The organism is Paenibacillus polymyxa (assembly GCF_018614975.1).
Classification (GTDB): Bacteria; Bacillota; Bacilli; order Paenibacillales; family Paenibacillaceae; genus Paenibacillus; species Paenibacillus polymyxa_E.
On sequence record NZ_JAGGNR010000002.1, the window covers coordinates 1 to 57671 of the forward strand.

Sequence of the window (57671 nt, forward strand, 5' to 3'; positions counted from 1 at the left end):
TATTCGGTATTAGCTACCGTTTCCGGTAGTTGTCCCAAACTTGAGGGCAGGTTGCCTACGTGTTACTCACCCGTCCGCCGCTAACCATCAGAGAAGCAAGCTTCTCTTCAAGTCCGCTCGACTTGCATGTATTAGGCATGCCGCCAGCGTTCGTCCTGAGCCAGGATCAAACTCTCCAATAAAGTATTGAAAAGAGCGATAAGCTCATTTTGAATCTGACGATTCATTGTGAATCAAAAGTTACTATCCATTTGTTCAGTTTTCAAGGAATTTGTATGTCCGTTTATGACAATGCTTGTCAACCGGACAGGAATCTTATCGTATCATGTTAACTAACTTACTGTCAATACTTGTTTTCGTCATCTTTCAAATGATTATGACAATCTATCGTTTGAAGCGACAAGAAATAATATATCATGTAGCTATTTATTTAGCAAGCATTTTTAATCTACCTTCTAATATCATGATATTTTTCATCTACGTTGTCATGTCTCCAACCTCTATTCGACAGATTAGCACATTTCTTGAATCCAAGATGGAACCCTACTCTCTTACAGGTACTCTATATCAAAGAAACAGATCCTTTCTATAATAGTGCCTTCTATAACCACAAGTAATAATGATCTAGATGAGTTTTAGTTAGAGTACCGATCGGGATAACGATCCTTGCCCTTCTATTGGTTTGAAGAAAGTGATCCAAAAACTCTATAATAAGGTATATAGATATAGAGATAAGGTTAAGCAGTCAAGTGTACTACTTTCATAAGTGCCTATGAACAATCGTATATCCATCTCGAATTGCACTTTTACACAGATCACGTACTCCATTCACAGCTCACTATTACATATCAAAGTTCTGAATAAACTCATTACCAACCAATATGGGGTGATCGTACTTGAAGCAATGGTTAAAGAACAGACGCAAAGGTTACGGCAAAAAGTTGGTTTCCATTCATGCTTGGAATGCCTGGATTGTTGTGATCCTTGCTATAACAGGTCTTATGCTGGTAGGCGGCTTTTGGCGGGAGATACTCGGAATTGGACGTGTCTGGTTAAAATGGCTACATATCATCGTTGGGCTAGCTATGCTGGCACCCGTAGTATATTACTTGATTTTGGCCGGAAAGCACTGGAAACAGCTTCGTAACAGACCATGGCAGAGGGTGAACACCATCTTTGTTCTTGCTCTGCTGGTAGGCTGGCTACTCTCGGGTATTGTATTATGGCAGTTCAAGCTGGCTGGACCTCGATGTTCGAATGCTGCACTTTTGATCCATGACCTGCTGACTTGGGTGGGCTTACCTTATATTATCTATCACTCCATCACTCGAACCAAATGGTTAAAGGACCCTGCACGTCGTGCGGTTAAAACCACTATGACTTCAACACGAACTCAAAATACAGCTGATCCATCTGATTCAATATCGGATGAAAAAGAAACACCGGCTGCTATATCTTCTTCCCAGTTTGATCGCAGTTTCGAGAGAGATCCCCTCAAATCAGAGGAGCGACCTCAACCGTTGTATACACGACGAGCTTTCATCCGTTCTGCTGTGGGGGTTGGTCTCGCCGTGACTCTTGGACCTACTTTTATATCCTGGGTAGGACGAAATCTCAAGATCGATAACAGTATTGATAGCATGCTGGAGAACGATCCTAACCGTATGGTTCCTTTGCCACAACCACTGTCTGCCTCTTCACCTCCCATTGGAGGCGGAGCTGAAGGTCATTTCCGCGTATATACGGTTACGCCTATACCGTCCTTCTCCAATGCTAACTGGTCTTTTCGAATTGATGGATTGGTTGAACGGGCACAGGTATGGAACTGGGAACAATTCGTGAAGCTCGCTCGTACCGTACAGGTTAGTGATTTCCACTGTGTTACGGGATGGTCTGTGTATAAGAATACGTGGGAGGGCATTCCTCTTGCACAGCTTTTGAAACAAGCCGGGGTTAAACCCGAAGCTCACAGTGTGAAATTTTATTCCGGTGATGGTGTGTATACAGATGCGATTACGATGGATCAAGCGCAAATGGAAGATATTATGGTCGCTGTCATGCATGATGGCAAACCTATCCCTGCTGATCTTGGCGGTCCGGTACGGCTCGTCATTCCTCAGATGTATGCCTATAAATCAGTAAAATGGTTGAATCGCATTGAACTCATCGATAGCGAACATATTGGTTACTGGGAAGAACGAGGATATGATAAGGATGCTTGGCTTACAGGCGCATCTCAGCGCATTCCTAACAATTTAAGTGGGTCATGATCAGTTAAGATAAGATTGGTGAGCGTTCATTCGTTGTAAAAATAATTTAAGAGAAATAACAAAAGCCCCCGATCACATATTCGTGTCTTTGGGGGCTTTCTTATATGAACTCTTTTGTTAATTCATCCTTTAACCCTGTGGGTTCAAAAGACGTACAAGTTCATCCTCATCCTCAATTGTTGGAATACCGAGATCATGGGCTTTGGTTAGTTTACTACCTGCCTTCTCTCCGGCAATAACCAAATCTGTCTTTTTCGACACACTGCCAGTCACCTTCGCTCCGAGCGCTTCCAGTCTTTGCGTCGCCTCTTCCCGCGTCAATTGATGCAGCGTTCCGGTCAAGACGACCGTTTTACCACCGAAGAAGGAATCTTCAGCAATAGCAACGGCTGGTGACTCAGGTGCCTGAGCTCTCACACCTAAATTAAGCATCTTCTCAATCGCAGCCTGTGTAAACGGATCTGCAAAAAAGTTTACGATGCTCTCTGCCACAATACCACCCACGTCGGGTAACTCAACCAGTTCTTCCACGGTTGCATTCATAATGGCGTGCAGATCTCGATAATGATCAGCGAGCATGCGCGTTGTCGATTTACCTGTGTTCGGAATACCCAGTGAGTATAAGAAGGAAGCCAAGTCTCTATCTTTACTAAGCTCAAGCGCAGCGATAAGGTTGTTCGCTTTCTTTTCCCCAAACCGCTCCAGCTTCACCAGATCATCAAACTGTAACGTATACAGGTCAGCAGGCTCGCGTACGTTCAATTCATCATACAACTGAATCGCCGTTTTCTCACTGAACGTCTCGATGTCCATGGCATCACGGGAAGCAAAATGGGAAATCCGTGCTACCGTCTGTGGTTTACACGCAAGTCTATTGTTGCAGAACAGATGCGCTCCGCGTTGCTCCAGTGGGAATCCACATGCAGGACACTGCTCAGGGAAGACGATCTCCTCTCCATCACTCTCCTCTGTCACTTTACCCAGAATCTCAGGAATGACGTCGTTGGAGCGACGGATAAAGACCCGTGTGCCCAGAGCAAACTTCAGATTTTTGCGCTCAATATCTCCGACATTGTTCAGAGTACAGTTCTGTACCGTTACCCCGGCAAGTTCAACCGGTTCTACGCGTGCCAGCGGAGTTACTTTGCCAGTACGGCCCACATTCCATACCACAGCGTTAAGAACCGTCGTGGTCTCTTCAGCCTCGAATTTATATGCCACCGCCCAGCGAGGGAATTTATCGGTATAACCCAACACCTCACGCGTGCGCATGTCCGTAATTTTGATAACAGCCCCATCGATCAGATAGTCCAGCTGCCCCCGGTTCTCCTGAATCGCGGCCAGTTGTTCCATCACATCATCAAACTCATGGAAATAAGTAATCGATGGATTCACTTTGAAGCGGTTCTCACGCAGGAAGTCCATCATCTGCTGATGATTGGCAAACTGAATGTCATCCGAATAACCTACATTATAAAAATAAGCATTCAACCGACGCTCAGCCGTCGCCTTTGGATTCAGGTTACGCAGTGCTCCCGCTGCTGCATTACGCGCATTCTTGAGTGGTTCTGCTGCTGTCTCATTGTATCGCTCCAGGACAGACAGGTTCATGATACCTTCACCCTGTACTTCAATCGTACCGCTTGTGTAAGGAATTTTGAGCGGGACAGATCGGATTGTTCTCACCTGTGCCAAAATCCCTTCGCCCACCGTACCGTTACCACGCGTAGAGGCTTGTACCAACTCACCGTTGGTGTATGTCAGGTTCAGCGTCAATCCGTCAAACTTCAACTCAATGACGTAACCTGGTTCCGGTAAAGGTGTATCCGGATTTTTACTGTTATAGTCGTTGATCAGTTTCAGTACACGGGTATTCCAGCTGCGCAGCTGCTCAATATTTTGCGCTTTGTCCAGACTCCATAATGAGGATAAATGGCGATGTGGGGTAAACCCTTTGAGCAGTTCGCCGCCCACACGCTGTGTTGGAGAATCCGGCAGAACCATGCCGCTTTCCTGTTCCAACGTAACCAGTTCATCGTACAGAAGGTCATACTCCTTATCGCTGATCTGTGGCTGATCCATCGTGTAGTACTGATAATTATGCTGGTTCAGCTCGGTAACGAGTTGCTCCATCCGGTGCATCGGGTCCATACAGGGCCATCCCTCCGTAATTTGATCTATATATGTAGAACGAACACTCCTATTGCACGTGAACGCCGATAACAGAATAACTTTCCGATCGCTGTTATCCCCAGATTTCTTTAATTCATTATAAAAGGTAGAAATCCGAGGATAAAGGCGAACGCTTTGCTTCTTCAATTTATTTCTGTTCTCTCCGTTATCGTGCATAAGGAGGTTTCGTTCTTATTCCACTTTCGTAATAGGGGCAAAACCAGCAAGCAAACGTTTCACACCCACCGGAGCCGGGAATGCAATCTGCAGTTCGGTATCATTACCTGTCCCTTTGACCGCAACAATCGTGCCTGTCCCCCATTTGCCATGCTGCACTTTGTCTCCTGCCTTGAACCCTGCTTCACCACTAGAAGCTGCCGGCTTGGAAGCAGATGATGGCGTAGAGTATGTCGGGCGGGAAGTACTCGTAGTCACACGCGAAGTTGGCTTGGATGAGGTAGCAGATGAACCACTCTTGCTTTGGTGATCAAAGAGCTTGGTGCCACCACCGAAGTTGCTTCCTCCACTAGAACCTAGTCCACGTCCACCATATGAGCCACCTCCGCTACTGCCGCGGCGGTAACGATCACGAGCCATGGAAGTGTCTTCCTTCAGCTCATCCGGAATTTCGTCCAGGAAGCGGGAAGGTGGATTTGCTGTGGTACGTCCAAACAAGGTACGCATCTGGGCACATGACAGGAAGAGTTGCTCTTCTGCACGAGTAATCCCCACATAAGCAAGTCGGCGTTCTTCTTCCAACTCTTCATTGTCCATAAAAGCACGGCTATGCGGGAATACGCCTTCTTCCATACCCACAATAAAGACCACCGGGAACTCCAGACCTTTGGCGCTGTGCATGGTCATCAGGGTAACAGCGTCGCTCTGATCCTCTTCATCATCGTTCATGCTGTCGATGTCAGCAATCAATGCAAGATCGGTGAGGAACGACACGAGCGTTTTGTCTTCATTATTTTTCTCAAACTCCATCGTTACCGACAGGAACTCTTCAATGTTCTCCAGCCGTGCGCGGGATTCGAGTGTGTTTTCGTTTTGCATCTCAAGACGGTACTCACTCATCTCAAGAATCTTCTCGGTCAATTCAGTTACAGACAGATATTCTACCATCTGATGCAACGCAGCGATCATGTCATAGAACTCCACCAGCGCATTCCGCGTACGACCAGCAAAACCAAGATCATCTACGACCTGAAGTACACGGAAAATAGAAATTCCACGCTCTCCTGCCGCAGCCGCAAGCTTCGCTACCGTTGTATCACCAATGCTACGTTTTGGTACATTAATGATCCGGGTAAGACTGATATCATCGTCCGGGTTAGATAACAGGCGCAGATACGCCAGAATGTCCTTGATCTCTTTACGATCATAGAACTTGATGCCGCCGACAATCTGATACGGAATATCAGACTTGATCAGAATTTCCTCTATAACCCGGGACTGGGCGTTGGTACGGTACAAAATCGCATGGTTCTGATAGGATTTGCCGTTCTTCACATTTTTACTAATCTCGGAGGTAACAAAATACCCCTCATCATGCTCGGAATCCGCACGGTATACCTTGATCTTCGAACCACCCTCTTTGTCCGTCCACAGTTTCTTCGGTTTACGCCCTGTATTCAGGCCGATCACTTCATTCGCTGCATTCAGGATATTGGAAGTAGAACGGTAGTTCTGCTCCAGCAAAATCGTGCTCGCTTCAGGGTAGTCTTTCTCAAAGTTCAGGATATTGCTGATATCAGCCCCGCGCCAGCGATAAATCGACTGGTCACTATCCCCTACAACGCAGATGCGGTGATGGCTGTCAGCGAGCATGCGGCACAGCATGTACTGTGCACGGTTCGTATCCTGATACTCGTCCACGTGAATGTACTGGAATTTCTTTTGGTAAAAGTCGAGGACTTCCGGTACTTCCTTGAACAGTTGAATGGTCTGCATAATGAGATCATCAAAATCAAGTGAGTTGTTGGCTCTTAACCGTTTCTGATACATCTTATATATCTTCGCTACAATACCCTCGAAATAGTCTCCTGCTTGCTTCTCATATTGCTCCGGACTGATCAGTTCATTCTTGGCCGTGCTCATCATCGATTGAACTGCTTTGGGCTCGAATTTCTTCGTATCGATATTCTGATCTTTCATACAGCTGCGAATTACAGATAATTGGTCCGATGAGTCCAAAATACTGAAGTTGGAGGTAAAGCCAATACGTTCAATGTCACGGCGCAGAATACGCACGCACATGGAGTGGAACGTGGATACCCATATGTCGCGGCCCTGAGATCCACCTACGAGTTGGGATACACGGTCTTGCATCTCACGAGCGGCTTTGTTCGTAAAGGTAATCGCTAAAATGCCCCACGGAGGGGCTTTCCGTGTTGCAATAAGGTAGGCAATCCGGTGTGTCAGCACCCGGGTCTTGCCTGAGCCTGCTCCGGCCATAATCAGCAGTGGGCCATCCGTCGCCTCGACGGCTTGCCGCTGAGGAGTGTTAAGCCGTGCAACGGCATCATGTATATTTACAGGTTGCATGCATGCATGCTCCTTTCGTTGGTTGGTCTATAAAGCAAAATTAATAGGTTACACTCGCCACTCCGATGACAGAATAATCTTCCGATCGCCGTTATTCCCAGATTTTTTAATTTACTTTTTCAAAGGTGAAAATCCGGTAATAAATGCGAGCACTTCGTTTCTCCAGCTTATTTCTGTCCTCTACGTTATCGTGTAAAAATTAGTTTAGCTTAAATTTAAGGGCAGTAAAAATACAAGAGAGAACACTTTTTCAGATTGCTTCTACACTCTCCGTTTCTGTGTAAACATAGTTCCTGTATACGAATTTCTTAGTAAAAGAACAATATCGGGTAGTAAGAGTGCGCTTAGGATTTAGCTTTCTTACAGAAAGCTTTTAACGAACACTTCGTTTCTCCAGCTCACCTCTGTCGACTTCGTTCTCGTGTAAATGACATTGCGCTCATATAAGTTCTTTATATAGTAAGGGCAAAGTTCTATTTTAACAGATCATAAGGGGAAAATGGGGGAATGGTAAACTAAACCGATTAAAGGGTTCCTTTTACGGCCAACACCGTCTCAAGTGCCTTATTCAAATCGCTGTACACAATGTTACCTACCACGACAGTATCTGCCACCTGAGCAGCTTGCGTGGCTTTCTCCGGATCATCAATTCCGCCGCCGTAGATGAGGTGTGCCCGCTCCAGTTGTCTGTGCGTCTCACCAACAAGCTCCATATCTCCGAACGTTCCACTGTACTCCATATATACAATGGGAAGATTGAGCAGACGCTCCGCGGCCTGGGCATATGCCACCGCAGCTCCTGTTGTCAGATCCGTATCTGCCCCAGTCAACCGCGCTACCGTGGAGTTTGCATTAAGCACAATATAACCCTCGGCAATAAGCATATCCCACGGGATGAGATAACCATAACGCTCTATGGCTTGCTGGTGGTGCCCAATCATCCATTTGCTGTCTGTTGCATTCAGGACCATCGGGATCAGATATCCGTCAAATCCGGGAACAACGGCCTCCAGATCGGATACTTCAAGCACACAGGGCAACTCATAACGACGCACACGGGACATCAGGTCTACCGTGTTATCATAAGTAATTCCGGAAGATCCACCTACGATAATTGCATCGGTCCCCGACATGCAGATCTGATCGAGTTCTTCATCCGTAATTTCACGGTCCGGGTCAAGCTTAAATACATGTCTCCACTGCTTAATCATGTCTATCAACGAACATTCCTCCAGAGGTTCTTCTGCATCCTAGAAAGCTTGTAAACTAAGTCTAAGTCAGCAGGCAGTGAGTGTCAATGTTCGTATAAAAAGGGGAACAGAAAATCACAGACATTTCCCTTTCCTGGTATGGAAAAGCCTGTGATTTGGATTTTGTAATGATTATAATTACGACATTTTATGGTTTCCAGGCAAAACGTGTATTTATCTCATCCAGCTCCTGCTCCGTCAGCACGTCCGAGTACACCCCGTACACGCCCCATTTCTCATAGTTAGCCACCTGTTCAGTGTCATTGATGGTATGCACGTAAGTAACGGACCCTGCGCTATTCAGCTTGGCGACGAAATTCTGGTTTACTTTATATTCCGGCATGGTTACGGCATCAATATCATTCTTTTGCACAAAATCAACAACCTGATCTTCTGTATCCTGTGTGGCATATAACGTATAGATAATGGAAGGGAAGGCGTAGACTTCTTTTACCGTATCAAGCATCGGTTCGTTATAGATCTGTACAACCACCCGATCCAGCACGGAGGGATCATGTTCTTTGGCTGCATCCACGAGGGATTGTAACACCTGCTGAATGTCCTCGTCCTTCTGTTCCTTGGTGTCGGTAACGATATACATATCCGGGTACTCAGCCAGTACATCTATAATGCCATCTGCATCCATAGGCTGGTACATACCCAAGATTGGCGTATCCATGAATTCATCATGTGTCAGCGCCCCGGCTTGTTTATCATCGGGAAGCTCTTGGTCCTGTCCTAGCATTTTGCTCATATTCGCGGTCCACTCATGTCTGGCTACGGCTTTGCGATCTGATGTCAGCATAAAGTCGATCTCAAATACACGTGTGCCTTTCTCGTAATTGGCAATCAGCGCTTCATAGGCGTTGGTATATGGCTGATCCCGAATGCTGCCCATCGCATGGGCTATTAATCTATAAGTGGTAAACCCGTCCCGTTGTTCCTCACTCTGGCTTTCATAGGCGAAAAAGAGTGTGCCCACGGTAACGATCAGTAGTATTAACACAGCGGCAATGCGTTTCATATAGCATTCACATCCTCAGTACCTTTTTGTTAGCTAACTACCCGAATTGATGAGGTACAAAACAAAACAGCCGCCCGAGGCGGCTGTTAAATGGTGGATAGACTGTAGGTATAAAGCAAGGACCATCAACATGCTCAGTCCTTTTGCTGTACACTCAACTCTTTCAAAAACGCAATCAGCGCCTCACGCCAAGGTCTCAGAGGTTCCAGGCCGTTCGTTCGAATCGCCAGTTGATCCATGACCGAGTATGCAGGACGAGGGGCTGGACGCGGAAACTGATCGGTTGTGCATGGCGTAACTTCGGCCGTTGGCTTGAATCCACCCTGCTTCTTCGCTTCTTCACTAATGGCCTGTGCAAACTCATACCATGTGCAAGTTCCGGAATTGGAAGCATGATAGATACCATATTTTCCGCTTGTAGAAAGGGTATGAATAAATCGGGCGAGATCGACCGTATAGGTAGGCGAACCTTGTTGGTCATGAACAACTTGCAGTTGTGGACGTTTCTCCATAAGTTCCAGCATGGTTTTGACAAAATTACTGCCATGCACGCCAAACACCCATGATGTTCGTATGATGCACCATCGCGTACACAAACTTTGAACCAGCCGTTCCCCGGCAAGCTTCGACTTGCCATATACACTCTGCGGATTCGTTACATCGTACTCTCGGTAAGGTGTACTCCCACTCCCATCAAATACATAATCGGTACTGATATATACCAGTTTTGCTTTCACACTCTCGGAGGCAACCGCAATATTTCTTGTACCTGAAGCATTGATTGCATATGCTGTATCTTCATCTACCTCAGCTTGATCCACCGCCGTGTACGCAGCGCAGTGAATAATGATGTGAGGTTGGAACGTTGTAATCATATCTGTGCACTGCTGTTGATCGGTAATATCCATCTGGTTCTTGTCACAGGCCAATACCTGATGACCCTCTGCTTCGAAGCTCTTCACTACATCATAACCCAGTTGTCCTGCCGCGCCAGTCACCATAACTCTATAGTTCATTTGGACGAATCACCCATCCGCTACCGTACTGAAGCTGAACATAGTCCTGATATGTGCCTGATTGAATTCTCGTCCACCAATCTTGATGTTTCAGATACCATTGGATCGTCTCCTTGATCCCTGTCTCAAAATTGTGTGCAGGTTGCCAGCCGAGCTCTGTACGTATCTTGGTAGGATCTATACCGTAACGTCGGTCATGGCCCAATCGATCCTGTACATATTGAATCAAGCTCGCTGGCTTACCCAGTTGCTCCAATACGCTCTCCACAATGTATATATTAGTACGTTCATTATTACCACCAATGTTGTATACCTCTCCAGATTGTCCATTATGAATCACCAGATCAATCGCGCTGCAGTGATCCTCAACATAAAGCCAGTCACGAATATTGAGTCCGTCACCATATACTGGGATGGCTTCATCATTTAATGCACGGGATATAATCAGCGGAATCAGTTTCTCCGGGAATTGAAAAGGTCCATAGTTATTAGAGCAACGTGTAACATTGACAGGAAGTCCAAAGGTTTCATGATAGGCTCTTACGAGCAGATCCCCGCCTGCTTTACTTGCAGAGTAAGGACTATTTGGCATCAGAGGTGTATCTTCAGTAAATAAACCTGTTGCACCCAATGATCCATATACCTCATCTGTCGATACCTGAACAAATTTGGTGACTTGATACTTCTTTGCCGCATCCAACAGAACCTGAGTACCCATCACATTGGTACGCACAAAGATATCCGGGGACAGAATACTTCGATCCACATGAGACTCGGCAGCGAAATTCACAACCACATCGATGCCCTGGGAAAAAACAGCTTCCATCTGCTTTACATCTGCAATATCTGCCTTGATGAAGGTATATCGGGGATTGGACTCTACCGTATGCAAGTTCTCCAAGTTTCCCGCATATGTTAATGCATCCACATTGATAATCTCATAACTCGGATGTTCACGAAGCATATATAACACAAAGTTGCTGCCGATAAATCCGGCCCCACCCGTGACCAGTAGTTTCATGCTGTCTCTCTCCCTCTGCCTTCAGATACAGAAGTATCTGGAAAGTCTGATTAATTAGTCAAAGTTCAGTTCAGCATCTTTCAGTAAAGGATGCTTCTGATCCTTCTCCGATAATATAGGTTTCGTCACAGGCCAATCAATGGCGAGCGCCGGATCGTTCCACAGAATCCCACGATCGTGTTCAGGCGAATAATAGGCGTCTACCTTATAAGTTACCTGGGAATGAGGCACCAAGGTACAGAATCCATGAGCAAATCCTTGAGGAACAAGCAGTTGCCGCTGGTTGTACTGACTTAGAATGACACTTTTCCATTGACCAAAAGTAGGGGATGAGGTGCGGACATCCACAATCACATCATATATAGCCCCAGATATAACCCTCACCAATTTAGTTTGTGCTTTGGGCTGAAGCTGGTAATGAAGCCCACGCAGAACACCTGCTTCAGCCGACAAGGATTGATTGTCCTGAATAAAGACGTGCTGTATCCCCTGTCCATGCAGAACCTGCTCATTATAACTCTCCATAAAATATCCTCGGTGATCACCATAAACCTTGGGTTCCAATATGGCAGCGCCATCCATAAACAGCGGAAGTACCTTCATGACATCCCTCCGTTTTGCTGTTGACATCATTTCTTCATATTGACTATGTATATGTAAAGTGTCGGGTATGTGTTTGTTCATTGGCCTGTATAACCCTCATATTTGCTCTTTCATAAAATAAATTAAAGCCCAGCCGCGCTATCATTCTTCGGCTGGACTTCAAGGCCATACGGTAAACCATTTATTGATCCTTTACAACCTGTTCCAAATACTTTAAGAGATCTTTCCGAAGATCCGGGCGTTGCAATGCGTAGTGAATCGATGTCTCAATAAAACCTAACTTCTCACCGACATCATGACGCAGTCCATCAAAATGATAGGCAAGAATCTGCCGTTGTTCATTCAAGCGGGACAAGGCATCCGTGAGCTGAATTTCGCCCCCAACGCCAGCAGATTGTTGACCTAGTATCTCAAAGATATCCGGTGTAAGAATGTAACGTCCCATAATAGCCAGGTTCGAAGGAGAATCTTCGGTCTTTGGTTTCTCAATTAGGCGGCGCGCACGAAAGACGCGATCATCGGTAGGCGTCAGCAACTCTCCATCCACTATCCCATAGCGGGATACCTCGGACCAATCAACAGGCTGTACACCAACAATCGGAGATTGCAGTTCATCATAGACATCGATCATCTGCTTCAGGCAGGGATGGTCGGCTTCCACAATGTCGTCCCCTAACAGGACGGCGAAAGGTTCATTGCCGATAAACTTGCGGGCGCACCAGATGGCGTGACCAAGTCCCTTCGGTTCCTTTTGACGGATATAATGGATATCTGCCATCTCGGAGGGTTTGCGTACTTCGTTAAGCAAGTCCCACTTCTCTCTACCCGCCAGATTCTGCTCCAACTCGAACGAATAGTCGAAGTGATCCTCGATAGCTCGCTTCCCTTTACCCGTCACAATAATGATATCTTCAATGCCTGAAGCTACGGCTTCTTCAATAATGTACTGAATCGTTGGCTTGTCCACGATCGGCAGCATTTCCTTAGGCATCGCCTTGGTAGCAGGCAGAAACCGGGTACCCAGCCCTGCGGCTGGAATAATCGCTTTGCGAATACGCATACGAACCCACTCCTTTTGCTAAACAAGTTGAACTAAAGCATATTTACACTTACTACTTCGATGACAGAACAACCTTCCGATCGCTGTTCTCCCCAGATTTTTTAATTCACTTTTACAAAGGTGAAAATCTGGTGATAGCGTATGCTTCCGATGCAGCTTTCTTTCAGAAAGCTTTTAGGCGAACGCTTCGCTTTTTCAGGTTATTTCTGTCCTCTCCGTTATCATGTAAATGATTAGTTCAACTTGTATAGATTCATATATTGAATGATTCTTATTGCTACGATACTTGGACTTCATTATACCATCAACAGTTCGCGGATATCCTGTTCGGACAAGGTCGTCGATCCCCCGTCTCCTGGTTCAATTACTTCGGCAATTAAGTCCTTCTTCCGTTGCTGCAGCTCCAAAATCTTCTCTTCGATCGTACCTTCGGTAACCAGACGGATAACTTGCACCACTTGTTTCTGTCCCATGCGATGGGCACGGCCAATGGCCTGTTCTTCCACGGCGGGATTCCACCACAGATCATATAAAATAACAGTATCTGCCCCCGTTAAGTTTAATCCGGTACCGCCAGCTTTCAGGGAGATTAAGAACAGTTCAGCTTCACCCTCGTTAAATCTGTGGCACATCTCAACGCGGCTCTGTGCAGGGGTCTGACCATCGAGGTAGAAAAGATTCCTTCCCTGTGCCGAGAGGGTCTGACGAATCAGGTTCAACATGCTCGCAAATTGGGAGAAGATGAGAATTCGTTTCCCTGCAGCCAAACAATCCTCGACCGTTTCAAGCAACTGTTCCATTTTCCCGGAATCGCCTTGGTACCCTTCGACAAAGAGGGCCGGATGACAACACAACTGACGCAAACGGGTGATGCCTGCCAGAATTTTGATACGGTTCTTCTGGAATCCGTTATCCTCCATGTCCTTTGATGCTTCATCCTGAAGATCGGAGAGGTACGCGGCGTACAGTTTCTTCTGTTCAACCGTAAGCTCTGACCGCTGTACGGTTTCAATTCGATCAGGCAATTCTTCCAGCACATCCTTCTTCAGGCGGCGCAGAATAAACGGACGCACCATCCGTGAGATCCGTTCCGGTGGAAGGTCGCGGAACCTTCTGTAACTTGGAAACAACCCTGGGAATACGGCTTCAAAAATGGACCACAATTCATCCAACGAGTTCTCTACAGGCGTACCTGTGAGTGCAAAACGGCGCGGGGCCTGAATCTGTTTGACCGCCTGCGCGGTCTGGGAAGAAGCATTTTTGATCGCCTGAGCTTCATCCAGAATGAGCGTATGGAAGGTTCGCCCCAGGTAGGTGTCCAGATCCCGTCGCAACAGCGGATAAGACGTCACAATCACATCTGCCTCATCCATGCCTGAAAGCATACTGGCTCGCTCTTCTTTCTGACCTGCGGCAATCAGGACGTTCAGATGCGGGGCAAACCGCGCAAACTCATTAGCCCAGTTGTAGGTTAGCGAGGCAGGCGCCACGACAAGTACTGGAGGATGGGCCGTACGGGTTCGGATCGTCAATCCATCCTGCTCAGAGGTGAGCCATGCTTCAGCCGCATTTTCAAATGCATTGGCATCTGACCAGAGGCGCTCGCCGGTTAAAGGAGTGATGCCACTTGCTGCAATAGCATTGTCCATGCCGCTCCGTTGAACCCCTGAAGGTGAAACGCTCCCCCCGGAAATACCAACAACTGCATGTTCATCGTTGTACTCGGGCTTTTCCTGAAGCACCGCTGTGATATAGGCGATGCTTTGCAATGTTTTTCCAAGTCCCATATCATCCGCCAGAATACCGCCAAAACGATAATAAGCGAGAGTACGCAACCACTGGTATCCGCTATTCTGATAATCCCGCAGGATGGGGGTCAATGCTTTTGGTAACGCAAAATCCATCCGCTCGGGGTCACGCAGATCATCGAGGAAACGTTTCAGGGAACCTCCCCACTTCACATGACCGGAAACTTCATCCCTGCCCGGCAATTGTAACGCCCGAACAGCCGGCAGCCGGATATGACTGCTCTTGATGTCATCTGCTCCAAGTCCCAGTGAATCAGCCATGTGAGCGAAGCTGTCTGCACCTTCATTTTCAAGCGAGAGAAAGACACCGCTCTTGAGACGGAAATACGGTTTCTTTTCCACAATGCGGCGCATGAGTTCCTGAAGCTCCTGCTCGTCCACACCTTCCATCTCGAATGAAATCTCCAGCCAGTCGAGCCCCTTCCCCAGGTCTGCCCGGACTTTCGGGGGTTTGGAAAAGGAGTGCACCATGGCCTTCACGGCGTTTGGCATATAGATGTCTACCTGCTTCTCAAGCTCAGGCAGCAGATGATACATCACATCATAAATGGCGTCTTCGCGTTCGCTCGCCCAGACGCTACCATCCCTTTCTAGAAAGGATCGATCGAGCCGTTCAATCAGATTCCGCTCTTTGTATCGGTCACGCACCAAAATAACCTTTTTCTCTTCTTCATCTATCAAGTACTCGGCAAGCGGATTAATAACCATCACACCATAGTCAAACTCCAAACGCGCTGTAATACGTTCCCGGTAGAAGTCGATATACAGTTTCGGAGCAAGTTCCGGTTCCGCGATCTGTTCACGCACCTGTGAATCAATAGAAAGATGGCCGAGCGTACGCAATTCTGGCACGACATGCTGTACGAACTCATCCACCTGTTGGGTCGAAATATCAATGCTCTCCTTAATCCCATATGAATTGAGTGCCGCACTCAAGTCCTCCAGACTTCGCATCTGCATCGGCTCCAACATGTGCAACTGTCCTTCCACCACAGCGGCATCATAAGCAGGAAGAAGAATCAGCTCACGCAGTCCGGAAACCTCAAGCTGATACCCTTCATTCGTTCCCTGGGCGATCCGGTAAAACAAAGGCAATACTCCCTCACCGAGCGTGAGTGGTCCATTGGCAAATCCTGTACCCTCCATCCGACTGTCGGCCTGTAGTAGCAATTCCAGCAGCGGCTTCCATACGAGTGGAGCAATCAATATATCCCGTCCATCTGATGCCCCCAAATAACCGGAAATGGATTCGCGATAGGCCTCTTCACTCTGTCTCATTCGAATAAGCATCGAGAGTATGGCCTGATCCTGCGGAGTGAAAACATGAATCAATGGATTATAGTGGAATATTTTCGTAAATGACATCGACTCGCCCTTCTCGATGCAGTTCAGGAATTGCTTTACTTTCTGCACCACATATAGACGTTTGTTACCCACCTTCAATTCGAGAGCAAGTTTCGCTCCACCCTTGTGAACCTGTACGAGCTTGCATATAAACTGAATCTGCAACTCTTCCCGCAGGGAGGAGCGGTTGACAGGAGCGGTGTATTTACGGTCATTTCCATGCAACGGTCTCCGATCCTTGGCAAACATCGACAGAATCTGATCCGCAGTACGGTATGAAGGCTTATCTGCCGAGCGGCCCCAACCCGAAGCTGAACTTGGACGACCTGCCTGGGAGAATGGAGACGCCGTGAATTTCGAAGCATTGTCAAGACGCTGCCCTGAATCGAAAGTTGAATCGGGACGCTCCCAATGACTCTCTTCGATCAGTGTACCCACTCTGGAAATGGAACCAACACCTGAACCTGAGCCCATTCCCGATCCAGACCCAGGTTGAAGAGTATCCTTCCTTTTCCCGTCATCAGCCTTTCGGGCCTTTTTGCCCTCCTCATTGTTCGCCACATGGTCTCCTAGTTCTTCCGCCCGTTCGTGGATCGCCAGCAGTACAGCCGCGACATGTTTGCAGTAGTCATAATAGTTTCCATACGCGGGACAGTTGCAATAAGCTTCAATCTCGCCCGTTTCATCCAGATCCACCGTTACTTTATATCGTTTGTTGCCTCGGACTACAGCATCGTAATGACGCTCATCCTCACTGACCACCAGATTGGTCACCCTGCCAGACAGGTTGTAGTCTTCTCCCCGCTTAAATGCCGTGACTCCGCACAGCAATTTGATATCCATCATGGTGAATGGCGCCACGTGTTCCGCCTCCTTATGCACCTGACTGGTCGCTAAAACCGCTACAGTTCAGGCTCGTTTGATGCTTTCCATATTTCACGTTCCCTTTATAGAAAAAACCCCAAGAGCTCCTTAAAGCAGAGATTGGGGTTGCTGTTTATTTCACCAATTGACCACGTGTAACGCCCAGTTGGTTCGTTGCTTTTAGTGTTTTCCAAACTTGTGTACCACTGATCTCGCCGCGCAGTGCACGGTTGTACAGATCAATGACTTCGCGTACCTGCTCCGGTGTCTCTTCCAGGAATTCCACACGGTAACGGGATACACCCAGATCCATGAAGTTGGTCAGATACTCGGCACCTGACTGTTCCACGGCATTGTATACCGTATTACGGCAGCCTTCATCCACACGTACCGGGTGGGACATACCAATTCGGTCTTGCAGGGATGCACGCTGTTCCTCACAAGGACGTCCACAGTTCGTATAGTCCGTTCCTTCACTCATAAACGTACAATACACACAGTGCTCGGTGTGGAACATCGGCAGATGCTGATGGATAACCACTTCGGTCTGACTTGTACGGGAGTGACCAAGCAAATCAACCATTTGTTGAATGTTCAGGTCATAGGATGGTGTAATCCAGTCACATCCGGCTTCCAGGAACAATTCTACTGCTTTGTGATTAGCGATGTTCAATGAGAAGTCGCCGATCAGTTCCGGGTGCTTCGCATCCGGGTTTTCCATCCGGTGGCGAAGGTAGAAGTACAGTGCGCCTGTATTACGTACCAATACCGCATCCGGCTTCAGACGCAGGATGTTGTTATGATATCCGTTCTCCCCAGGCATGTGAATACGCGGTGTTGCCAGCGCGATCTTGCGACCAGCGGCATGCACAGCTTCCACGGCTGCCGGAAACTGTTTGATAAATTCGAAGTCGGCATAGATCATGCCGATTCCTGCTTCAATCGCTGCCTCCACTTGTGGCAGGCTGCGGCAGAGCGCGGTCAGCTCTGCTTGACCGCGAGCGACTGGCGATGCCGGTTTAACCGAATCGCCGTACACATCTACCGCCCGTTTCACGTAGACGGGCGGTTTAGGACGCTCGCCTGCGAGTTGTTCTACCGCCTGACGGCGAATATTATTCAACTCGCGCATGGGGATGATGACGTCACCATGCAGATTGACGTCCATTTCTTCCAACTGGAACACGGTGCCTCCCAGACGTCCGAACTGCTCTTCCAGCAATTCATGCGTCATTGGACGCTTCTGGGCGATGTCCAGTTCCATCTCGGAATCAATCCGGACGGTCGTGCCTTTCTGCACGTCTGTCCACCACGTGCTAAGCGGCTGCCCCGGGCTGCCGATGACCTTCACCTTCACCGGGAATACGCGGTATGGCTTCTCGGTCTCGAAGCTTTGACGCAGACGTTTGTCCAGCGCCGGGTCATTCGTTTTCCACACTTTGTCGCCAACTTTCACGCGGCGCAGATCCACGTCACTGCGGCCTGGCACAACGTCAACGATCCAACCCTCTTCGGCTTCGCCTTCGAGTTTTACGCCTTTGCGACGTACATCGTATACACGTCCGCCCTCTTCCTTCTGAGTCGGGTCTCCGGCGTCAAATACAATCCCGTCTCCACGTTTCACGGGTGCATCCAGCTTCAGGACTACACCATCACGCAACACTTGATCTACACGACCAAGGTAGACACCACGGCTTTTCGGGAATGTTCCATCCACCAGTTCTTTGTTGTTGGTACCGCTTAGGAAACCATGTGTGAAACCGCGGGAGAAGCTTTGCTGCAATTCGCGAACTTCTTCCTTGCTTGGCGGCGTGTGATCCCCATCAAAGTAACGGTCAATCGCTTTACGATATTTGCTCACGACGTTCGCCACGTATTCCGGCGTTTTGAGACGTCCTTCAATTTTGAAAGAAGTTACACCTGCTTCGATCAGTTCCGGCATCAGGTCAATCGCTGCCAGATCTTTCGGAGACAACAGATAGGCCACATCGCCCATCGGCTTATGCTCTCCATCCACCATCAGATCGTATGGAAGACGACAAGCTTGTGCGCACTCTCCGCGGTTCGCCGAACGTCCTCCCCACATTTCGGAAGTCAGACACTGCCCCGAGTAGGATACACACAGCGCACCGTGAACAAATACTTCCATTGGAAGCTTCGCCTGCTCACCGATCTTCTGAATCTGCTTCAGGTTGTTCTCCCGTCCCAGAACGACACGTTCCATATCAAACGGCTTCGTAAACTCGACCGCTTCCGGTGACGTAATCGTCATCTGTGTTGAACCGTGGATCGGGAAATCCGGCGAGATCTCGCGGATCATCTTCACCAGACCCAAATCCTGAACAATTACAGCGTCCACACCTGCATCGACACATGCATCAATCAGTTCTTTGGCATCCGTCAATTCATTTTCAAAAATCAATATATTAAAGGTCAAAAAACCTTTTACGCCATAACTGTGCAAAAACGCCATAATCTCCGGCAGCTCGTCCATACGGAAATTGTTCGCCCGTGCCCGTGCATTAAACTTTTCGACTCCGAAGAAAATGGCATCTGCGCCATTGGCTACCGCCGAACGCATACAATCCCAGTCACCAGCAGGTGCCAGAAGTTCAACGTCTTCTCTTCGTATTGTTGCTGTTTTCATGTAGATCCTCCCCATAACCGGCTATCCGCCGGATTTCATCCCTATATCCTTAAACGCCTGAACATACCAAGCCTAAGACTGCACCTTATCGGGTACACCTGCATTGTCACGGTATTACAATTATCTATCTATTATGTCTGTATTGCCTGAACTTCAAGCTTACAGTCACTCCTATTCATTAGATCAGCAGTCATAACTCCTGAACTAGTATAGTGTACCACTTCTGCACCGACTCTTCTACGTTTTCCTGAAAAAACCGTTTACCATTTTCATTTCCAGTACAACGAAAAAAACCGAAAGGTCTTTTGACCCTCCGGTTCCACTACAATTATTTAATAAATGTAAATGAGTTCACTGCTTCTTCCAAGGCTGCCGCCTGAACTTCTGTCTTGTTGGCATCATTCAGCCCACTTGTGATCGTATAGGTTGTTCCGTCCTTTTCAAACACGATCTGGCGACCCGCATATGGCACACCTTTGTCCAGCTCATGATACGTAAAGGAAAATGCAGGCACACCCGCAAACGTCAGCTCCTCACTGCGAAGCAGCTGGAAGTTTTTCCGCGTTTTGGTGGCTTCGGCATAAGCCTCTCTCAATTGGCTAACCGTCATCTCGATCGACTTGTCTTCGCTCGCCGCAATGGAGAATTCTCCGCCCGTGAAGGTGTACACCACAGGTGAATATTCGAATCGATCACTGTAAGGTGTCCAGTAACGCGGAATATCTACACTGTATTTATAACGTTTGGACGTACGTGTAAGTGTCTTCGTTTTGTCTGTCAAATAAGGATCTTCATCCAGCTGACCGAAATTATCGGCAACCGTATCAAAATCAATCTCCACACTCTTCATAATCCGTTCAAACCATGCCCGATCTGCAATCTGCTCCTCAGGGAACGTATACTCTGCATAATACCGATACCCATTCTTCTGCAAAAGAACATCGAATTCGGTCTGCCAGCCCCCACCAAAGTTATAACGGAATTCATTCACTTCGGCAGTCTCTCCTGAGATATCCATCGTATAAGAGCCAATTGGCTCGTAACTCTCTCGTGTAAATGTCTCGCGCATCCACTTATCCAGTTGGCCGCTCCAGTCTTTTACCGTTGTACCTGCCTTCGCCGATGTGACACGCCATTGCAGATATGCACCATCTTTGGCTTCATAGATCATCTGATTGTTGTCGATTGACCAGCCGGCAGGAATCTTCAACTCAATACCATAGTCATCATTCCATGCGGAGCGCATGCCATTATCTACGGTGGACAGATCCTTAATCGTTCGATCCGATTCCGCATAGGTTGGCTGGAATGAATTGAGCAGCGCTGCACGTTTGCCCAGATCTTTATAATTCAAAGCTTCGTAATCCGCGAGGTACACATCGTATTGACGACCTTCGCTCAGATACTGACGCATCTCCCATAACATGCCGTCTACATCTTTCACAATAATCCGTGCATAAGGCGTTTTGCCTTTCGACACCGCTTCACGATCCAGCACCGTATCTCCCGATTGTTTGGCCTCCTGGACAAGTTGCTGCAACAAATCATCCGCATCCAGAGCCACATCCTGATCACTGACATACACTTCAAGATAATAACTGTTGTCCGCAGCGCCGAAAGTCATCATGCGCTCCTGCTCACCTGTCTGGAAAACCATAAGGTCTGCCGGGTAGTTAATGGACCAACCGTAAAAGCTGTTGCCAATTCTGGTTTTGCCTTCATCCGGATGAAGGCCATCCTCGTCATCCACCGAATCATCGGTTTGCAACAGACGAATGACCATTTCTCCGGAGCTGGTTGGAGCTAGTGTCGCTCCGATACCGGCAGCAACCGGACGAAGTGGAACCATAAGTACGCCATTCACCATTTTGGGAGCGGCACCCATCTCATGTTTTACACCATCCACCCAGGCAATGGAACTGCCAATCGTTAGGGTGACCGTGTGCGGACCTTCCTTGATTTTGACAATATCATTTTTCTCCAGCCGGATTTCACTGCCAAATGCTTTCTTGAACACTCCAACAGGCACCATCGTAACACCCTTGAACTTGTAAGGTTTGGCTATGGCTTGCTTATCACCGTTAATGTAGGCGCTCGTGCTCCCCGCTTTGACCCGTAGTTCACTTGTCGTCAGATCAGATGCCCATACAGGCAATGCCGCGCCAATGGTCAGCATTCCGGTTAATACACCTGTGCTTAGCACACGTATCCATGACTTTTTCATTCCGTTCTTTCGTCCTCTCTCCATCCAGGCTGATCGCCGGGCTTTATTGTTCTTCATCTGCAAGGAACGCTTCATCTTCCTCGTCTACGATGTCTGCGCGATCAGCAAGCACCAACGTGCGGGTGACAATATCGCCATCCGTTTGCATCAACAGCTTTACCTTTTGCCCAGGCAGATACTTTTTGAGCAACCCATTGATATCCACTACTGAAGAGACACGTGTGCCCGCGACACTGTAAAGGACATCGCCCTCTTTGATTTTGGCTTTCTTGGCTTCAGGAGACAGTACGCTCGTAATCGTCAAGGGATCATCTGTAGGCAGGCCCACAATCGCAGACCAGCTTTCTTCCAGCTGTAGACCCAGACTTGCACGTTTTATTTTGCCATATTTAAAAAACTGATCGATGATATATTGAACGGTATCCACCGGAATCGAAAATCCCAAATTCTCTACGCCTACCGCAGAAAATTTCATGGAATTAATACCGATTACCTCACCCTTCAGGTTGAGCAGTGGTCCTCCGCTATTTCCTGGGTTGATTGCCGTGTCAGTCTGAATCAACCGGTAGGTCGCCTCAACACCACGATTCAAGCCGCTAATGACCCCTACCGTTGCCGAGTTGCGCAAAGAAAAGGAAATCGGCGTACCCAAGGCGATCACCGTTTCACCAACAGTGGTTTGTGAAGCTTTGGCAAAGCTCGCCGGTTTGAGTGATTTGGCATTGATTTTGATTAGCGCCAGATCACTGAGTGCATCACTGTATGTTTTCGTAATGTTGTATGTATTGCCATCCGTCGTTACGACCACAGGGTTTGTTAATCCATCCACCACATGGGCATTCGTTACAATCCATCCATTGGACCGGATAATGACACCTGTACCATGTGCAAGATTATAGCGGTCGTCCGATGATGCACCTTCCTGCACTTCGGTAGATTTCCCAATAATGCCTACGACCGAAGGAGATACCTTTTCGATCACTTTGGGGATGGCTTCACTTCCCTTGTACGTGTACGTTCCGGATGTGGCATCATATTGTCCACTTCCACCAACTGCCTTGAGCAGATCCTTCGTGTTCACATAGACTTGACCGTCTACCACCTTCGCTTGCATCGCCGCTTTGGATTCAGCTGCACCGGCCGTTGCCGCTACACTAATCGAGAGTACAGCAGCCATCAGTATGGCTATCCCTTTTTTACCCAACACGCTCATATTCTCACCTGACCCTCTCTATACATCCTTCTTGCGCGACTCGACATCGGATTCATTGCTGAATCTATTCTCTTTTTCTCTCATCTGCAATTCCGGTATCCTTCAATATATCATACAAAATCTGGATATACAATTGTTTTAAGTCCTATTTTAGTAGAGAAGATAGAGTCTTGATCTACTGCTCGATATAAACGAAAAAAACACCCTCCATGTCTCCCGTGGAAAGTGTTCCTTCATACCTCTTTTGACTTATATGCCTTCACTTCAGTGGCATTCCTACTCACCAAACCAACCGGTTATCATCGCATAATCCGTCATCAGAAATACCAGCAGACTGACTACTGCAAATCCGATCGCAAACAGATTCTTCTTCGGTGCCCGAAGGAGACGAACAACTCCGATGAAAATCAGGATCGTAAATAAGATGACAAAAATATCAAATGCATTAAAATTCGATGTACTCGCCGTGGCAGCTTCTGCAAACAGCATGGATAGACAGACCTCCTTACCATAGTTGAACAGCTAACGCATACCCTAATATCTTCCTCTATGTTATCTGTACCCTGCTTGTAATGCAAGCCCTATCATCCATAAAAATGAAAAAAAGACAATTTGGCCGAATATTCCTGTAATGCTCATCATCATGCATATGTAAACACTTTCACGAAATATCCTTAGTCCAAAGGAAACTCTGTGCATAACTCAAAATGAAAAGCCCTTCTTCTCGGAAGCAGAGCACATCAGAACGTAATCCAACGTCTCAACCTTTTCGAAAAGAAGGGCCAATACTACCACTTCATATTGATATGACTACTGGTTAGAGGACCTTAGTCCACCAATTGCAGTGCCTTGCTCCGCTCGGTATCCCGCTCCAGAACCGGCTTCAAGTACTTGCCTGTATAGGAAGCTTCTACTTTAATGATATCCTCAGGTGTTCCGGTTGCAACAATGGTACCTCCACCGCTACCGCCTTCCGGCCCTAGATCGACAACATAGTCTGCCGTTTTGATCACATCCAGGTTATGCTCGATCACTAGCACCGATTCCCCGGAATCCACCAAACGGTGCAATACGTTCAGCAAACGGTCGATATCATCGACATGTAAACCGGTTGTCGGCTCATCGAGGATGTAGATGGTTTTCCCTGTACTGCGGCGATACAGCTCAGAAGCGAGCTTCACACGCTGGGCTTCACCACCAGACAATGTGGTTGCAGGTTGTCCCAGATTGATATAACCCAGACCCACATCCATCAGTGTCTGCATTTTGCGATGGATCTTCGGAATGTTCTCGAAGAACTGGGTTGCATCTTCAACTGTCATTTCCAACACATCGGAAATATTTCTGTTTTTATATTTCACTTCAAGTGTTTCCCGGTTGTATCGTTTGCCTTTGCAGACTTCACAAGGAACATAAACGTCCGGCAAGAAGTGCATCTCGATCTTGATAATGCCGTCTCCACGGCAGGCTTCACAACGTCCACCTTTGATATTAAAGCTGAATCGGCCTTTCTTGTATCCACGCACCTTAGCTTCGTTCGTCTGAGCAAACAGATCCCGGATATCATCAAAGACTCCTGTATACGTAGCCGGGTTGGAACGTGGTGTCCGCCCGATTGGCGACTGGTCAATATCGATGACTTTATCGATATGTTCCAGACCACGAATCTCTTTATGTTGACCCGGACGTACCCGAGCACGGTTCAGATCACGAGCCAGCGTTTTGTAGAGAATCTCATTGATCAATGTGGACTTACCTGAGCCAGACACACCCGTTACCGCAGTAAATACACCTACAGGAATCTTCACGTTCAGATTCTTCAAGTTATTTTCTTTGGCTCCACGTACTTCCAACCAACGGTCTCCTACACTTCTACGTTCTGTACGAATCGGAATGAATTTGCGTCCACTCAGATATTGACCGGTTAAGGAGTTCTCATCATTCATGATCTCCTCCGGTGTACCCTGTGACATGATGGTACCTCCGTGGATACCTGCACCTGGGCCAATATCAATAATATAGTCGGCAGCCATCATTGTATCCTCATCATGTTCAACCACGATCAACGTATTACCAATGTCGCGCATATGCGCAAGCGTTGAGATCAGACGATCATTATCCCGTTGATGCAGACCGATACTTGGCTCATCGAGAATATATAGCACACCCATCAGGCTGGAACCAATCTGTGTAGCCAGTCTGATCCGCTGGGCTTCCCCACCGGACAATGTTCCGGCAGCACGACTCAGTGTAAGGTAATCCAGACCAACATTCACCAAGAAGCCGAGACGACTGTTGATTTCTTTCAAAATAAGCTTGGCAATCGTCTGCTCTTTCTCCGACAATTCCAATGTATCGAAGAATCGCCCAGCTTCACCAATGGACAAACTAGTCACATAGGCCATGTTGTGATCATTAATCGTTACCGCAAGACTCTCGCGTTTCAGACGCTGACCTTTACATGTACCACAAGGCTTCGCACTCATGTAACCTTCAATAAATTCACGGATACCTTCAGATGCTGTATCACGATAACGACGCTCCAGATTATTCACGATACCTTCAAAGGTAACCAGTGCTTCCTTGCGTTGTCCAAAATCATTCTCATAGCGGAAACGGATTTTCTCCGTACCTGTACCCTGCAACAACTTGTTCATCTGCTCAGCTGGCAGATCTTCGACAGGTACATTCTGCGGAATGTTGAAGTGCTCACATACTGACTTCAGGAACTGCGGATAATAGGTGGATGTACCACCTGTCCAAGCATCAAAGGCACCATCTTCAATCGTCTTGCTGCGATCCGGTACGAGCAGATCAGGGTCAACGATCATTTTGACACCTAACCCATCACAATCCGGGCAAGCCCCGAAAGGACTGTTAAATGAGAACATCCGTGGCGCAAGCTCTTCAATACTGAATCCGCACACCGGGCAGGCAAAGTTGGAGCTAAAACGCAACTCTTCTTCGCCCATAATGTCCACTAAGAGTTGTCCTCCGGACAAATTAAGTGCTGTTTCAATAGAGTCGGCCAGACGCGCCTGTACATCATCTTTAACAACGATCCGGTCAACAACGACTTCAATCGTATGCTTTTTGTTTTTCTCCAATTGAATATCTTCTGACAGGTCACGCAGTTCACCGTTCACCCGTACACGGACAAAACCCTGCTTGGACACATCAGCAAATACACTTTTATGCTCGCCCTTACGGCCCGAGATAATGGGTGCCAAAATCTGCAACCGGGTACGCTCTGGATATTGCATAATGCGGTCAACCATTTGTTCTACGGTCTGGGAACTGATCTCTACGCCGTGATCTGGACAATGCGGATGACCCACACGTGCAAATAACAGACGCAAATAATCGTAGATTTCCGTCACGGTTCCGACCGTGGAACGCGGGTTGCGACTTGTCGTTTTCTGATCTATTGAAATGGCAGGAGATAATCCTTCGATGGAATCCACATCCGGTTTCTCCATCTGTCCCAGAAACTGCCGTGCGTAGGCTGACAATGATTCTACATAACGCCGCTGTCCTTCGGCATAGATGGTGTCAAAAGCCAGCGAGGACTTGCCTGAGCCACTCAGGCCGGTCAATACAACAAAGCGGTCACGCGGGATGGTAATGTCGATATTTTTCAGGTTATGCGCTCGTGCGCCTTTAATGACAATGTTATCGCTCGCCAATAGTATTCATCCTCTCAAATTCACTAATCCAAACCTTACCTTTCGATCCCTCCCAAACCCTCCCTTCCAAGGGAGGGCCCCAGAGGGCGCAGCCCTCTGGACACCCGAAACAAGCGGTGCAACGGTGAGGGGTCGGGTCTTGCTATGTGAAGGGTTGTCGTGTGCCCGCGGCTCCGTATAAGGTTCCGGCCAATTGCCGGAACCTTATACGACCGCTCTACTGCGAGGTGACGCTCTCGGCTTCGCCTTGGTCGCGACAGGTCGCCATTGCCTTTGGCTCGGCTCCAAGGTCAACACCGGGGACGCTCTCGGCTTCGCCTTGGTCGCGACAGGTCGCCATTGCCTTTGGCTCGGCTCCAAGGTCAATACCGGAACGCTCTCGGCTTCGCCTTGGTCGCGACAGGGTCGCCATTGCCTTTGGCTCGGCTCCAAGGTCAATACCGGGACGCTCTCGGCTTCGCCTTGGTCGCGACAGGGTCGCCATTGCCTTCGGCTCGGCTCCAAGGTCAATACCGGAACGCTCTCGGCTTCGCCTTGATCGCGACAGGTCGCCATTGCCTTTGGCTCGGCTCCAAGGTCAATACCATGGTGCCTCTTGGCTATCAGGGGACACGACTCCCAATTGCTTTCCTATAAACCTTTTAACCAATTTCAACATTTCTATCAGTATAGACTTGATTTCAAGATTTCAACATCTCTTATTATCGGTAGATATCAACGATTTCCTTACTCAACAAGAGAACGGCCAATTGGCCGTTCTCTTGTTACAGATCCATCTTTATTGGAGCATATGAATGAGCAGTATCTTATTCGGCGCGAAGTTCCAGCAACGCATCGCGAAGCTCGGCAGCACGCTCAAACTGCAGGTTTTTGGCTGCATCTTTCATCTCTACCTCTAGGCGCTGAATAAGCGCCTGGCGATCTTTCTTCGACATCTTCTCGGCAGCGCCTGTGAGATAGTCTTTCTTGGATTCGGCAACTTTGGTTGCCTCAATCACGTCACGCACTTTTTTGCGAATCGTCTGTGGTGTAATTCCATGTTTCTTGTTGTACGCGATCTGAATTTCACGACGGCGTTCGGTTTCCTTTATCGCCTTATCCATCGAATCGGTCACTTTGTCACCGTATAGAATAACGCGACCCTCGCTGTTCCGCGCGGCACGACCAATCGTTTGGATCAATGAACGTTCGGAACGCAGGAATCCTTCCTTATCGGCATCCAATATGGCTACCAAGGATACTTCGGGCAGATCGAGACCTTCCCGGAGCAAGTTGATTCCAATTAGGACATGGAAAACGCCTAACCTTAAATCACGTAAAATCGCCATACGTTCCAATGTTTTGATCTCGGAGTGCAGATAACGAACTTTGATTCCAACTTCCTTCAGATAATCCGTCAGGTCCTCGGACATCTTCTTCGTTAATGTTGTAATCAACACACGCTCGTCTTTGGCAATCCGGTCGTTAATCTCACCAATCAAGTCATCGATCTGTCCCTTCGTTGGACGCAGTTCAATGATTGGATCAAGCAGTCCCGTTGGACGAATAATCTGTTGCACCATCGTATCGGTATGCTCGATCTCATACGGGCCTGGTGTGGCCGATACATAGATGATCTGATCCATCTTACCTTCGAACTCTTCGAATTTGAGTGGACGATTATCCAATGCTGACGGCAGTCGGAAACCATGTTCAACCAATACCGTCTTCCGCGCCTGGTCACCATTGTACATCGCACGGATCTGTGGCAGAGTCACGTGAGACTCATCGACCACGATCAACATGTCATCCGGGAAGTAATCCATCAGTGTGTATGGGGTATCGCCACGTTCGCGGAAAGTCAGCGGACCGGAATAGTTCTCAATCCCCGAACAGAATCCAACTTCCTTCATCATCTCGATATCATACCGTGTGCGCTGTTCCAGTCGCTGAGCCTCCAGCAGTTTCCCCTGTTCACGCAACACTTCCAGACGCTCCTCCAGTTCACGCTCAATGTTCACCAGCGCAACCTTCATCGTCTCTTCTTGCGTTACGAAGTGAGACGCCGGGAAGATGGCAATATGTTCACGTTCGCCAATCAGTTCTCCGGTTAACACATCAATCTCCGTAATTTTCTCGATCTCATCGCCGAACAATTCAACCCGAATTGCATGTTCACCCTTGGAGGCAGGGAAAATCTCAACAACATCCCCACGAACACGGAACGTACCCCGTACAAAGTTAATATCGTTCCGCTGATACTGGATCTCTACCAGACGGGACAAAATCTGATTGCGCGGTTTCTCCATGCCTACCCGAAGTGACAGCAACATGCTTGAATACGAGTGCGGTGAACCCAAACCATAAATGCAGGACACACTCGCTACAATGATGACGTCCCTGCGCTCAAACAACGAACTTGTCGCTGCGTGCCGCAGTTTGTCGATCTCTTCATTAATACTTGAATCCTTCTCGATATACGTATCGGAGGACGGGATATATGCTTCTGGCTGAAAATAATCGTAATAACTGACGAAATACTCAACCATGTTATTAGGAAAAAAATCTTTGAACTCACTTGCAAGCTGCGCTGCGAGCGTCTTGTTGTGTGCAATAATCAGCGTCGGACGTTGCAGTTGGGCTATCGTCTGGGCTATCGTAAACGTCTTACCCGTACCCGTTGCACCCAGCAGTGTCTGGTACCTCTTCCCCTCCTGAACACCCTTCACCAATTCTTTAATGGCTGCAGGCTGATCACCTTGGGGAGAAAACTCTGACTCGATTTCGAACGTTTTGTCGCTCATTATAATATCGCTCATTGCCGTATCTCACCCTATCGTCTAAAATAATAGTCACTATATATTGTCGAAGTTCCCCGAATTTTCATATGGGAAAACTTATAGTAATAGGAATATTTGTTCCCGTTTAATTATACCTCGTTCGTTTTAGTGATGCAAACGTGAAATGAAGATAGGAGTGGGTTAATTTATGGATATTGCGACACTTATCGGTATTATTGCCGGAATTGCCGCAGTCATTAGCGGTTTTTTGTGGGAAGGCGGCCAATTGTCCGGTCTTCTGCAAAAAACGGCTGCTTTAATTGTATTCGGTGGAACGATTGCTGCTGTGGTTGCCAGTTTCCCGGCGCATCGCCTTCGAACGATTCCAGCTGCCCTGCGTATGGCTTTTGGACGTAACAATAATGAATCCGGTATATGGGTTGAAGAGTTAGTCGAGATGTCTTCGATCGCACGCCGCTCAGGTGTACTTGCATTGGAACGGAAGGTTATGGATCATCCGCATCCTTTTTTGCAAGACGGTATTCAGATGGTTGTTGATGGTACGGATCAGGATGTGGTTCGCCAGATCCTGGAGATGGAGATTGACTCGATTGAACAGAAACATGAGGGTTATGCCAAAATATTCGAATCCGCTGGTGGGTACGCTCCAACCATGGGGATCATCGGAACCGTGATGGGACTTATTCAGGTCCTTGGCAGTTTGACCGATCCAACCGGACTCGGACCAGCCATTGCTGTTGCCTTTACCGCAACCCTGTATGGGGTCGCCAGTGCCAATCTTATCTTTTTGCCTATTGCCTCCAAGATCAAATCCAGAGGTGCCGACGAAGTGCAGACCATGGAAATGCTTCTCGAAGGTGTACTTGCCATTCAGAACGGTGAGAATCCCCAGCTTGTACGCAAAAGACTGGAGTCCTTCACCCTCACGCATCGTCAGCATATACGCCCCTTAGTGAAGGAGGGATTGGATGAGTCGGCGCAGTAAACGGCGCGGAAAACGTGAAACTATCGATTATCGGGATCGCTGGATGATTACTTATGCCGATCTCATAACTCTGCTTTTGATCTTTTTTGTCATCATGTATGCCATGAGCAATCTGGATTCCGGTAAATATGACGTCGTTACTCAATCGTTACAAAATACATTCAATGCGTCCGACTCTATCCTTGAGCTTGGTGAGGGACTTGGTGAGAAACCCGGTCAAACGATTACAGAGACTCCACCATCCGAGGTGCAGGGTGAAGATCCTTCAAAAGGTGAAGGGAACCCTTCCGATTCCGGAACTGCAACGTCAGATGATGACAACAAGCCTCTCACAGAACGGGAAGAACAGTTCAGATCACAGGAGCAGGAATTGCAAAATCTGTTCAATGTGATTACCCAATATATCGAGGATAATAAACTGGAAAATCAGATTTTTGTTGCGGACAAGCCACAGGGCCTATCCATTACACTTAGTGACCGCTTCCTGTTTGACCAGGGACAGGCTGCTCTAAAGGACGGTGCAGCACCAACGCTCAGTAAACTTGCCAGCCTGTTCCGTGATCTAAATACCGTTGTCAGCATTGAGGGTCACACCGATAACGTTCCTGTGGGAGCAAACTCCGCCTATACCGATAACTGGCAGCTTTCCGGGGAACGTGCACTGTCTGTATTACGATTTTTTCTGGATACAGAGAAGCTTAACCCGGACGGCTTCCAGTATGCCGGGTATGCGGATACTCGCCCAACGGGTGACAATACCACTGCGGCCGGAAGACAAAAGAACCGTCGAGTGGAAATTACTGTCTTGCGCCAACTTCAACCTTAATCTTCAACATTTGCATAGTGCATCATTACTTATAAGCAAAAAAAAGCATGTTCTAACTGAATTCAATTCAGCAGAGCATGCTTTTTTTGTCGTATTACCTTATGCCTCTACTCCTGGTTGGCTAGGGCGTAGAATCGCAGAGCCTACAGTCAGCAAAATGGCAGCCATGCCAAACAAAATCAATAGTGGCAATGTGATATCCGATAATGTACCGCCAGCGGAGATCGTTTCCACCGCCTGAATCGCCCATTTCTGCGGAACAAAGTTGGCGAGCTTTTGCATATAATCCGGCATCAACGAGATCGGCCAGAAACAACCACCTATCATGCAGGTTGGCACAATGACAAGTGAATTCAACATGTTCGCATTTTTGGAATTACGAATCAATCCGGCAACAGTACTTGCGATTCCCATGGAGACCAGCATGAATGCCGACAATATCATGAAATGAATTCCAAAAGGAATACCGGCATCATAATGCAGTAGCCACCTGCTGATTCCCAAAACCATAATAATCTGAATTATACCAATGACAAAACTGCCCAGGAAATTGCCAAGCGCAATCTCATATGCGCGGACGGGTGCCGTATATACTCTGGCCATCGTGCGTTTCCTGCGATCTTCCATAATCACAGCTACTACGCTGGTTAAGAGTCCCATCATAAACATGATTGTAAATCCAGTCACATTGTTCAGGCCTGGCTTAGGATAGATCTGCAGATCGGTGACTTCACCAGCAACCTGATGTTTTCCTATCTCCTGTAAAAGCTGTTCAAATGGCTTCTGTGTGCTCGACAGTATGTCCTTCTCACTTGAAACAGGACCTGCGGCCAACGTAACAGCTGAAGCAGATTGTTGCAATCCACTCGTCAAACCTTCAACTGCTGTACGTAGTGTATAGGAATTTTCACTTATACGCAGTTCCACCAATTGAATTTCGGTTGGCTTTCCTTGTAACAGATCCTCCGTATAATGTGCCGGAATGATGATGCCAGAACTTCCTTTTTGCTGAGCGATAGCTTCCTTCACTTCTGCTTCGTTGTTCATCGGCTTGAGCAGATACTCCTCTTTGTCAGCAAGTTCATGAATCATCCATGTCCCTGCCACCCCTCCATCCTCATTGACATAGGGAATAACAGTACGTGCACTCTGCTCGCTTCCAAAAAGAGCAACCGCTCCTGTAACCACCAGGCAAGGCAGAAGCAGAAACGTAATGAAGCCCATTTTACGGCCAAGTGTACGTCTAATCATCAACCAGGCGATGTGTAGACTATTCATATCGGTATCCTGCCTTTCTATAGATCATTCCTGAGATGAACAGTAATACAGCGCATACCACGCCTAACATCAGAATGTTATATACAATCTCTCGTATAGGTGCATCCAGCATCATTCTCAGAAAACTCTGGAGCGCCCAGTGGTTAACCGTAAATTGGCTAAGCCGTTGTACAAAATCAATCGGAATGGGCATGAACCCACCACTAATGAATGTCATGGCAACGATGATACCCTGTAAGATTGCACTGGCCGATGCCGTGCTTTTACATACCAATGCCACGATCACGCCAAGAGTCATGGATGCCAATGTGATGAATACACAAGTCAGCACAATATACCAAGGATGGGTTCCCCAATCCACACCGTAGAGCCAATATGTCATAAGGATAATCGTTGTTGCTTGTAAAAAAGCGAGCAGACTATTGCCTGCAATTTTGCCAGCAAAAATAACTCCATTGCCTATAGGCGCAGCCTGAAGGCGAATTAACGTTTTGTTATCACGCTCTCCAAAAAGGCTGCTACTTGTTGTCATGCCTGAGTACAACATGAACATCGCCAGCATGGAAGCTGCATAGTATTGGGAGGCACTATACGCCGTACCTGTCTTACCGGGATTAATGACAGCAATGGAGGTGGAATTCGCCGCACCAGACTCCGAAGCAGAGGCCATGGCAGCAATCACTTCCGGACCGAGTACTTTGGTAATCGCCATCTGTCGGTTCCATTCATCCGTAAAACGTGTGAACAAAGTTTCACCCACGGTATTCAGTGTGTTGTCCTTTCCTCGTATCCACTGTAACCTGGCCTCTTTCCCCATCATCACATTTTGCTCAAAATCCGAAGGAATCATTACAGCAAAGTCCAGCTTGTCGGTACGCAGCGAATGAACGGCCTCTTCTTCTGTCGTAAAGTTCTGAACCTTGACCATCTCAGCCACTTCCGGGGATTTAACGAATGTATCCAGCGCTTGATTAACCGTACTTGATCCTCCGCCTGATTCAGTATTCAAATGGATGATTCCCACACGTACAGTATCCGGAATAACATCATCCGCGGTCCCCATCGTACTGGATAGTGCCGTGCCCAATATAAAAATCAGTAACAACGGCAGAATAAACAGGTTTAACACCACAGATCGAATCTTAAGAATACGTCTCAATTCAAAGATGCAAATATGCCATATATTCATCTCTTGCTCCCCCTAGTCCCGAAGCGTACGCCCGGTCAGATTGAGGAACAACGTTTCCAGATCCGGCTCTTCGACCTTGAGCGACTGAATGGATACTTCATGTTTGCTGCAAATGAAGAGCAGATCCTGGAGATCCTGCTGCGCCGAAGGCAGCGTAATGGTCAGTGTATTCTCTGAAACGTCTACCATCCGCACACGGGGGTGAAGTTTCAGTTCTTCCACGACGCCCAGACCGATACCGGAAGTGGAAAGCACTACTTTTTCCTCCGATGCTACCCGTTCTCTCAGCTCTGCTTCAGTCCCACAGGCAATAATTCGACCCTGATCCATAATCGCAACCCGGTGACTAATCGCAGCCACTTCCTCCATGTAATGACTTGTATATATGATCGTTGAACCCATCTTGTTAAGTGTGCGAACCGATTCAAGAATATGATTCCGAGATTGCGGATCAATACCAACTGTCGGTTCATCCATAATTATTAGATCCGGGCGATGTGTAATCGCACATGCGATGTTTAACCTGCGTTTCATACCGCCGGAGAAGGTCGAGGGGGCATCCTTTGCTTTATCCTGTAACCCTACAAATTCAAGGGACTCCTGCACTCTTTCCTTAAGTAATTTCCCACGCAGTCCATACAGTCTGGCAAAAAAGGTTACATTCTCCGCAGCAGACATGGTTTCGTATAAAGCCAGATCCTGTGGAACCAGTCCGATCTTGCCCTTCACTTCAAGTGGTCGCTCCTTGACCGATATCCCATCTAATCTGATTTCACCCTGATCCATATTCAGGAGACCTGCAATCATGCTGATGGTGGTACTTTTCCCTGCTCCATTGGGACCGAGCAATCCAAAAATTTCGCCTTTGCCAACACTCAGGTTCAAATGATCCACGGACAGCCTGCTGCCGTATCGTTTCACTACATGATCCACTTCAAGTATACCCATCCCTTTTACGCCCCTTTTCCGTTTCGGCCTTCGCCGCTGGATTTGATAATTTTATTGTAACGGATCGTAATCTTTAGCGAAGGTACAAAAAGTCATGAATCGAAGGTGACTTAAGTCATCTCCTGATTCGAATGCTGCTTATGGTATAATCAAGGGCGCATTACCAAAAGATTTTCTAGTCCACTTTTTATATAAAGGATGTCACAACCATATGCCAATGCGGTTTCTGCAATACGGATTAATTATCGTTCCAGCAGTACTGTTCCTGTTGATGCAGCCCTTGGAAAATGAAGCCGTCTACACCCTGTATATCATCATCGCGCTTGGACTCTCCGTGTGGAAAGATTTCAACCGTTCAAGTACACAGCAGTGGCTGTTACTTCTGGCCGAAATACTCTGGAGCTGCTGGCTGATTGCTTCGTATGGGCCATTCCTGCTGTTCCTCTCTCTATCCGTGCTCTACGTATATATATACAGACTGGAGGGAAGTCGGAGATGGTTGATGTTTGCAATTCAGCTTGTCGCAAGCAATGTCGCTTTGCATTGGCATTATTCTGTCCCACAGGCACCGCAGCCAGGGTTAACCATACTAAATACAACCGCCACTGCATTACTCTCCGCAGAGACAACTGCGATGGTTCTTGGGAACCTGCTTCTGCTCATCACAGCGGCTCTGTCCTGGCAGGGATCAAGAACAGCGAGCAGCCGCGGACAACTGGAACAAGTCTATGACGAACTTCGCAGCAAACATTACGAGCTGCAAGAAGCGCGTGCGCAGCTGCTGTTATTTACAAAGCAACTTGAAGGAGTGGCTCAGGCAGAGGAACGTACCCGTATCTCCAGACAGCTTCATGACGATATCGGGCATCGACTGATTCGCACCAAAATGATGTCGGAAGCCGCCCTGCTGACTCTTCCCCTGAATATGGAACAAGGAACGGAAATGGTGCGACAGATTCGCGATCAATTGGCCGATAGTATGGATGATATGCGCAGCACACTACACCAACTGCAACCTAATTCCTATGCATCCGAAGCCTACGACTTGGATCATCTCATCGAGGAAGTGGGTAGAGATACCGGTGTGAAGACAAAATATGAAGTTCATGGCCCATCTCATGTGCTGTATCCCAGCATACAGATTGTTTTATACAAAAATGCCAAAGAAGCCCTGACCAATGCACTGCGACACGGAAATGCTTCTTCAATCACAGTGGAGCTGGTATTCAGGGATCAGGAAGTGTGTATGAGTGTGAGTAATGATGGCAAAATTAATCCCCATTCTTCCAAGCGAAATGGTATAGGACAGGAAGGCATGCGTCTACGTACACAAATGGTGGGAGGAACCTTGGAGATCCAATCAGCTTTTCCGTATACAGTGATTACACGCATTCCAATAACGAACCAGATGAATCTACTCTGAAAAAGGAAGTGAATATTCCCATGTCCGAACGGAATGATGTGAACAACAAGAATGATGCAGCCCAGTCCCCACTTATTCGGCTGATTCTCGCCGACGATGACTACTTTATTCGCGAGAGCCTTAAAGTGCTGCTCGGACTCGAGTCTGGCATTAGTGTTACAGGCACAGCCTCAAATGGACAGGAAGCTCTGGCATTACTTGAAGCAGGGACACCTGCGGACGTGGTCTTGATGGATATTCGGATGCCGGAATGTGACGGAGTTGAAGGTACTAAACGCATCAAGGCACGTTTCCCTGAAATCCAGGTGCTCATGCTGACTACGTTTGACGACGATGAGTATATTATTCAGGCATTACAGAATGGAGCAAGCGGTTATTTGCTCAAAAATGTCCCCCCCGAGCGGATCATTCAAGGCATCAAGACCGTACATAACGGCGATATGTTAATTCATCCGGATATTGCCCGCAAATTGGCAGGCCTTCTTCGTCCCGCTGCGATTCCCCTGACACAGAACCCAATCGAAGCCTATGGACTGACACGTATGGAGCTGGCGGTTGCCGAGGCCATATCGGAGGGTTTGTCCAATAAGGAAATTGCCGCCAAATTGTTCCTCAGTGAAGGCACGGTCAAAAACTATGTCACGGATATTCTGGGTAAGTTGAGCTTGCGTGATCGGACCCAAATCGCCATCTTTATGTTAAAACAATAACAAAAAAGGTATTTCCTTTGCCCGTGACGACGTTCGGAAATACCTTTTTCATAGCTTGATTTATACAACATACTTCATCAAGTATGCTTAGTTGTTACATCTCCACGGACCCTTTATCACTGGCCACCGGGGCTGGCGGTAACGCCAAGGGAGCCTCATCCCTGTGTGGTTTTTTCAGACGGGCAAACAATTTGAGGTTGATAACATGGAACAACGTCAGTGGACGTAACCGAATCGCCCAGACCTCGTGATTGTCCGGTGCCATAATGACCCCAAGCTGATGATGCTCCCCTTCATAGATCGCTCGTTGCATGAACTTGCTTTCGCCTTGGTGATTGCGAACCTCGATCTTGCAAAAAGCAGGGTTCATCCGCAGAGCACGATGCAACTCTTCCGGCGAATGAACCAACTTACCATTCACCTTGTACAATGTCTCTCCTGCTTCAATCCCCAAATCCGCTGCAGGACTCTCCGGAATAACAGCCAATACCTTCAACCCATGCTGCGGATGGACAAATACCGGACTTCGGTTTTGCTCTTCAAACGCGCTGTACCATACCAGAAATTCATGTCCAATAAATGCAATCAGCGCAGCAACCACCATGAGTGGAGACCACCATGCAGCAAGCAAACTGAACACAAGCAAAGTTGCCCCATATATCATCAACCGCTTTGATGAGATCTGCACCTTTTGTCCGGGAAGCATACTCTGCGTTATCTCACCAAATCCGAGCATAATCGGCAACGCAACCAGCATGTAACTATGTCCTGCATTCATCAGCGGATTCCAAACCAGTTCCGCGCCACTACCTGTGACCGGGACAAGAATCAGTAGAGGAATGGCCCAGAACTGCTGCAGTTGATATCCTCCAACCAGTTTCCCGCGTTTTCCCTCGAAGAGAAGCGGTGATGCCATCGATACCCCCTGCATACGTACCAACAGGGCTTCACCTATATGTAGAAGGGCCGCAAGGACAAGCAGTGCAGGCATATCCAGGGTACGTAGCGTTTCCGTTATACTGCCCATCCAACCCGATGGTTGCCAGCCTGAAGCCAGATTCAAACTAAATTGCAGCACACCCAGTAACCCGGCCGCATAAGCAAAGCACAGATACCGGATACGGAACAACGATAGCATTAATGTTGCAGCCCATATGCATATCAGGCTTCCCAGTGTAAGATGTGCACCAAGGAATAGGGACACGATCGAGACAATGGTACCGATGAGTATGCCTCCGAGCACCGCTCGAATCGTCTGTGTTATCGAGCTTTGCAAACGAACATGAAACAATTTACGCTCCTGCAGTAACTGACGATGATAGATGAGCGCAATCAGGATCACCGCAATATAATAAAACGGCTGAATAAACAACTGCAACAAAGCTTCCCCTAATGTAGTTAACCACGGCCATACCCATTCCATTGTGGCCCTTCACCCCTCTCTTTCAGCCGGTTCAGAAAAAAAGAAGGCTGAAAATCAGCCTTCTTTATGGCTTCGACACAGCGGACGAAATATCCTTCGAGACATTTTCGATCGCGCGTTTCAGCTGTGCATCATATTGAGGATTGGCAATACGTTCAATCAGAGCCGCTTCCAGTGATTCAGCGGTTTTCTCGTCAATCTGGCCTGTAGCCTGAATGCCTTTTTGCTTCTGGAATGCCTTGACCGCTTCTTCCGTCCTCTGGTCGTAGTATCCATCCACACGATCCGGTTTGAAATCGAGTCCTCTCAGCATCGTCTGCGCACTTTTCACATCCGTGCTATTGCTGTCATATTTCAGTGGTAACTTCTCTTTGTTAATCGGTGCCACCGAGAAATAATCCGGCTGGTCTACCGCAATATCCGGTTTGATTCCTTTTTCATGAATCCAGTCTCCGTTCGGAGTGAGCCACTTGGCAATGGTAATCTTCAGCAAGCTGCCGTCACCCATTTGCTTGTCATAACTCGTCTGCACGGTTCCTTTACCAAAGGAATTTTCCCCAATCAACTTCGCACCTGCTGACTGTTGTAATGCACCGGCCAAAATCTCCGAAGCACTCGCACTGCCTTTGTTCATCAGGACTGTGACTGGATAAGCTTTGGCTGATCCATTGGACTTGCTTTGTTCCTTTTTGCCGTTCTTGTCTTCGACTTGCACAATAACCTTGCCTTTAGGAACAAACTGTTCAGCAATATCAATAACAACTTGCAATACACCGCCTGGGTCATTCCGTACGTCGATGACCAGACCTTTCATGTTTTGCTTCTCAAGCTTCGCCAACTCTTCCTTGAATCGATCGCCTGTATTCAAAGAGAATTGAGTAATGGCAATGACGCCAATTCCGCCATCCTCCATGTGAGCATATACGGTCTCCAGATCAATGTCATCCCGTACAATAACAAACTCAATCAGTTCGGAAGATCCGGCACGTTTAACCTGTACCTTTGCTTCACTGCCCTTGGGACCTCTGATTTTGTTAACAGCCTTATTCAGTTCCAAACCTTGCAGGGATTCGCCATTGACCGACATAATCATGTCTTTTGCACGAATACCCGCTTTCTCGGCAGGAGATCCTTTGATTGGGGAAACAACAACAACGTTTCCATCCTGTGAGGATACCTCCGCGCCAATACCGGTAAATGAACCTTCGATCGACTCTTCAAACTGAGCAGCTGTTTCCTGCCCCATATAGTTGGAGTACGGATCACCAAGCGATTCCATCATGCCGTTGATCGCACCGTCAATCAATTTGGTCTGATCCACGTCTTTATAATAGTTGCTTGAGATCAAATCCATCGCAGTTTCAATCTTTTTCAAATCGTTCTTCTGCTGTGTATTGCCGGTTACACTAGCTAGCAAACCTTCGCCCGCTGTGGTCTGGTTCGCTATTCCTGGATAAGTCATTAACACCAGGGTTAGCAAACTACCACCCAGGAGACCCACAATGACAAGCAGTAGCGCCGATCTTTTCTTCATCATCCGTTTGTCACCGCCTTTCGTTTTGAAGCGTGTCCGATTCCATTGTTGCCAGAATCTATTCCCTGAACATGCCAGCTTAGTATATGTCTAGCTTGTACGGAATATGTTTTTTCCATTCGATCTGTGGACGAGAAAATTACAAATAGTTCATTGGATTGACCGCCGTACCATTATCTCGTACTTCAAAGTGCAAGTGAGGTCCAGTAGAGTTCCCTGTATTTCCTGACTCAGCAATGGTATCACCTTTGCTCACAGTGTCCCCCTTGCTGACTTTGAATCCACCTTCACGCAAGTGACCATATAACGTCCATAGTCCACCACCGTGATCCACAATAACCGTATAGCCATAGCCGCTATACCATTCAGCCATAATCACGATCCCTCCTGAGGCCGCGTGTACAGAGGTTCCCACAGGAACAGCGAAATCAACACCAGCATGCATTTTACCCACTACACCCGTAATTGGATGGGTACGGGGGCCGAATGGAGAAGAAATACGTCCGCCAGATACCGGTCTTGAGAAGATACCATTACCGGATGAGTACGTGACCTCACTACTGCTATCCGAACTCACTCTGGTTGGCGCCTTGGCTGCAGCTTTCGCCCGGACTGCTGCCGCGGCTTTTGCTTTGGCTGCAGCTGCAGCCTGTTGTTCACGCAATTTATTTTTCTCTTGAAGAAGTGCCGAACGTTTGCTGGCAATCTGCATTAATACATCTTCCTGCTCTTGTGTCAGCTCTTCTGACTCTTCAATTTTAGCATCATATGAAGCGAGAAGCACTTGCTTTTCCGCTTCTTTTTCATTCAATTGGGACTTGCGCTGTTTCTTCTGTGCATACAGACTCTTGGCTTCTGCATATTGCACATCCAGTTCTGCCTTTTTGTCCACAACCAGTTGCTTGTCCGCTTTGTGTTCATCCAGCAGATGCTGATCCTGATCCACGATTGTTTTGAGTGAATCCGCACGGGTTAGAAAGTCAGTGAAGCTCGTAGAGGACAACAATACATCCAGATAGGATACAGCACCGTCCGTATACATCAGACGCACGCGTGACTCCAACAATTTTTCCCTTGCAACAATGCGTTCTTCTGCCGCTTGCAGATCTTTTTTCGTTGTACGGAGATCTTCCTCCGTGTTCTCGATCTGCAAGGATACACTGGCCAGTTCATCACTAACGACATTGATCTGTTCCATGACAACCTTCAGATAAGCGTTGGTTTTGTTCTTGTAATGCTGTGCTTCCTTTTTGTTGGAAGCCGCTTTTTTTTGCTCCTGCTTGGCAGAAGCCGCCTTGCTCTCCAGTTGCTGAATCTGTTGGTCAATATCGCTGATGCTGCTCTTGGCATACCCGTCAGAAGGTTGAAGCGTCATACCGGCCAATAACGTAAAGGCCAGCAGCGAAGCGGTTTTTTTCAAAATGATGATCCCCCATCCTATGATTTCACAAGAAAGCAACCTGCACAGGTGGTGAACAGCATGTTCTTTGCTTTCTTCAATCTTAAAAGACTCCGTCTTTCTTACATATCGTCAAACAGCGTCCATGAATGAACCTGCTTTACCATTCTTTCGACATATTCTGCAATTCGATCGATGAAAACAAAATTAAACGTTGAGTGATTTCCGAATGGACAGTGTACTTCCCAAAATACCTACCAGCACACCGAGTCCGATCAACAGTGTTCCAAACAGCAACCAGATTTCGCCGAGCGGAATCAAGTTAAGCATCTGCATGAAGACATCCTGACCAATTGTGTTCATCAACTGGCTGTATCCAACAAACAGCACCCCAACCGTAATAACCGAGCCAATAAATCCAATGAGTGCACCTTCAATAAAGAAAGGCCAGCGAATAAAGGTATTGGTTGCACCAACGAGCTTCATAATACCGATCTCCCGGCGACGGGCCAGAATCGTTACGCGAATCGTATTCGAGATCAGGAACATGGACATCAGAGCCAGTCCCCCGACAAAAATAAATCCAATGTTACGAACAAGCTTCGTAAATTTGAACAACACTTCCACCGTTTCCTTGCCGTAGTTCACTTTCATGATCGGCTTCTCCGGGTGTTTTTCGTTCAAAGCTTCGATTTTTTGCGCCACAAAAGTGACGGTTTCCGGTTCAATGACCTCAACTTCAATGGTCTCCGGCAGTGGGTTGTTGTCCACATCGAAACCGCTAAGCACGTTATCTGCACTCTCTCCAAGACGCTCACGGAACTCCTTGAGTCCTTCTTCCTTGGAAACAAAACGGATCTCACTTACTTCTGGCATCGCGCTGATTTCTTGCTCCAGTGTGTTACGAAGGTTCTCGTCCACATTCAATTCGAGGAACGCGCTGATCTCCACCTGGCTATCAACCTGATTCGCCATGGAATTTACATTGAGCACCAGCAACATGAACACACCAAGAATCAGCAGCGACACAATAATGGACATGATGGAGGCTACAGACATCCAGCCGTTGCGGAATACGTTTTTGAATCCCTCCCGTATATGGCGCAAGAGAGTACTAAAATTCATAACCGTATTCCCCTCTCATCTGATCCCGTACAATTTGTCCACGTTCAATGGCGATTACCCGTTTACGCATCGTATTCACGATATCTTTGTTATGGGTAGCCATAACAATGGTTGTTCCCCGGAAATTAATCTCATCCAGCAGCTGCATAATACCCCATGACGTCTCCGGATCGAGGTTACCTGTAGGCTCGTCTGCGATAATAACCGATGGGTTATTGACGATAGCCCGTGCAATGGCAATACGCTGCTGTTCTCCACCCGAGAGCTGTGAAGGTTCGCGATTTGCCTTACTCCGCAGTCCCACTAGATCAAGCACTTCCATCACTCGTTTCTTGATATGACGCTTCGGTGCTTCAATAACTTCCATCGCAAATGCCACATTCTCAAATGCTGTCATCCGTGGCAGCAGACGAAAATCCTGGAACACAACGCCGATGTTACGGCGCACATAAGGAATCTTTCTTGGCTTCAACTTACCAATATTAAATCCGTTAATGGATATTTGTCCTTTGGTCGGAACTTCTTCTCTGTACATCAATTTCATAAATGTCGATTTACCTGCGCCGGACGGACCGACGATATAGACAAATTCATTGCGGTCGATCTTCACCGACACCCCTTGTAATGCGTGGGTCCCATTGGCGTAGGTCTTCCACACGTCCTGCATTTCTATCACATCATCACTTCCTGCTCGCATAGTTAGCCATTATCATTTCGACACAATCCCGGCATTTCCTTTAAAAAGACCTGAATTTCATCAGGAAAAAATCCACTTCATCCCTAATTCGTTGGTGAAGCATGGATTCATATGAAGTTTATTGTAACAAATTTGTTACCTATTGAGTACCCGAAAGTTTTCCTGCATTGGATCATATATATAGAAAGTGTTACAAAGTCGGGAACATCAGAAGTATAAAGGAGCGTACGGTTATGAAAAAAATACATTTGACGGTCATTATTCTATTCTCTATCCTCTTGATCGGCTCCGCATCTTATGGATTGCTGTATATGTATGTGAACCAGCCTGCCCTGCCCAAAGATGTTCAAGTTGGCGGCATGCTGGTGGAGGGGAAGAATCGCAAAAACGTATTACATGAATTGAATGAACAGATCCAAAGGCTGGAAGACTGGCCTGTCACCTTTGAAGTGACTGAACCTAACCCCCAGACGATGTCGTATACCGCAGCTCAGGCGGGCGTAAGCTACAACGTTAACAGCTTTGAATCCGCGATACAGCAGCTAGAGAAAGGTAACCTGTGGGAACGCGCTTACGCACGTTATCATTTTCCAGAAGAGTTCTCTCTCGATATGACCTACGACTTACGACTACTCCAAGAACATCTCAGCCCTGCCTGGGAAAAAGAAACCTTCGGTACACCTGCAAACGCCGTTCGCCGCATTACCGCAAGTGACCAAGTCCAGTATATCCCGGAAAAGGGTGTCCGCCGCATTGATTGGGATACACTCACAAGTCTCATTCAGACGAAGCTGCATCGGGATTTCAGTGTGCTGAACCCGGATGAGAAACCCGACCCATTGCTGATCCAGGTACCACTGTATACGCTGAAGCCCGAAGTAACCCTTGATTCGCTACGCCAGGAAGGCATTGACCGAAAGATCATCCAGTTCTCCACGGGTCTGGGCAATAGTAGTGAAGGACGGATACATAATGTCAGCGCAGCGGCGGAAGCGATTAACGGTATGATTCTGCCACCGGATGCCACATTCGATTATGAGAAGGTCGTCCGTAAAGCTGAAAAGGATTATGGGTTTCGTGAAGCTCCGGTCATTGTCAATGGAAGACTGACCCCCGGAATTGGCGGGGGAATCTGCCAGGTATCCAGTACGGTGTATAACGCAGCGTTATTGACGGGTCTTGATATTATTGAGCGTCGCAACCACTCCCTGCCGGTCAAATATTTACCGAAAGGACTGGATGCCACCTTTGCCTCGGGAGCCATCAACTTTCGCTTCAAGAATAATACTGGAAAATCCTTACTCATTCATGCAGAGGTGAAGAACCATCAATTGATGGTGAAATTTTTCGGCACATTCCCGGAGAATGTCAGCTATGCACTTGAATCTCGCACTATTGAAACATTAAGTGTTCCGGTAAAGTATGTGTCCAGTACTGTACTGCCTGATGGTGCTCAGCAGGTGTTGCAAGACGGACAGCCTGGATATATTGTCGAGACGGTACGAACCAAGAAGCTGGACGGCAAAGTGGTCGAATCCAAAACGATTACACGGGACACGTACAAAGCCCAGAATCGCCTGATTGCCCGCTCCGGTCATAGCAGCCTGCCTGATCCGCAAGGGCCTTCTGTGGTCGAGGACGGGATTAGCGATACGAAACAGCCTTAGGTTCTATGTTCGAAGCCAACGAAAACAAAAAGACACACTTCCCGTCCCTTTGAGGGTACAGGAGAAGTGTGTCTGTACATGTTTTGGATAAGTTATTCGAGTTTTCAATAAACTACAATTAGTTGTATTGCCCTAGCGTACGGTTTAGTGACCGCCGGTGTATTCGCCTTGCTCTTCGCCTACGACCATCTTCTCTTTTCCCATGAAGAAGGAAGCGACCAACGCGAGTGCAGCCGGAATCACAGCCCAGGCAAATAACTGCACGATGGAAGAGGACAGGGCATGTGTGATGGTATCCAGCACCTGAGGCGGAATCGCCTGTCTGAGTTCTGGTGAGAGCAACGCATGTGGATCGGTCAGATCCACTCCCTGTGGCACGCCCCCGCTGAAGCACCACCTGCTTCCGCAGCTGAACCAGCGAGGGCGTCATTCATTTTACGCGTAAATACCTGACTCTGTACGATACCAAAGATCGTAATGCCCATCGTCATGCCGAGGGACCGCAAAAAGTTAAGCGTGGAGCTTGCTGCTCCGCGTCTTTGCGGTTCAAAGGCGTTCATGGCTGCATTGCTGAGTACAGAGAACGAAGCACCGACACCCAGACCAACCATCACCATGTAGATACGTATCGTCCAGAGGGAAGAATTCTCATCCAGTGTAGTCAGCAATCCAAGTCCAATGACAAGTAAGGCTAACGTAGGGATCATGATATTACGATACTTGATTTTGGTCATCAGCACCCCGCCCAGGGACGCCGTCACAACGGACCCAAGCATCATTGGCAGCAGCACAAGACCAGAGTTGGTCGCTTTACCACCGAGTACCCCCTGTATGAAGATTGGAATGTACACAGATGCTGTAATGAACGCCGCACCACTGAACATACCAATAACGTTACTGGACCAGTAGACCCGGTTGCGGAACATGCCGAAGGAGATGATTGGTTCTTTGGCTTTGGTTTCTGCAAAAAGGAAGAGCAGCGCTAATGCTACAAATCCGGCAAACAAGCCAAGAATCTGCCACGAACCCCAGGCAAATGTTTTGCCGCCCAGTTCCAGACCAAAGATCAGGCACACAACAGCACCGATCAGCGTTACAGCACCCAGCCAGTCGATCTGTTGGGATTGATGCTGATGAGACTCTTTGTAGAAGAACGCAATAAACACAAATGCAATCAAGCCTAGCGGCAGGTTGATATAAAATACCCATTCCCATGTCGCATACTGGGTAATGTAAGCACCGAGCAGAGGTCCGAATACGCTGGACAGGCCAAAGACTGCTCCAAACAATCCGCCCAGTTTACCGCGTGATTCTGGTGCAACGACATCAAACATGATCGTAAAGGCAATCGGCACCAGGGCCCCCGCACCAATACCTTGAATCGCTCTGTACATCGTCAATTCCACAATAGACGTTGCCGTTCCGCACAGCGCTGAGCCAAGCATAAATACAATAATACCAAATACAAAAAACTTCTTCCGTCCATACATATCAGATAGCTTACCGAATATCGGCATCCCTGCCATCTCAGCCACCATGTACGCGGAGGTAACCCAGACGAACTTGTCGAGCCCACCCAGCTTCCCGACAATATCCCCCATAGCTGTTGCCACGATGGTATTATCCATCGAAGCCATTAGTATGCTGAGCAGTAACCCTGCCAGCACCAATCCAATACTGTTTTTACGTGCAACCATTGTACTCAATCTCTCCATTCACGCTCTATTCATATGACTGAATTAGTTTATCCGAAAAGAAGTTTTCGTTAATCAGTCCAAGGACCGATTGCTTTGCAGCAAAACTTCCGATTGCGGATTAATTTGCAGAGATGAACGGTATTCCACTGTACCAATCCGGCAGCCAGGACCGATTTTTATTTTATCGCCACGGACAATCTCGGCCTCCGTATTCTCTAATTCAATATCGTCACCTTCGATAATCTGCGCCTTGAGAATTGACTTATTCCCCGTAAACAAATCATTCAACCGGCCACTCTTCACCGAGATGATGGAACCGCCCATTTCCTTGACCTCGGATGGACCCATGATTTTGAGTGAGATGTGTTCAGCGCTGAACATCCCGGCTATCGTCAACCGTCCGTTCAGCTTGATATTTTCCGCCTGACAATCCCCTGACAGATGAAGCTCACCTACCACTTTGATATGCTCAGCTTTTGCATGCAGGCCTGATGCCTGGATTCCATTCTCAACATCGTTGCTGGACTCTCGCTCTGTCAGAGTAAGGGTTCCGGTAATTTTAATATCTGTGGATTCAAGCAATCCGTACATGACCGATGTACCCGTACATTTGAATCGATCACAAGATAGATTGTCGTTAAAAGACGCGTCCCCTACGACCTTGATCTTGCGGTACACGCCACCAGAAGAACTGCCATCACCAACGATGCTTATATCCATTTTTTTCCAATGAACGCCCAGGATTGTTATTCATGTCGATCCCATCCCTTTCTCTCCATATCCAAACTTTAAATCCGCTGACTGCTGCCCACCTTGGCATCCTGATCTACCTCAAGTTCACCTGAATACTCGACCAGCCTGATGTTGCAGCCGCGACCAATTAGATACACGGTGAAACTCCCCGCCTGCCGTTTGACTTATGCCCGCCACATTCAGATCATTCCACTTATTCTGCTCTTCCATAGATGATCCTCTCCTTATCCCAATTTGAGTTTTAATTCTTCCATAAATGTTCCCATCGGCTGCCTAAAAGAACCACTTTCACACCCTTGTGAAAATAAAACTCCGTTCCTGCTATCACCAGCATGAATGAAGGAACACCCATCTTACGAATAAGCACGAGTTCACTGGGTTTGCCTGTAAAACGATAATAATGTTCGGACATCACTTCGAACAGCAACGCACCCTCTTGCCGAGTAATATCTCCGCTCATTAACAGCTTATCAAGGACGTAGAGCATCATAATCTGCTCCAAAGCATACAGCGATTGTTCTCGACCTGCTTCTTTCAATAAATCCAGCGATAATCCGTCTTTCATATTGAGAATCTTGTCAATGCGCAGTAAAATCTGATGTTTGGAAAAAAGGTCTCTTGTCCGGTGTAGGACGACTTCCGAATGAACCATTCCACTCCTGTGAGTTAATCTGTTGAACACCATATGATTCGGACATATTCTTGCAAGGTTTCCTACAGTGGATCTTGTTATTGCATTGGATGGGCATAACGTATAACCTGTTAAATATAGGCACTTAAAAGCCATTAGGGAGCCCAACTCCCATCTATCTCTCTACTCAGGACAATCGGTTAATGAACTTATGAAAGGGGTTTCTTATACTCATGGCACTTATTAAATGTGATTTTTACTCGGATACGCTTGGGCTGAGCACCAGCATGCATGTCATTCTGCCGCAACAAACCCACAATCAGATCGGTATGGAGAATGTGACTGGCAAAGGACTGCACCCAACCCTGTACCTGTTGCACGGTCTGTCTGATGATGATTCCATCTGGCTGCGTCGGACTTCCATCGAACGTTATGTGGCCAACCTCGGGATCGCCGTTGTTATGCCACAGGTCCACCGCAGCTTCTATACAGATATGGTAGAAGGCGGACGTTACTGGAGCTTTATCAGTGAAGAACTCCCGGCACTTGCTCGTTCTTTCTTCCCGCTCTCAGATAAACGGGAGGACAACTTCGTTGCCGGATTATCCATGGGTGGCTATGGGGCGTTCAAGCTGGCCCTTCGTAAACCAGATCAATACGCTGCAGCAGCAAGTTTGTCCGGAGCACTCGATATGTCTGCACATATGGATAGAAACGCATCCTCAGCATTACAACAGACGGAGTTACAACGAATTTTCGGACCCGAGGTGGCAGGTACAGAGAACGATCTGATCCATCTGTTAAAGGGAAATCAATCTGCCGAAAGCCCACGACCTTTGCTCTACCAATGTTGCGGAACAGAAGATTTCCTGTATGACGATAATCAAACCTTCCGTCAAGCCTGTGAACAGTCGGACTTCGAACTGACATATCAGGAAGAGCCTGGTGAACATGAGTGGGGCTACTGGGATGCGAAGATCCAGGATGTATTGAAATGGTTGCCTTTGCCCAAGCGCGATTAGTAGAGCATTGTAACGTAACTTGTAATGAAGCGACTGCGTCTAATCAGACTGTACTCCGATGACATTATGCCTTTGTTTCACTGCTGAGTGAATATATTTTGCTCACTTCGCTATAGCTGTAAAACACAAAAAGCAGGCCGTTGAGAACAAGGTTCTCTGGCCTGCTTTTAGCATTGCATATCTCGGGAAACTTATTGTATCCGTGGCATTTAACCGCGGTTCGTAATCCATTGCTCGGTGATCTCCAGTACCTTTTCACTGCGTCCAATGGCTTCAGCAACTTGACCCGAAGCAGTTCCGCCGTAAACATTACGAGCGTTCACTACCGCTTCCGGTTGCAGCACATCATAGATCCGGTCATCAAACAGTGGTGAGAACTGACGGAATTCATCAATCGTCAGATCCAGCAAATACTTGCTGTTCTGGATGCAGTACAGTACCGTTTTACCAATCACTTCATGCGCCTGACGGAAAGGCAAGCCTTCGCCCACGAGGAAGTCAGCAATATCCGTAGCGTTGGAGAAATCCTGGTTGACCGCTTGACGCATCCGATCCTTGTTCACGGTCATTGTTGCGATCATTGGAGCAAACAGTTGCAGTGCACCCTCCAGCGTGGCTACTGTATCGAACATGCCTTCTTTGTCTTCCTGCATGTCTTTGTTGTATGCCAGTGGAAGAGATTTCAGTACTGTCAGGAGGCCGATCAGGTTGCCGTACACACGTCCTGTTTTACCACGAACCAGTTCAGGAACGTCCGGATTTTTCTTCTGAGGCATAATGCTGCTGCCTGTGCAGAACGCATCGTCCAGTTCAACAAATCCAAACTCTGTGCTGCTCCACAGTACCAACTCCTCACTCAGACGGGACAAGTGAGTCATGATGAGGGAAGCGGCTGCCAGGAACTCAACGATAAAGTCACGGTCGCTTACTGCATCCAGACTGTTCTCGTACACGCCGTCAAAGCCCAGTTGTTCCGCCACAAAATGACGGTCAATCGGGAATGTTGTGCCCGCGAGCGCACCCGCGCCCAAGGGGAGGATGTTAATGCGTTTGTAGCTGTCCATCAGACGCTCCGCATCCCGTTGGAACATGGAGACATACGCCATCAGGTGATGGGCGAACAGAATCGGCTGTGCCCGTTGAAGATGCGTATAACCCGGTACGATTGTATCGAGGTTATCTTTTGCTTGTCCAATCAGTGCTTCCTGCAAGGAATGCAGCATGCCTACAAATCCAACTACGCGCTCACGCAAGTATAGGTGCATATCCGTTGCAACCTGGTCGTTCCGGCTACGGCCTGTATGTAATTTGCCGCCTACAGGGCCAATCGTTTCGATCAGGTTTTTCTCAATATTCATGTGGATGTCTTCGTCCGATACGGAGAATTCCACTTCGCCCGCACGAATTTTGTGCAGAACGGTGATCAGTCCTTCTTTGATGGTCTCCACATCTTCCGCTGGTAGAATGCCGCATTTGCCGAGCATGGTCACATGGGCCAGACTGCCCTGAATGTCTTCCTCTGCCAAAGCTTTGTCAAAATTGATCGATGCCGTATATTCCTCAACCAAATGATTGGTTTGTTTTGTAAAACGTCCTCCCCACAGCTTGCTCACGGTGAGTACTCCCCTTTCGCTCATGGACAAAGCCGCTCCTGCCAGATGTGCAAGAACGGCCTGCCTTGTCATTATTGATGTAGCTCTAGTATGCAGGTTGAAATTAGTTTTTGTTTTGCTCCACGCCGGAATTTACTTTCAGACGCAGCGCATTCAGACGGATAAAGCCTGTTGCATCGCCTTGATCGTAGGCTTGCGTTGGATCAGCTTCCATCGTTGCAATGTCCGGATTGTAAAGGCTGACAGGACTTTTCACACCTGCGCCGATGATGTTGCCTTTGTACAGTTTCACACGAACGGTACCTGTTACATTTTTCTGGCTTTCAGTCACCAGCGCTTGCAATGCAAGACGCTCTGGTGCGAACCAGAAGCCGTTGTAAACGAGTGTGCTGTAACGTGTGATCAGGCTATCACGCAGGTTCATCACTTCACGGTCCATCGTGATGGACTCCATTTTGCGATGTGCGGTGAACAAGATTGTTCCACCTGGCGTTTCGTATACGCCACGGCTCTTCATACCAACAAAACGGTTCTCGACCATATCTACACGGCCAATACCATGTTTGCCACCCAGCTCGTTCAGTTGTTCCATCACTTGCAGCGGGCTCAGGCGCTCACCGTTCAGTGCAACACAGTCGCCTTGTTCGAATTCAAGTTCAACATATTCCGCTTGATCCGGTGCATCTTCAGGTGCACTGCTCAGCAAGAACATGTCTTTGTTCTCGTCCGCGCTTGGATCGAACCAAGGATCTTCAAGCACACCGCTCTCATAGCTAATATGCAGCAAGTTACGGTCTGTCGAGTACGGTTTAGCCGCAGATGCGGTTACCGGAATACCATGTTTCTCAGCGTAAGCGATCATCTCGGCACGTCCAGGGAATTGGTTACGGAATTCTTCCAGACGCCAAGGTGCAATTACGTTAATGTCTGGTGTCAACGCGGCCGCGTTCAGCTCAAAGCGAACTTGGTCATTTCCTTTACCTGTAGCGCCGTGAGCGATAGCTGTTGCGCCTTCTGCACGAGCGATATCCACCATGCGTTTAGCGATCAGTGGACGAGCGATACTTGTACCAAGCAGGTATTGTCCTTCATAGAGTGCACCTGCCTGGAACATTGGATAGATGAAATCTTTTGCGAATTCATCACGCAGATCGTCGATGTATACTTTGGAAGCGCCAGTAGCGAGTGCTTTTTCCTCCAAGCCATCCAGTTCGTCCTTTTGTCCAATATCCGCTGTGAATGCGATAATCTCTGCATCATACGTTTCTTTCAACCATTTCAAAATTACAGATGTGTCCAACCCGCCTGAATACGCGAGTACAATTTTTTCCTTAGCCATGTTCGATGGTCCTCCCCAAGATCAGTTGCTATAAACTTTTATCTATCATCGCGAAATCTGCACCTAAAATCAACCCATTCAATGAAATAGCAGCTATTCGCTCATTAACGCAGCCATTAATGCTTTCTGTGCATGCAAGCGATTCTCCGCCTGATCAAAGATCAGGGAGTTCGGCCCGTCAATTACACCGGCACTCACTTCTTCGCCGCGGTGTGCTGGCAGACAATGCAAGAACATGTAGTCCGGCTTCGCGCCTTTCATCAGTTCCTCGTCCACTTGATATGCTGCAAATGCCTGCTCCCGAATCTTCTGCTCTTCTTCAAAGCCCATGCTTGCCCATACATCCGTGTACACGATATCTGCATCTTTGGCTGCTTCTTGTGCACTGTAGGTTACAGTCACTTCCGAACCGCTCTCTTGTGCAATGATTCGTGCCTGCTCCACAACTGCGCTATCCGGCTCATAGCCTTCTGGTGTTGCTACAGCAACATGCATACCCATCTTCGCTGCTCCGAGCATAAGGGAGTGTGCCATGTTGTTGCCATCTCCGATGTAGGCTATTTTCAGACCTGCCAGCTTGCCTTTGTGCTCCAGCACTGTTTGGAAGTCTGCCAGTACCTGACAAGGATGTGCCGCATCGCTCAGGCCGTTAATGACCGGAACATCGGCATGCTCTGCCAGTTCAGTTACATTATGGTGTCCAAAGGTACGGATCATGATGCCGTCCAGGTAGCGGGACAATACTTTGGCTGTATCATGTGTCGTTTCCCCACGCCCCAGCTGGATATCATTTTTGCTCAGGAAGAGCGCATGTCCGCCCAATTGGAACATACCTACTTCAAAGGATACACGCGTACGTGTGGATGATTTTTCAAAAATAAGTCCGATCGTTTTACCTTTCAACGGTTGAAAGGGTACACCGCTTTTTTGCTTGCCTTTAATCTCAATCGCAAGATCAAGCAGATAACGAATCTCCTCTGCCGTGTAGTCCGTGAATTCGATAAAATCCCGGCCTCTCAGATCAATCTTCTGAATCTTTTCCGTCTGTTGTGCTGTCATCTATAATGTCCTCCTTATTTCCGGTTCCCTGCACCCGCATGGGCAGAAGAGTGAGCAACGTCGACACTTTGGCTGGGTACTTCTCAAGTTTATTCATCTCCGCCTTCTGCAAGTTCACCGCGCGGCTACAGGGATTCATCATCTCATTCTGCTTCGAGGCCAGTAATGGCCCCGAGACAGAAAGGTTCTCATTTTTATATTAGGCTTTCGCCGCTACGTGCTCTTCGATCAATGTGGCTACAAGGGATACCGCCTCGTCGATCTCTTCTTTGCTCACATACAGGTTCGGAAGCAAACGAATCACATTGGGTCCTGCAGAGACGAACAAAATACCGCGTTTTTGTCCAGCAAGCACAATATCACCTACCGGCTCAGCACATTCAATACCGACGAGCAATCCCATGCCACGTACTTCCTTCACAAAGGAATTGCCTGCCAAGCGATTCCGCAGGGAACTCATCAGGTATTCGCCCATTTCCGCTGCACGCTCTGGCAAACGATCTTCCAGCATCGTTTCGATGGTTGCAATCACAACGGATGAAGCAAGTGGTGTTCCACCAAAGGTGGTCGCATGGCTACCTGGTGTGAACGCATCTCGCAGGAAACCTTTACCCAGCATTGCACCTACAGGGAAACCACTGCCGATACCTTTGGCAACGGTGAACACGTCTGGCTCAATGCCATAATGTTCGTGTGCAAACAGTTTACCTGTACGTCCCATTCCTGTTTGTACTTCATCAACAATTAACAGCAACCCGTGCTCGTCACATAATTTCCGTACATGTTTGACGAATTCCGGCTCAACCGGATATACACCACCCTCGGCCTGAACCATCTCTAGCATAATAGCTGCTGTGTTGGGTCCAATTGCAGCTTCGAGTGCAGGGATATCATGCAAAGGTACGGTGACAAATCCGGCTGGCAATGGTAAAAATCCTTCTTTCACCTTATCCTGTCCGGTTGCTGTCAATGTAGCGAGTGTCCGTCCGTGGAAGGACTGGGCAAAAGTAATTACTTCATAGCGATCTGTGCCTTTCACCTTCTGGTGATAACGACGTGCGACTTTAATAGCTGCTTCGTTCGCTTCGGCACCACTGTTACAGAAGAACACTGCATCAGCGCACGTATTGGCTGTCAGCAATGCCGCTGCCTTCTCCTGGCCCGGAATCTGAAACAGGTTGGACACATGCCACAGCTCATCAATTTGAGCTTTCAGCTTGGCGCCGACTTTCTCCGGTGCATGGCCCAGGCTCGTTACAGCAAGGCCACACATGAAATCGAGATAACGGTTGCCTTGATCATCCCACAACCAGCTGCCTTTACCTTTGACCAGACTGATTGGATAACGCGCATACGTCGGGAAAAGCGAGCTTTCCGTCTGTGCCGCTGCACCTGTTGCTGCTGCGCCCGCTACTGCTGTGCCAGAACCTGGCTGTTCGTTGCCTTTTGCCATGACCATATCACTCCTATTGGTTGGTGCAACGGCAATCATATAAGAGCCCTGACTTACACTAGACCACTCCGATTGCAGGACCATCTTTTGAACGTACGCATACTCCACTTCGATGACAGAACAACCTTTCGATCGCTGTTATCCCCGGATTTTTTTGATTGCCCCTTAAAGGGGGAAATCCGGGGATAAAGGCGCACGCTCCGCTTCTTCAGGTTATTTCTGTCCTCTCCGTTATGCATTTTTATTCTTCAGATTGGTTCTGCACCCTACGATATGTGAGTGTAATATTAGATTTCTTATATTAAAAAGCCGTGCACATATTTTTTTATTTAAATAAGACTATTAAGACCCTAGCGTATCGAGCAATTTTATTGCATACGGATGATTCTAGTTCCGATGATTTCTCCGCCGAGTACACGGCTCAGGATTTGGGGTACGCTGCCGTCTACGATGACGACCTCACGTACTTGGCCATGGATACAAGCGATTGCTGCACGCACTTTGGGAATCATGCCGCCATAGATTTCTCCGGTCTGGATCATGTCCTCAATCTCTTGTACAGATACAGATGGCAATACTTTTTTCTCGCCGCCTACGTTCTTCATGATGCCAGGAACATCTGTCACAACAATCATCCGGCTTACGCCGAGATGAGACGCCACTGCACCCGCAGCTGTATCAGCGTTGATGTTGTAGCGTTGTCCGGTTGCATCCACACCAACTGGTGCGATAACCGGCATATAACCCATGTTCACGATGCCTTGGATAATCTCTGCGTTCACACCAGTAACATCGCCTACCCAACCGATCTCTGCGTGGTTTGTAACAGGTTTAGCCTGAATCAGACCTCCATCGACGCCGGACAAGCCTAGTGCACGACCGCCCACACGTTGAATCAAACGCACGATCTGTTTGTTGATACTGCCCGCAAGCACCATCTCCACTACGTCCAGCACAGGTTCAGTTGTTTTGCGCAGGCCATTAACGAATTCGGTTTCGATACCAAGCTTCGCCAGGTTATCCGAAATCGCAGGACCTCCACCATGCACGATTACCGGCTGCGTGCCCTGAGACTGCAAATCACGCAGATCCGCAAAGAAAGACTCAGGTAATGCTGCGAGCGTACTGCCCCCACATTTCATGACAAACATCTGCTTCTCAGTACCCGCTTCCGTTCCGGTACTATCATTTGGCAATGTTGAATTCAAGTGAGCAACTCCTTTCTTAGTAAAAATCACATTCAATAAAATTCAACACCTTTAAAAGATGACAAAGGCTGCTATTAGTCCATTCCGAATTCGGATTGTTCTTTCGATCGCTGTTGTTTCCAGGTTTTTTTGAATTCCTACTATATGGGGGAAAACCCGGAGACAAAGGCGACCGCTCCGCTTCTTCAGAATCAATTCCGTCTTCTCCATTGCTATCGCTATATATCAAACATTAAAATAACAAGTTTAAATTTCATTGATGATTTTTGAAATATTTCAAACCAGCTTCACAATAGAAGATAGCTGTTTCGCAAACATTTTGTCCCAAAGGCTTATTACGTGCGGTATGCTGCGTTAATTCGGACGTAGTCATACGTCAGGTCACAGCCCCAGGCTGTAGCCGTTCCTTCGCCATGGTGCAGATCTACCACAATGCGAACTGTATCGGTCTGCAAATAAGCCAATGCCAATTCTTCGTCAAACACGACTGGGCGAGACTGGGCGAGTACCGAGATATCTCCCAGTCGGATATCCACGGTATCAGGGTTCACCGGCTGTCCTGCACGCCCTACGGCTGCAATAATCCGTCCCCAGTTGGCGTCAGCGCCAAACATGGCGGATTTCACCAGACTGGAACCTATGACGGTTTTGGCAATTGCTTGCGCGGATTCATCACTTACTGCACCTGTCACTTCTACCTCAACCAGTTTGGTTGCTCCTTCACCATCGCGAGCAATGGCTTTGGCCAGCACTTGGCATACATAGGTGAAGCCGGCTGCAAAAGCGTCCCAATCTGGATGTTCTGTGGTCAGCTCTTCATTGCCTGCATAACCACTGGACATAGCTACCAGCATGTCGTTTGTACTTGTATCTCCATCTACGGTAATCATGTTAAATGTATGATTGGTTGCCTGGCGCAGCAGGCGCTGCAACGCTTCTGCACCAATGACCGCGTCAGAGGTCATGAAAGCGAGCATGGTCGCCATATTCGGATGAATCATACCCGAGCCTTTGGCGGCTCCCGCAATCGTAACCGTCTTACCGTTAACCAGAACGGAGACGCAAGCTTCCTTTTTCACCAAATCCGTTGTCAGAATCGCTTGTGAAAATTGCTCCGCCTCATTCGACTCCTTGCCCATATGCGCTGGAAGTCCGGTGATGCCTGAATGTACAGCATCCATTTTGAGCAATTCCCCAATGACACCTGTGGATGCCACAGCTACGTCCTCTTCTGCAACACCGAACTCACGCGCAGCAGCCGAACGCATCGCATAAGCATCTTCTTCCCCTTGTTGCCCTGTACATGCATTGGCATTACCACTGTTCACGATAACAGCCTGAAGGCGTCCGTTGCTCAAGCTTTCGCGCGTTACTTTAAGTGGTGCCGCCTGAAACACGTTCGTTGTGTATACAGCAGCTGCTGTAGCTGGTACATCACATCGGATCGCTCCGATGTCATTACGAGATGTCTTTTTCAATCCGCAGTGAAGTCCACCAGCAGTGAATCCCCCAGGGGTTACAATTGTTCCGTTCTCAACCACGGTAAAAGTCTGTTGCTCCACATTCGTTCCCATATCATATCCCCCGTATGCGTTCAGCTATATGCCGATGATCCGCCTGCCTAACCTGATCCGTTCTCCCTAAGTGACTCCGAGAAAGCACTTTACACCGAATGTTCCAGCACTCCTCCTGAATTCCAATCCCTTATGGATATACCGGTGTCATGTTCAGCCCGAGGTTCTCCTCCCATCCCATCATCAGGTTCATATTTTGAATCGCTTGCCCGGAAGCACCCTTCACCAGGTTGTCGATGACCGAAATAATCGTCAAACGCCCTGTGCGAGGATCTACCGCAAATCCGATATCACAATAGTTGGATCCGTACACTTCTTTGGTAGAAGGCCAGATGCCCGGTTCACGTACACGTACGAAAGGTCTGTTCTCATAATATTTGCGGTACAAATCTACGATCTCCCGATCGCTGTGTTCCCCAACAAGGTTTGCATACATCGTACTCATGATTCCACGTGTCATTGGCACCAGATGTGTTGTGAAGGTAACCGTAACAGGCGTTCCCGTTATACTGCCAAGCACTTGTTCAATCTCGGGAATATGTTGGTGTTTATTCAGCTTATAGGCTTTGAAATTCTCATTCATCTCTGC

At 47.9% G+C, this 57671-nt stretch carries 42 protein-coding genes, 1 rRNA gene and 1 pseudogene (1 of these 44 running past the window's edge); 7 read left to right on the top strand and 37 right to left on the bottom strand.

Annotation, left to right across the window (positions count from 1 at the left end):
* Window positions 1-182, bottom strand: a 16S ribosomal RNA gene (locus J7E78_RS00055); the annotation flags it as partial.
* 714 nt (window positions 183-896) lie between these two features.
* Here J7E78_RS00055 and J7E78_RS00060 point away from each other — a divergent pair.
* Window positions 897-2270: a molybdopterin-dependent oxidoreductase gene (locus tag J7E78_RS00060; RefSeq protein ID WP_215074370.1), complete on the top strand. Its 1374-nt coding sequence runs from the start codon at window positions 897-899 to the stop codon at window positions 2268-2270.
* A 129-nt stretch (window positions 2271-2399) separates the two neighbouring features.
* Here the strand turns inward: J7E78_RS00060 and ligA are convergent, their stop codons facing one another.
* From ligA to uvrB, 15 genes are all read right to left on the bottom strand, one after another.
* Window positions 2400-4421 carry an NAD-dependent DNA ligase LigA gene (gene ligA, locus J7E78_RS00065; protein ID WP_215074371.1) on the bottom strand — a complete coding sequence of 674 codons (2022 nt, stop codon included), beginning with the start codon at window positions 4419-4421 and terminating at the stop codon, window positions 2400-2402.
* Window positions 4422-4634: 213 nt separating this feature from the next.
* Window positions 4635-6989 (bottom strand): DNA helicase PcrA, encoded by a 2355-nt coding sequence (pcrA, locus tag J7E78_RS00070; protein WP_215074372.1) that lies wholly within the window; start codon window positions 6987-6989, stop codon window positions 4635-4637.
* Between the two features lie 524 nt (window positions 6990-7513).
* Window positions 7514-8209, bottom strand: a complete 696-nt coding sequence (pcrB, locus tag J7E78_RS00075; protein WP_215074373.1) for a heptaprenylglyceryl phosphate synthase — start codon at window positions 8207-8209, stop codon at window positions 7514-7516.
* A 178-nt stretch (window positions 8210-8387) separates the two neighbouring features.
* Window positions 8388-9263: a phosphatidylinositol-specific phospholipase C/glycerophosphodiester phosphodiesterase family protein gene (locus tag J7E78_RS00080; protein ID WP_215074374.1), complete on the bottom strand. Its 876-nt coding sequence runs from the start codon at window positions 9261-9263 to the stop codon at window positions 8388-8390.
* A gap of 134 nt (window positions 9264-9397) precedes the next feature.
* The gene (rfbD, locus tag J7E78_RS00085) at window positions 9398-10279 is read right to left on the bottom strand and encodes a dTDP-4-dehydrorhamnose reductase (protein WP_215074375.1); all 882 of its coding nucleotides are present in this window, start codon (window positions 10277-10279) and stop codon (window positions 9398-9400) included.
* The gene (gene rfbB / locus J7E78_RS00090) at window positions 10269-11300 is read right to left on the bottom strand and encodes a dTDP-glucose 4,6-dehydratase (protein ID WP_215074376.1); all 1032 of its coding nucleotides are present in this window, start codon (window positions 11298-11300) and stop codon (window positions 10269-10271) included. The genes rfbD and rfbB overlap by 11 nt, the downstream gene beginning before the upstream one ends.
* Before the next feature lie 54 nt (window positions 11301-11354).
* Window positions 11355-11903: a dTDP-4-dehydrorhamnose 3,5-epimerase gene (rfbC, locus tag J7E78_RS00095; protein WP_215074377.1), complete on the bottom strand. Its 549-nt coding sequence runs from the start codon at window positions 11901-11903 to the stop codon at window positions 11355-11357.
* Window positions 11904-12084: 181 nt separating this feature from the next.
* Entirely contained in the window at window positions 12085-12963 is an 879-nt protein-coding gene (gene galU / locus J7E78_RS00100) for a UTP--glucose-1-phosphate uridylyltransferase GalU (RefSeq protein ID WP_215074378.1), read from the bottom strand.
* A 296-nt stretch (window positions 12964-13259) separates the two neighbouring features.
* Complete coding sequence (locus J7E78_RS00105) at window positions 13260-16976, bottom strand: DEAD/DEAH box helicase (RefSeq protein WP_215074379.1); 3717 nt, start codon at window positions 16974-16976, stop codon at window positions 13260-13262.
* A 136-nt stretch (window positions 16977-17112) separates the two neighbouring features.
* Entirely contained in the window at window positions 17113-19626 is a 2514-nt protein-coding gene (locus J7E78_RS00110; RefSeq protein WP_215074380.1) for a U32 family peptidase, read from the bottom strand.
* A gap of 328 nt (window positions 19627-19954) precedes the next feature.
* The gene (locus J7E78_RS00115) at window positions 19955-21850 is read right to left on the bottom strand and encodes a stalk domain-containing protein (protein WP_251034719.1); all 1896 of its coding nucleotides are present in this window, start codon (window positions 21848-21850) and stop codon (window positions 19955-19957) included.
* A 43-nt stretch (window positions 21851-21893) separates the two neighbouring features.
* Window positions 21894-23063, bottom strand: a complete 1170-nt coding sequence (locus J7E78_RS00120) for a S1C family serine protease (RefSeq protein WP_251034720.1) — start codon at window positions 23061-23063, stop codon at window positions 21894-21896.
* A 276-nt stretch (window positions 23064-23339) separates the two neighbouring features.
* The gene (locus tag J7E78_RS00125; RefSeq protein WP_215074381.1) at window positions 23340-23552 is read right to left on the bottom strand and encodes a hypothetical protein; all 213 of its coding nucleotides are present in this window, start codon (window positions 23550-23552) and stop codon (window positions 23340-23342) included.
* Window positions 23553-23890: 338 nt separating this feature from the next.
* Window positions 23891-26749 (bottom strand): excinuclease ABC subunit UvrA, encoded by a 2859-nt coding sequence (gene uvrA, locus J7E78_RS00130; RefSeq protein WP_215074382.1) that lies wholly within the window; start codon window positions 26747-26749, stop codon window positions 23891-23893.
* 806 nt (window positions 26750-27555) lie between these two features.
* Window positions 27556-29547, bottom strand: a complete 1992-nt coding sequence (gene uvrB, locus J7E78_RS00135; protein WP_215074383.1) for an excinuclease ABC subunit UvrB — start codon at window positions 29545-29547, stop codon at window positions 27556-27558.
* 169 nt (window positions 29548-29716) lie between these two features.
* Here uvrB and J7E78_RS00140 point away from each other — a divergent pair, with 169 nt between their 5' ends.
* Window positions 29717-30514, top strand: a complete 798-nt coding sequence (locus tag J7E78_RS00140) for a flagellar motor protein (protein ID WP_215074384.1) — start codon at window positions 29717-29719, stop codon at window positions 30512-30514.
* Window positions 30498-31340 (top strand): flagellar motor protein MotB, encoded by an 843-nt coding sequence (locus tag J7E78_RS00145; RefSeq protein ID WP_215074385.1) that lies wholly within the window; start codon window positions 30498-30500, stop codon window positions 31338-31340. The genes J7E78_RS00140 and J7E78_RS00145 overlap by 17 nt, the downstream gene beginning before the upstream one ends.
* Before the next feature lie 99 nt (window positions 31341-31439).
* On the opposite strand, the gene J7E78_RS00150 is transcribed toward J7E78_RS00145, so the two are convergent.
* From J7E78_RS00150 to J7E78_RS00160, 3 genes are read right to left on the bottom strand one after another with little or no spacing between them, the layout of a single operon-like run.
* Complete coding sequence (locus J7E78_RS00150) at window positions 31440-32618, bottom strand: ABC transporter permease (RefSeq protein WP_215074386.1); 1179 nt, start codon at window positions 32616-32618, stop codon at window positions 31440-31442.
* The gene (locus tag J7E78_RS00155; protein ID WP_215074387.1) at window positions 32611-33807 is read right to left on the bottom strand and encodes an ABC transporter permease; all 1197 of its coding nucleotides are present in this window, start codon (window positions 33805-33807) and stop codon (window positions 32611-32613) included. The genes J7E78_RS00150 and J7E78_RS00155 overlap by 8 nt, the downstream gene beginning before the upstream one ends.
* 12 nt (window positions 33808-33819) lie before the next feature.
* Entirely contained in the window at window positions 33820-34755 is a 936-nt protein-coding gene (locus J7E78_RS00160) for an ABC transporter ATP-binding protein (protein ID WP_251034721.1), read from the bottom strand.
* A 211-nt stretch (window positions 34756-34966) separates the two neighbouring features.
* Here J7E78_RS00160 and J7E78_RS00165 point away from each other — a divergent pair, with 211 nt between their 5' ends.
* Together J7E78_RS00165 and J7E78_RS00170 are read left to right on the top strand one after the other, a co-directional pair.
* Window positions 34967-36178 carry a sensor histidine kinase gene (locus tag J7E78_RS00165; protein WP_215074388.1) on the top strand — a complete coding sequence of 404 codons (1212 nt, stop codon included), beginning with the start codon at window positions 34967-34969 and terminating at the stop codon, window positions 36176-36178.
* Window positions 36179-36198: 20 nt separating this feature from the next.
* Window positions 36199-36888 carry a response regulator transcription factor gene (locus tag J7E78_RS00170; protein WP_215074389.1) on the top strand — a complete coding sequence of 230 codons (690 nt, stop codon included), beginning with the start codon at window positions 36199-36201 and terminating at the stop codon, window positions 36886-36888.
* Between the two features lie 94 nt (window positions 36889-36982).
* Here the strand turns inward: J7E78_RS00170 and J7E78_RS00175 are convergent, their stop codons facing one another.
* The 5 genes from J7E78_RS00175 to ftsE all read right to left on the bottom strand — a co-directional run bounded on the left by J7E78_RS00175 (window position 36983) and on the right by ftsE (window position 43045).
* Window positions 36983-38311, bottom strand: a complete 1329-nt coding sequence (locus J7E78_RS00175; protein ID WP_215074390.1) for a PDZ domain-containing protein — start codon at window positions 38309-38311, stop codon at window positions 36983-36985.
* A 64-nt stretch (window positions 38312-38375) separates the two neighbouring features.
* Window positions 38376-39848 (bottom strand): S41 family peptidase, encoded by a 1473-nt coding sequence (locus tag J7E78_RS00180; RefSeq protein WP_215074391.1) that lies wholly within the window; start codon window positions 39846-39848, stop codon window positions 38376-38378.
* Window positions 39849-39984: 136 nt separating this feature from the next.
* Window positions 39985-41265, bottom strand: coding sequence for a murein hydrolase activator EnvC family protein (locus tag J7E78_RS00185; RefSeq protein WP_215074392.1), 1281 nt, complete (start codon window positions 41263-41265; stop codon window positions 39985-39987).
* 186 nt (window positions 41266-41451) lie between these two features.
* The gene (ftsX, locus tag J7E78_RS00190; protein ID WP_215074393.1) at window positions 41452-42369 is read right to left on the bottom strand and encodes a permease-like cell division protein FtsX; all 918 of its coding nucleotides are present in this window, start codon (window positions 42367-42369) and stop codon (window positions 41452-41454) included.
* Window positions 42359-43045: a cell division ATP-binding protein FtsE gene (gene ftsE / locus J7E78_RS00195; protein ID WP_024631580.1), complete on the bottom strand. Its 687-nt coding sequence runs from the start codon at window positions 43043-43045 to the stop codon at window positions 42359-42361. The genes ftsX and ftsE overlap by 11 nt, the downstream gene beginning before the upstream one ends.
* 254 nt (window positions 43046-43299) lie before the next feature.
* On the opposite strand from ftsE, the gene J7E78_RS00200 reads away from it, so the two are divergent.
* Complete coding sequence (locus J7E78_RS00200) at window positions 43300-44733, top strand: VanW family protein (RefSeq protein WP_215074394.1); 1434 nt, start codon at window positions 43300-43302, stop codon at window positions 44731-44733.
* A 144-nt stretch (window positions 44734-44877) separates the two neighbouring features.
* On the opposite strand, the pseudogene J7E78_RS00205 reads toward J7E78_RS00200, so the two are convergent.
* From J7E78_RS00205 to J7E78_RS29920, 5 genes and pseudogenes are all read right to left on the bottom strand, one after another.
* Window positions 44878-46430: pseudogene (locus J7E78_RS00205) on the bottom strand (MDR family MFS transporter).
* 72 nt (window positions 46431-46502) lie between these two features.
* On the bottom strand, window positions 46503-47150 hold the full coding sequence (locus J7E78_RS00210; RefSeq protein ID WP_215074395.1) for a hypothetical protein: 648 nt from the start codon (window positions 47148-47150) through the stop codon (window positions 46503-46505).
* Window positions 47151-47267: 117 nt separating this feature from the next.
* Window positions 47268-47393 carry a hypothetical protein gene (locus J7E78_RS29630; protein ID WP_285229333.1) on the bottom strand — a complete coding sequence of 42 codons (126 nt, stop codon included), beginning with the start codon at window positions 47391-47393 and terminating at the stop codon, window positions 47268-47270.
* 31 nt (window positions 47394-47424) lie between these two features.
* Window positions 47425-47748, bottom strand: coding sequence for a DUF4004 family protein (locus J7E78_RS00215; RefSeq protein WP_397330432.1), 324 nt, complete (start codon window positions 47746-47748; stop codon window positions 47425-47427).
* A complete protein-coding gene (locus J7E78_RS29920; RefSeq protein WP_397330433.1) occupies window positions 47745-47840 on the bottom strand; it encodes a DUF4004 family protein in 96 nt (31 codons plus the stop codon). The genes J7E78_RS00215 and J7E78_RS29920 overlap by 4 nt, the downstream gene beginning before the upstream one ends.
* A 207-nt stretch (window positions 47841-48047) precedes the next feature.
* Here J7E78_RS29920 and J7E78_RS00220 point away from each other — a divergent pair, with 207 nt between their 5' ends.
* Entirely contained in the window at window positions 48048-48836 is a 789-nt protein-coding gene (locus J7E78_RS00220) for an alpha/beta hydrolase (protein ID WP_215074397.1), read from the top strand.
* A 209-nt stretch (window positions 48837-49045) separates the two neighbouring features.
* On the opposite strand, the gene argH is transcribed toward J7E78_RS00220, so the two are convergent.
* From argH to argC, 8 genes are all read right to left on the bottom strand, one after another.
* Window positions 49046-50449, bottom strand: a complete 1404-nt coding sequence (gene argH / locus J7E78_RS00225; protein ID WP_036612430.1) for an argininosuccinate lyase — start codon at window positions 50447-50449, stop codon at window positions 49046-49048.
* A 103-nt stretch (window positions 50450-50552) separates the two neighbouring features.
* Window positions 50553-51788 carry an argininosuccinate synthase gene (locus J7E78_RS00230; RefSeq protein ID WP_017692004.1) on the bottom strand — a complete coding sequence of 412 codons (1236 nt, stop codon included), beginning with the start codon at window positions 51786-51788 and terminating at the stop codon, window positions 50553-50555.
* Between the two features lie 93 nt (window positions 51789-51881).
* Window positions 51882-52847, bottom strand: a complete 966-nt coding sequence (gene argF, locus J7E78_RS00235) for an ornithine carbamoyltransferase (protein WP_215074398.1) — start codon at window positions 52845-52847, stop codon at window positions 51882-51884.
* Window positions 52810-52944: a hypothetical protein gene (locus J7E78_RS29635; protein WP_285229334.1), complete on the bottom strand. Its 135-nt coding sequence runs from the start codon at window positions 52942-52944 to the stop codon at window positions 52810-52812. The genes argF and J7E78_RS29635 overlap by 38 nt, the downstream gene beginning before the upstream one ends.
* Before the next feature lie 102 nt (window positions 52945-53046).
* The gene (locus J7E78_RS00240) at window positions 53047-54300 is read right to left on the bottom strand and encodes an aspartate aminotransferase family protein (RefSeq protein WP_215074399.1); all 1254 of its coding nucleotides are present in this window, start codon (window positions 54298-54300) and stop codon (window positions 53047-53049) included.
* A gap of 368 nt (window positions 54301-54668) precedes the next feature.
* Window positions 54669-55451, bottom strand: coding sequence for an acetylglutamate kinase (argB, locus tag J7E78_RS00245; RefSeq protein WP_215074442.1), 783 nt, complete (start codon window positions 55449-55451; stop codon window positions 54669-54671).
* A 392-nt stretch (window positions 55452-55843) separates the two neighbouring features.
* A complete protein-coding gene (gene argJ / locus J7E78_RS00250; protein WP_215074400.1) occupies window positions 55844-57082 on the bottom strand; it encodes a bifunctional glutamate N-acetyltransferase/amino-acid acetyltransferase ArgJ in 1239 nt (412 codons plus the stop codon).
* Window positions 57083-57212: 130 nt separating this feature from the next.
* Window positions 57213-57671, bottom strand: partial view of an N-acetyl-gamma-glutamyl-phosphate reductase gene (argC, locus tag J7E78_RS00255; RefSeq protein WP_215074401.1) — the 3' portion only. 591 nt of this gene lie beyond the right edge of the window; the window shows 459 of its 1050 coding nt (coding positions 592-1050); its start codon lies off the right edge, out of view — the gene reads right to left on this strand; the stop codon is at window positions 57213-57215.

What these genes read in the sequence shown, in the direction of transcription:
- ligA (WP_215074371.1), bottom strand. Translation starts at nt 4,421, where the DNA reads ATGGACCCGATGCACCGGATGGAGCAACTCGTTACCGAGCTGAACCAG.
- pcrA (WP_215074372.1), bottom strand. Translation starts at nt 6,989, where the DNA reads ATGCAACCTGTAAATATACATGATGCCGTTGCACGGCTTAACACTCCT.
- J7E78_RS00080 (WP_215074374.1), bottom strand. Translation starts at nt 9,263, where the DNA reads ATGAAACGCATTGCCGCTGTGTTAATACTACTGATCGTTACCGTGGGC.
- rfbD (WP_215074375.1), bottom strand. Translation starts at nt 10,279, where the DNA reads ATGAACTATAGAGTTATGGTGACTGGCGCGGCAGGACAACTGGGTTAT.
- rfbB (WP_215074376.1), bottom strand. Translation starts at nt 11,300, where the DNA reads ATGAAACTACTGGTCACGGGTGGGGCCGGATTTATCGGCAGCAACTTT.
- rfbC (WP_215074377.1), bottom strand. Translation starts at nt 11,903, where the DNA reads ATGAAGGTACTTCCGCTGTTTATGGATGGCGCTGCCATATTGGAACCC.
- galU (WP_215074378.1), bottom strand. Translation starts at nt 12,963, where the DNA reads ATGCGTATTCGCAAAGCGATTATTCCAGCCGCAGGGCTGGGTACCCGG.
- J7E78_RS00110 (WP_215074380.1), bottom strand. Translation starts at nt 19,626, where the DNA reads ATGAAAACAGCAACAATACGAAGAGAAGACGTTGAACTTCTGGCACCT.
- J7E78_RS00115 (WP_251034719.1), bottom strand. Translation starts at nt 21,850, where the DNA reads ATGAAAAAGTCATGGATACGTGTGCTAAGCACAGGTGTATTAACCGGA.
- J7E78_RS00120 (WP_251034720.1), bottom strand. Translation starts at nt 23,063, where the DNA reads ATGAGCGTGTTGGGTAAAAAAGGGATAGCCATACTGATGGCTGCTGTA.
- J7E78_RS00125 (WP_215074381.1), bottom strand. Translation starts at nt 23,552, where the DNA reads ATGCTGTTTGCAGAAGCTGCCACGGCGAGTACATCGAATTTTAATGCA.
- uvrB (WP_215074383.1), bottom strand. Translation starts at nt 29,547, where the DNA reads ATGAGCGATATTATAATGAGCGACAAAACGTTCGAAATCGAGTCAGAG.
- J7E78_RS00140 (WP_215074384.1), top strand. Translation starts at nt 29,717, where the DNA reads ATGGATATTGCGACACTTATCGGTATTATTGCCGGAATTGCCGCAGTC.
- J7E78_RS00145 (WP_215074385.1), top strand. Translation starts at nt 30,498, where the DNA reads ATGAGTCGGCGCAGTAAACGGCGCGGAAAACGTGAAACTATCGATTAT.
- J7E78_RS00150 (WP_215074386.1), bottom strand. Translation starts at nt 32,618, where the DNA reads ATGAATAGTCTACACATCGCCTGGTTGATGATTAGACGTACACTTGGC.
- J7E78_RS00155 (WP_215074387.1), bottom strand. Translation starts at nt 33,807, where the DNA reads ATGAATATATGGCATATTTGCATCTTTGAATTGAGACGTATTCTTAAG.
- J7E78_RS00160 (WP_251034721.1), bottom strand. Translation starts at nt 34,755, where the DNA reads ATGGGTATACTTGAAGTGGATCATGTAGTGAAACGATACGGCAGCAGG.
- J7E78_RS00165 (WP_215074388.1), top strand. Translation starts at nt 34,967, where the DNA reads ATGCCAATGCGGTTTCTGCAATACGGATTAATTATCGTTCCAGCAGTA.
- J7E78_RS00170 (WP_215074389.1), top strand. Translation starts at nt 36,199, where the DNA reads ATGTCCGAACGGAATGATGTGAACAACAAGAATGATGCAGCCCAGTCC.
- J7E78_RS00175 (WP_215074390.1), bottom strand. Translation starts at nt 38,311, where the DNA reads ATGGAATGGGTATGGCCGTGGTTAACTACATTAGGGGAAGCTTTGTTG.
- J7E78_RS00180 (WP_215074391.1), bottom strand. Translation starts at nt 39,848, where the DNA reads ATGATGAAGAAAAGATCGGCGCTACTGCTTGTCATTGTGGGTCTCCTG.
- ftsX (WP_215074393.1), bottom strand. Translation starts at nt 42,369, where the DNA reads ATGAATTTTAGTACTCTCTTGCGCCATATACGGGAGGGATTCAAAAAC.
- J7E78_RS00200 (WP_215074394.1), top strand. Translation starts at nt 43,300, where the DNA reads ATGAAAAAAATACATTTGACGGTCATTATTCTATTCTCTATCCTCTTG.
- J7E78_RS00210 (WP_215074395.1), bottom strand. Translation starts at nt 47,150, where the DNA reads ATGGATATAAGCATCGTTGGTGATGGCAGTTCTTCTGGTGGCGTGTAC.
- J7E78_RS29630 (WP_285229333.1), bottom strand. Translation starts at nt 47,393, where the DNA reads ATGGAAGAGCAGAATAAGTGGAATGATCTGAATGTGGCGGGCATAAGT.
- J7E78_RS00215 (WP_397330432.1), bottom strand. Translation starts at nt 47,748, where the DNA reads ATGAAAGACGGATTATCGCTGGATTTATTGAAAGAAGCAGGTCGAGAA.
- J7E78_RS00220 (WP_215074397.1), top strand. Translation starts at nt 48,048, where the DNA reads ATGGCACTTATTAAATGTGATTTTTACTCGGATACGCTTGGGCTGAGC.
- J7E78_RS00230 (WP_017692004.1), bottom strand. Translation starts at nt 51,788, where the DNA reads ATGGCTAAGGAAAAAATTGTACTCGCGTATTCAGGCGGGTTGGACACA.
- argF (WP_215074398.1), bottom strand. Translation starts at nt 52,847, where the DNA reads ATGACAGCACAACAGACGGAAAAGATTCAGAAGATTGATCTGAGAGGC.
- J7E78_RS29635 (WP_285229334.1), bottom strand. Translation starts at nt 52,944, where the DNA reads ATGAATAAACTTGAGAAGTACCCAGCCAAAGTGTCGACGTTGCTCACT.
- J7E78_RS00240 (WP_215074399.1), bottom strand. Translation starts at nt 54,300, where the DNA reads ATGGCAAAAGGCAACGAACAGCCAGGTTCTGGCACAGCAGTAGCGGGC.
- argB (WP_215074442.1), bottom strand. Translation starts at nt 55,451, where the DNA reads ATGTTTGTCATGAAATGTGGGGGCAGTACGCTCGCAGCATTACCTGAG.
- argJ (WP_215074400.1), bottom strand. Translation starts at nt 57,082, where the DNA reads ATGGGAACGAATGTGGAGCAACAGACTTTTACCGTGGTTGAGAACGGA.